49 protein-coding genes (2 of these 49 only partly in view) are annotated in these 57,671 nt (G+C 70.8%); 36 read left to right on the top strand and 13 right to left on the bottom strand.

Annotation, left to right across the window (positions count from 1 at the left end):
* From AC07GB_RS30890 to AC07GB_RS30875, 4 genes are all read right to left on the bottom strand, one after another.
* On the bottom strand, nt 1–1,250 hold the 5' portion of the coding sequence (locus tag AC07GB_RS30890; RefSeq protein ID WP_478851176.1) for a glycerol-3-phosphate dehydrogenase/oxidase. 370 nt of this gene lie to the left of the window's left edge; 1,250 of the gene's 1,620 nt are visible here — the first part of the coding sequence; the start codon lies at nt 1,248–1,250; its stop codon lies beyond the left edge, outside the window.
* A gap of 30 nt (nt 1,251–1,280) precedes the next feature.
* Nucleotides 1,281–2,819 carry a glycerol kinase GlpK gene (gene glpK, locus AC07GB_RS30885; protein ID WP_478851174.1) on the bottom strand — a complete coding sequence of 513 codons (1,539 nt, stop codon included), beginning with the start codon at nt 2,817–2,819 and terminating at the stop codon, nt 1,281–1,283.
* A gap of 45 nt (nt 2,820–2,864) precedes the next feature.
* Complete coding sequence (locus AC07GB_RS30880; protein WP_478851172.1) at nt 2,865–3,650, bottom strand: MIP/aquaporin family protein; 786 nt, start codon at nt 3,648–3,650, stop codon at nt 2,865–2,867.
* Nucleotides 3,651–4,024: 374 nt separating this feature from the next.
* Entirely contained in the window at nt 4,025–4,789 is a 765-nt protein-coding gene (locus AC07GB_RS30875; protein ID WP_478851170.1) for an IclR family transcriptional regulator, read from the bottom strand.
* Nucleotides 4,790–5,087: 298 nt separating this feature from the next.
* Between AC07GB_RS30875 and metH the strand changes: the two genes are divergently transcribed.
* From metH to AC07GB_RS30855, 4 genes are all read left to right on the top strand, one after another.
* Nucleotides 5,088–8,618: a methionine synthase gene (gene metH, locus AC07GB_RS30870; RefSeq protein ID WP_478851168.1), complete on the top strand. Its 3,531-nt coding sequence runs from the start codon at nt 5,088–5,090 to the stop codon at nt 8,616–8,618.
* Nucleotides 8,619–8,780: 162 nt separating this feature from the next.
* Nucleotides 8,781–9,500 carry an HAD family hydrolase gene (locus tag AC07GB_RS30865; RefSeq protein ID WP_478851166.1) on the top strand — a complete coding sequence of 240 codons (720 nt, stop codon included), beginning with the start codon at nt 8,781–8,783 and terminating at the stop codon, nt 9,498–9,500.
* 424 nt (nt 9,501–9,924) lie between these two features.
* Nucleotides 9,925–11,532 carry an ABC transporter substrate-binding protein gene (locus tag AC07GB_RS30860; RefSeq protein WP_478851164.1) on the top strand — a complete coding sequence of 536 codons (1,608 nt, stop codon included), beginning with the start codon at nt 9,925–9,927 and terminating at the stop codon, nt 11,530–11,532.
* A gap of 43 nt (nt 11,533–11,575) precedes the next feature.
* Complete coding sequence (locus AC07GB_RS30855; protein WP_478851162.1) at nt 11,576–13,153, top strand: ABC transporter substrate-binding protein; 1,578 nt, start codon at nt 11,576–11,578, stop codon at nt 13,151–13,153.
* 116 nt (nt 13,154–13,269) lie between these two features.
* Here AC07GB_RS30855 and AC07GB_RS30850 read toward each other — a convergent pair whose 3' ends face one another.
* Together AC07GB_RS30850 and AC07GB_RS30845 are read right to left on the bottom strand one after the other, a co-directional pair.
* Nucleotides 13,270–13,941, bottom strand: a complete 672-nt coding sequence (locus AC07GB_RS30850) for a response regulator (protein WP_016639462.1) — start codon at nt 13,939–13,941, stop codon at nt 13,270–13,272.
* Between the two features lie 15 nt (nt 13,942–13,956).
* Entirely contained in the window at nt 13,957–14,847 is an 891-nt protein-coding gene (locus AC07GB_RS30845) for a RecB family exonuclease (RefSeq protein WP_478851160.1), read from the bottom strand.
* Nucleotides 14,848–15,419: 572 nt separating this feature from the next.
* On the opposite strand from AC07GB_RS30845, the gene AC07GB_RS30840 reads away from it, so the two are divergent.
* From AC07GB_RS30840 to AC07GB_RS30830, 3 genes are all read left to right on the top strand, one after another.
* Nucleotides 15,420–17,066: a site-2 protease family protein gene (locus tag AC07GB_RS30840; protein WP_478851158.1), complete on the top strand. Its 1,647-nt coding sequence runs from the start codon at nt 15,420–15,422 to the stop codon at nt 17,064–17,066.
* A gap of 51 nt (nt 17,067–17,117) precedes the next feature.
* Entirely contained in the window at nt 17,118–18,020 is a 903-nt protein-coding gene (locus AC07GB_RS30835; RefSeq protein ID WP_030684343.1) for a tRNA (adenine-N1)-methyltransferase, read from the top strand.
* Nucleotides 18,021–18,251: 231 nt separating this feature from the next.
* Nucleotides 18,252–18,842 carry a hypothetical protein gene (locus tag AC07GB_RS30830; protein WP_478851157.1) on the top strand — a complete coding sequence of 197 codons (591 nt, stop codon included), beginning with the start codon at nt 18,252–18,254 and terminating at the stop codon, nt 18,840–18,842.
* A 129-nt stretch (nt 18,843–18,971) separates the two neighbouring features.
* Here the strand turns inward: AC07GB_RS30830 and AC07GB_RS30825 are convergent, their stop codons facing one another.
* Nucleotides 18,972–19,286, bottom strand: coding sequence for a ferredoxin (locus AC07GB_RS30825; protein ID WP_478851155.1), 315 nt, complete (start codon nt 19,284–19,286; stop codon nt 18,972–18,974).
* Nucleotides 19,287–19,540: 254 nt separating this feature from the next.
* Between AC07GB_RS30825 and arc the strand changes: the two genes are divergently transcribed.
* From arc to prcA, 6 genes are all read left to right on the top strand, one after another.
* Nucleotides 19,541–21,304 carry a proteasome ATPase gene (gene arc, locus AC07GB_RS30820; protein ID WP_478851153.1) on the top strand — a complete coding sequence of 588 codons (1,764 nt, stop codon included), beginning with the start codon at nt 19,541–19,543 and terminating at the stop codon, nt 21,302–21,304.
* A 259-nt stretch (nt 21,305–21,563) separates the two neighbouring features.
* Entirely contained in the window at nt 21,564–23,075 is a 1,512-nt protein-coding gene (dop, locus tag AC07GB_RS30815; RefSeq protein WP_478851151.1) for a depupylase/deamidase Dop, read from the top strand.
* A 131-nt stretch (nt 23,076–23,206) separates the two neighbouring features.
* The gene (locus tag AC07GB_RS30810) at nt 23,207–23,425 is read left to right on the top strand and encodes a ubiquitin-like protein Pup (protein ID WP_006350198.1); all 219 of its coding nucleotides are present in this window, start codon (nt 23,207–23,209) and stop codon (nt 23,423–23,425) included.
* A gap of 103 nt (nt 23,426–23,528) precedes the next feature.
* Complete coding sequence (locus tag AC07GB_RS30805) at nt 23,529–24,041, top strand: endonuclease VII domain-containing protein (RefSeq protein ID WP_478851149.1); 513 nt, start codon at nt 23,529–23,531, stop codon at nt 24,039–24,041.
* Nucleotides 23,993–24,838 (top strand): proteasome subunit beta, encoded by an 846-nt coding sequence (prcB, locus tag AC07GB_RS30800; RefSeq protein ID WP_478851147.1) that lies wholly within the window; start codon nt 23,993–23,995, stop codon nt 24,836–24,838. Before AC07GB_RS30805 ends, prcB begins: the two co-directional genes overlap by 49 nt.
* 48 nt (nt 24,839–24,886) lie before the next feature.
* Nucleotides 24,887–25,663, top strand: a complete 777-nt coding sequence (prcA, locus tag AC07GB_RS30795; protein ID WP_478851145.1) for a proteasome subunit alpha — start codon at nt 24,887–24,889, stop codon at nt 25,661–25,663.
* A gap of 40 nt (nt 25,664–25,703) precedes the next feature.
* On the opposite strand, the gene AC07GB_RS30790 is transcribed toward prcA, so the two are convergent.
* Nucleotides 25,704–26,765, bottom strand: a complete 1,062-nt coding sequence (locus AC07GB_RS30790) for a LacI family DNA-binding transcriptional regulator (protein ID WP_478851143.1) — start codon at nt 26,763–26,765, stop codon at nt 25,704–25,706.
* Between the two features lie 150 nt (nt 26,766–26,915).
* Between AC07GB_RS30790 and AC07GB_RS30785 the strand changes: the two genes are divergently transcribed.
* From AC07GB_RS30785 to AC07GB_RS30705, 17 genes are all read left to right on the top strand, one after another.
* Nucleotides 26,916–28,190 (top strand): MFS transporter, encoded by a 1,275-nt coding sequence (locus tag AC07GB_RS30785; protein WP_478851141.1) that lies wholly within the window; start codon nt 26,916–26,918, stop codon nt 28,188–28,190.
* 9 nt (nt 28,191–28,199) lie between these two features.
* The gene (gene pafA / locus AC07GB_RS30780; RefSeq protein WP_478851139.1) at nt 28,200–29,561 is read left to right on the top strand and encodes a Pup--protein ligase; all 1,362 of its coding nucleotides are present in this window, start codon (nt 28,200–28,202) and stop codon (nt 29,559–29,561) included.
* A gap of 174 nt (nt 29,562–29,735) precedes the next feature.
* Nucleotides 29,736–30,731 (top strand): FKBP-type peptidyl-prolyl cis-trans isomerase, encoded by a 996-nt coding sequence (locus AC07GB_RS30775; RefSeq protein ID WP_478851137.1) that lies wholly within the window; start codon nt 29,736–29,738, stop codon nt 30,729–30,731.
* A 59-nt stretch (nt 30,732–30,790) separates the two neighbouring features.
* On the top strand, nt 30,791–31,165 hold the full coding sequence (locus AC07GB_RS30770) for an FKBP-type peptidyl-prolyl cis-trans isomerase (RefSeq protein ID WP_399622817.1): 375 nt from the start codon (nt 30,791–30,793) through the stop codon (nt 31,163–31,165).
* A 257-nt stretch (nt 31,166–31,422) separates the two neighbouring features.
* Nucleotides 31,423–32,517, top strand: a complete 1,095-nt coding sequence (locus AC07GB_RS30765) for a helix-turn-helix transcriptional regulator (protein ID WP_478851135.1) — start codon at nt 31,423–31,425, stop codon at nt 32,515–32,517.
* A gap of 17 nt (nt 32,518–32,534) precedes the next feature.
* Entirely contained in the window at nt 32,535–33,605 is a 1,071-nt protein-coding gene (locus AC07GB_RS30760) for a helix-turn-helix transcriptional regulator (protein WP_478851133.1), read from the top strand.
* Between the two features lie 487 nt (nt 33,606–34,092).
* On the top strand, nt 34,093–34,353 hold the full coding sequence (locus AC07GB_RS30755; protein WP_478851132.1) for a hypothetical protein: 261 nt from the start codon (nt 34,093–34,095) through the stop codon (nt 34,351–34,353).
* 9 nt (nt 34,354–34,362) lie between these two features.
* The gene (locus AC07GB_RS30750) at nt 34,363–34,560 is read left to right on the top strand and encodes a hypothetical protein (protein WP_478851130.1); all 198 of its coding nucleotides are present in this window, start codon (nt 34,363–34,365) and stop codon (nt 34,558–34,560) included.
* A 338-nt stretch (nt 34,561–34,898) separates the two neighbouring features.
* On the top strand, nt 34,899–35,186 hold the full coding sequence (gene tatA, locus AC07GB_RS30745) for a Sec-independent protein translocase subunit TatA (protein WP_478851128.1): 288 nt from the start codon (nt 34,899–34,901) through the stop codon (nt 35,184–35,186).
* A gap of 95 nt (nt 35,187–35,281) precedes the next feature.
* Nucleotides 35,282–36,178: a twin-arginine translocase subunit TatC gene (gene tatC / locus AC07GB_RS30740; protein WP_478851126.1), complete on the top strand. Its 897-nt coding sequence runs from the start codon at nt 35,282–35,284 to the stop codon at nt 36,176–36,178.
* A gap of 102 nt (nt 36,179–36,280) precedes the next feature.
* Entirely contained in the window at nt 36,281–37,171 is an 891-nt protein-coding gene (locus tag AC07GB_RS30735; protein WP_478851124.1) for a diacylglycerol kinase, read from the top strand.
* A gap of 38 nt (nt 37,172–37,209) precedes the next feature.
* The gene (locus AC07GB_RS30730) at nt 37,210–40,053 is read left to right on the top strand and encodes a DEAD/DEAH box helicase (RefSeq protein WP_478851122.1); all 2,844 of its coding nucleotides are present in this window, start codon (nt 37,210–37,212) and stop codon (nt 40,051–40,053) included.
* Nucleotides 40,054–40,713: 660 nt separating this feature from the next.
* Nucleotides 40,714–42,351 carry an ATP-binding protein gene (locus AC07GB_RS30725; protein ID WP_478851120.1) on the top strand — a complete coding sequence of 546 codons (1,638 nt, stop codon included), beginning with the start codon at nt 40,714–40,716 and terminating at the stop codon, nt 42,349–42,351.
* Complete coding sequence (locus tag AC07GB_RS30720; RefSeq protein WP_385724178.1) at nt 42,348–42,755, top strand: roadblock/LC7 domain-containing protein; 408 nt, start codon at nt 42,348–42,350, stop codon at nt 42,753–42,755. The genes AC07GB_RS30725 and AC07GB_RS30720 overlap by 4 nt, the downstream gene beginning before the upstream one ends.
* Entirely contained in the window at nt 42,752–43,171 is a 420-nt protein-coding gene (locus tag AC07GB_RS30715; RefSeq protein WP_478851118.1) for a DUF742 domain-containing protein, read from the top strand. The genes AC07GB_RS30720 and AC07GB_RS30715 overlap by 4 nt, the downstream gene beginning before the upstream one ends.
* Nucleotides 43,152–43,781, top strand: coding sequence for a GTP-binding protein (locus tag AC07GB_RS30710; protein WP_478851116.1), 630 nt, complete (start codon nt 43,152–43,154; stop codon nt 43,779–43,781). The genes AC07GB_RS30715 and AC07GB_RS30710 overlap by 20 nt, the downstream gene beginning before the upstream one ends.
* A gap of 39 nt (nt 43,782–43,820) precedes the next feature.
* Nucleotides 43,821–45,293, top strand: a complete 1,473-nt coding sequence (locus tag AC07GB_RS30705) for a cytochrome P450 (protein WP_478851114.1) — start codon at nt 43,821–43,823, stop codon at nt 45,291–45,293.
* Between the two features lie 9 nt (nt 45,294–45,302).
* Here the strand turns inward: AC07GB_RS30705 and AC07GB_RS30700 are convergent, their stop codons facing one another.
* Nucleotides 45,303–46,250, bottom strand: coding sequence for a pseudouridine synthase (locus AC07GB_RS30700; RefSeq protein ID WP_478851113.1), 948 nt, complete (start codon nt 46,248–46,250; stop codon nt 45,303–45,305).
* Nucleotides 46,251–46,356: 106 nt separating this feature from the next.
* Between AC07GB_RS30700 and AC07GB_RS30695 the strand changes: the two genes are divergently transcribed.
* The gene (locus AC07GB_RS30695) at nt 46,357–46,935 is read left to right on the top strand and encodes a GNAT family N-acetyltransferase (RefSeq protein ID WP_478851111.1); all 579 of its coding nucleotides are present in this window, start codon (nt 46,357–46,359) and stop codon (nt 46,933–46,935) included.
* A 13-nt stretch (nt 46,936–46,948) separates the two neighbouring features.
* Here AC07GB_RS30695 and AC07GB_RS30690 read toward each other — a convergent pair whose 3' ends face one another.
* Entirely contained in the window at nt 46,949–47,782 is an 834-nt protein-coding gene (locus tag AC07GB_RS30690) for a siderophore-interacting protein (RefSeq protein ID WP_478851109.1), read from the bottom strand.
* 60 nt (nt 47,783–47,842) lie between these two features.
* Nucleotides 47,843–48,757, bottom strand: a complete 915-nt coding sequence (locus AC07GB_RS30685) for a 5'-3' exonuclease (RefSeq protein WP_478851200.1) — start codon at nt 48,755–48,757, stop codon at nt 47,843–47,845.
* Between the two features lie 420 nt (nt 48,758–49,177).
* On the opposite strand from AC07GB_RS30685, the gene AC07GB_RS30680 reads away from it, so the two are divergent.
* The 4 genes from AC07GB_RS30680 to AC07GB_RS30665 all read left to right on the top strand — a co-directional run bounded on the left by AC07GB_RS30680 (nt 49,178) and on the right by AC07GB_RS30665 (nt 54,731).
* The gene (locus AC07GB_RS30680) at nt 49,178–50,362 is read left to right on the top strand and encodes a quaternary amine ABC transporter ATP-binding protein (protein WP_478851107.1); all 1,185 of its coding nucleotides are present in this window, start codon (nt 49,178–49,180) and stop codon (nt 50,360–50,362) included.
* On the top strand, nt 50,355–52,973 hold the full coding sequence (locus AC07GB_RS30675; RefSeq protein WP_478851105.1) for an ABC transporter permease/substrate binding protein: 2,619 nt from the start codon (nt 50,355–50,357) through the stop codon (nt 52,971–52,973). Before AC07GB_RS30680 ends, AC07GB_RS30675 begins: the two co-directional genes overlap by 8 nt.
* A 441-nt stretch (nt 52,974–53,414) precedes the next feature.
* Nucleotides 53,415–53,990, top strand: a complete 576-nt coding sequence (locus AC07GB_RS30670) for a helix-turn-helix domain-containing protein (protein WP_478851103.1) — start codon at nt 53,415–53,417, stop codon at nt 53,988–53,990.
* A gap of 3 nt (nt 53,991–53,993) precedes the next feature.
* Nucleotides 53,994–54,731: a helical backbone metal receptor gene (locus tag AC07GB_RS30665; RefSeq protein WP_478851101.1), complete on the top strand. Its 738-nt coding sequence runs from the start codon at nt 53,994–53,996 to the stop codon at nt 54,729–54,731.
* Here the strand turns inward: AC07GB_RS30665 and AC07GB_RS30660 are convergent.
* Nucleotides 54,700–55,812, bottom strand: a complete 1,113-nt coding sequence (locus AC07GB_RS30660; protein WP_478851099.1) for a TDT family transporter — start codon at nt 55,810–55,812, stop codon at nt 54,700–54,702. The genes AC07GB_RS30665 and AC07GB_RS30660 overlap by 32 nt on opposite strands.
* A gap of 70 nt (nt 55,813–55,882) precedes the next feature.
* Here AC07GB_RS30660 and AC07GB_RS30655 point away from each other — a divergent pair, with 70 nt between their 5' ends.
* A complete protein-coding gene (locus AC07GB_RS30655) occupies nt 55,883–56,821 on the top strand; it encodes a LysR family transcriptional regulator (protein ID WP_478851097.1) in 939 nt (312 codons plus the stop codon).
* 101 nt (nt 56,822–56,922) lie between these two features.
* Here the strand turns inward: AC07GB_RS30655 and AC07GB_RS30650 are convergent, their stop codons facing one another.
* Nucleotides 56,923–57,671, bottom strand: partial view of a gamma-glutamyl-gamma-aminobutyrate hydrolase family protein gene (locus AC07GB_RS30650; protein WP_478851095.1) — the 3' portion only. 52 nt of this gene lie beyond the right edge of the window; only the last 749 of its 801 coding nucleotides appear in the window; the start codon falls outside the window, past its right edge; it ends in the stop codon at nt 56,923–56,925.

Here is a 57,671-nt window from a genome sequence, read left to right as displayed (position 1 = left end):
GGCTCGTAATCGTCGCCCAGCGGGTGGCCCGGCAGCGACTCCAGCTTCTTCATGATGGTGCGGCCGATGTGGCGGAACGTCGTCCACTTGCCGCCCGCGACCGACAGCATGCCGCCGCGGCCCTCGGTGACGACCGTCTCGCGCTTGGCCTTGGAGGTGTCGCCCGGGCCGCCGGGCAGCACCCGCAGACCCGCGAACGAGTACGTGATCAGGTCCCGGGACAGCTGCTGGTCCCGGATCGAGAACGCGGCCTCGTCCAGGATCTGGGCGGTGTCCTGCTCGGTGACCGAGACGTCGCGCGGGTCGCCCTCGTACTCCTCGTCGGTCGTGCCGAGCAGCAGCATGTCCTCCCACGGCAGGGCGAACGTGATGCGGTACTTGTCGATCGGCGTGGCCAGGGCGGCCTTCCAGGGGGCGGTGCGCTTGAGGACCAGGTGCGCGCCCTTGGACAGGCGGATGGAGGGAGCCGCGTTGGCGTCCTCCATCGAGCGCAGGTGGTCGACCCAGGGGCCGGTGGCGTTCAGGACGAGCCGGGCGTTGACGCCGAACTCGTCGCCGGACCTGCGGTCCTTGAGGTCAGCGCCCGTCACCCGGCCGTTGGTGAAGCGCAGGCCCGTGACCTCGGCGTGGTTGAGGACGACGGCGCCCGCCTCGACGGCCGCGCGGACCGTCATCAGGGCCATGCGGGAGTCGTTCATCTGGTCGTCGCCGTACACCGCGACGGCCTTCAGGTTGTCGGTGCGCAGCTCCGGCACGTCCTGCGCCGCCTTGGCGGGGGAGAGCAGGTGGCCGACGCCGTCGCCGAACGCGGAGAGCGCCGAGTAGGCGAACACGCCCGCGCCGAGCTTGGCGGCGCCGTGCGGGCCGCCCTTGTACACCGGCAGGTAGAAGGTGAGCGGGTTGGCGAGGTGCGGTGCCACCTGACGTGACACCGCACGCCGCTCGAAGTGGTTCTCCGCCACCAGCTTCACCGCGCCGGTCTGCAGGTAGCGCAGACCGCCGTGGAGAAGCTTGGAGGAGGCGGAGGAGGTGGCGCCGGCGAAGTCACCGGCGTCCACCAGGGCCACCCTGAGACCCGACTGCGCGGCGTGCCAGGCGGTGGAGATGCCCAGGATGCCGCCGCCGATCACCAGGAGGTCGTACGCCGCCTTGGAAAGGCGTTCCCGGGTCTCGGCACGGCTCGGGTTGCCGCCGGCCGACGGCGGCGTCCCGAGTGCCGAGATGACGGGGCCGCTCTCTAGGGTGGTCATGGTTATTGCTCCTCGTCAGCTGAGCTGTGGTCAGCTCTCGTCTTCGAGCCAGCCCATGGTCCGCTCCACGGCCTTGAGCCAGTTCTTGTACTCACGGGCGCGGGTGTCCGCGTCCATGCGGGGGGTCCATTCGGCGGCCCGGCGCCAGTTGGCGCGCAGGTCGTCGGTGGAAGACCAGAAGCCGACGGCCAGGCCGGCGGCGTAGGCGGCGCCGAGGCAGGTCGTCTCGGCCACCATCGGACGCACCACGGGCGCGTCCAGGAAGTCCGAGAGGGTCTGCATCAGCAGGTTGTTGGAGGTCATGCCGCCGTCGACCTTGAGGGCCGCGAGCTCGACGCCGGAGTCCTTCGTCATGGCGTCGGTGATCTCGCGGGTCTGCCAGGCGGTGGCCTCCAGGACGGCGCGCGCGATGTGCGCCTTGGTGACGTACCGGGTCAGACCGGCGATCACACCGCGGGCGTCGGAGCGCCAGTACGGGGCGAAGAGACCGGAGAAGGCCGGGACGAAGTAGGCACCGCCGTTGTCCTCGACGCTGGAGGCCAGCGTCTCGATCTCGGCGGCGGACTTGATGAGGCCCATCTGGTCGCGCATCCACTGCACCAGGGAGCCGGTGACGGCGATGGAGCCCTCGAGGGCGTAGACCGGCTTGGCGTCGCCGATCTGGTAGCCGACGGTGGTCAGCAGGCCCGAGTACGAGTTGATGGCCTTCTCACCGGTGTTCATCAGCATGAACGTGCCGGTGCCGTACGTGGACTTGGCCTCGCCCTCCTCGAAACAGGTCTGGCCGAACAGGGCCGCCTGCTGGTCGCCGAGGGCGGAGGCGACCGGGATGCCGCCGAGGAGGTCGCCGAGCTTGCCGCCGGTGACCTCGCCGTAGACCTCGGCGGAGGAGCGGATCTCGGGGAGGATCTGCATCGGCACGCCGATGGAGTCACAGATCCGCTCGTCCCACTGCATGCTGTGCAGGTCCATCAGCATGGTGCGGGAGGCGTTGGTGACGTCGGTGACGTGCTTGCCGCCGTCGACCCCGCCCGTCAGGTTCCAGATGACCCAGGAGTCCATGGTGCCGAAGAGGATGTCGCCCGCCTCGGCGCGCTCGCGCAGGCCCTCGACGTTGTCGAGCAGCCAGCGGGCCTTGGGCCCGGCGAAGTAGGAGGCCAGCGGCAGGCCGGTCTCGCGCCGGAAGCGGTCCTGGCCGACGTTGCGCCCCAGCTCCTTGCAGAGCGCGTCGGTGCGGGTGTCCTGCCAGACGACGGCGTTGTACACCGGCTCGCCGGTGTTCTTGTCCCACAGCAGCGTGGTCTCACGCTGGTTGGTGATGCCGATGGCCTTGATGTCGTCGCGGGTGATGCCGGCCTTCTCGACGGCTCCGGCGACGACCTCCTGGACGTTGGTCCAGATCTCCGTGGCGTTGTGCTCGACCCAGCCCGGCTTGGGGAAGATCTGCTCGTGCTCCTTCTGGTCGACGGAGACGATGCGGCCGTCCCGGTCGAAGACGATGCAGCGGCTGGACGTGGTGCCCTGGTCGATCGCGGCGATGAAGGGGCCTGCGGTGTGCGCGTCGGTCACGGTGTGCTCCTGAAGTACGTCGTGGTCGGTAGTCGGCTGGTTCGCTCAGAACAGCTTGAAGATGTACGCGGCGAGAGCGCCGCCGATCAGCGGACCGACCACGGGAATCCACGCGTACGACCAGTCGGATCCACCCTTGTTGGGGAGCGGGAGCAGGGCGTGGACGATGCGGGGGCCGAGGTCGCGGACCGGGTTGATGGCGTAGCCGGTGGGGCCGCCGAGCGAGAGGCCGATGCCCACCACGACGAGCGCGGTGATCAGGGCGCCCAGGGTGCCGAGGCCGTTGCCGCCGTCGTTGAGGCCCTGGGTGAGGATCGCCAGGACGAGCACGGTCGTGGCGATGATCTCGGTGATGAGGTTCTGTACGACGTTCCGGATCTCGGGGCCGGTGGAGAAGATGCCGAGCACGGGACCGGCCGCGGGGGCCGCCTTCTGGTCGACGAGGCCTTCCTCGGCGGGCTGCGCCTTGAGGATCTCGGGGTCCGTGAGGTGGGCCTGGAACTGCCCGTAGTACGTCGCCCACACGAGCACGGCGCCGATCATGGCGCCCAGGAGCTGCGCGCCCAGGTAGAGCGGCACGTCGTTCCACTTGGTGCCGCCCTCGACCGCGAGGCCGATGGTGACCGCCGGGTTCAGGTGAGCGCCCGAGACGCCGCCGGCCAGGTAGGCGGCCGTGAGGACCGCGAAGCCCCACCCGAAGGTGATGGCGAGCCAGCCGGCGTCCTTGGCCTTCGAGCGCTTGAGCGTGACGGCGGCGCACACGCCACCGCCCAGCAGAATGAGAACGGCGGTACCGATGGTCTCGCCGAGGAAGATGTCGTGGCTGGACACCCGCGACTCCTTTGTCCTTCGTCCAGGGGAAAGCCGAACCCCGGGTCCCTCCGGTGGTCCGCGCCCTCAGGTGAGAGCGTTGCCGGCCCTTGGCTCGCCCCACTCTAACGCGTAATGCCGTTAGCTGTTCGACAATGCCGACCGGTGGACGCGAGTCTGACTCTGGGGTTACCAGCGCGTCAAGACTTCTGTAATTGAAAACACGATCGTTATTGATCGTTTCGCCCTATCGGTGGGAGGGCCCCCTGTCGCCCTTCGGCGGGAGGGCCCCTGTCCCCCTACCGGTGGGCGGCCCCCTGTCGCCCTCTCGGGGGCGGACCCCTGGCTCCGGGAAGGGGCGGGCACGGGGGCGCCCCGCGAGGGCCCCGCCGCGGTCAGAACCGGCTCGCGCCCAGGTCCCGCGAGACCGCCCGAGCGCAGTCCCGCACCGCCGCGATCAGCTCGGGCCGCAGCTCCCCGTCCGGGCACACCCGCTCGACGGCGCCGGTGACCCCGACCGCCCCCACCGGCATGCGCCGCCGGTCGTGGATGGGCGCGGCCACGGAGGCGATCCCCTCCCAGGTCTCCTCCTCGTCGGTCGCGTACCCGCGCGCCCGCGTGAGGTCGAGGACCCCCTCGAACTCCTCGGGACCGCAGGCCGTGCGGTCCGTGAACGCCTGCCGCTCCGCCTCCAGGGCCTCGCTGTGCGCCACCGGGTCGTACGCCGCGAGCACCTTGCCGAGCGCCGTGGAGTGCAGCGGCTGCATGGCCCCCACCTCCAGGACCTGGCGGCTGTCGTCGGGCCGGAAGACGTGGTGCACGATCAGGACGCCCTGCTGGTGCAGCACGCCCAGGTACACGCTCTCGCCGCTGGAGCGGGCCAGGTCGTCGGTCCACACCAGGGCGCGGGCCCGCAGCTCGTGCACGTCCAGGTAGCTGTTGCCGAGCCGCAGCAGCTCCGCGCCCAGCTGGTAGCGCCCCGACGCGGGGTCCTGCTCCACGAACCCCTCCTGCTGGAGGGTGCGCAGGATGCCGTGGGCCGTGCCCTTGGCGAGGCCGAGGGCGGAGGCGATGTCCGAGAGGCCGAGCCGCCGCTCGCCACCCGCGAGCAGGCGCAGCATCGCCGCGGCCCGTTCGAGCGACTGGATGTTGCGTGCCATCGCAGCCCTTTCCTCCATCCCGTGTCCCGCACCCTGGGTGCCGGGCACTCGTTCCGCGGTCACCTCGCGAACGGGGTCGCCGTTCGGCAATGCTGAACACTATCGGTCGTTGCCGACCTCTGGCTAAGGGTGAGCACCTCCTCGTCGGGCGGTCAGCCCTCCGACGGCGATTTCCAGCCACGCGTCCGTCCCGTGGAATGCCCTCACACCAGAACGCCCGTCCCGGCTACGCTGACCGGGTGCGCCTTCCACGGGAAGCCGCAAAGCCGACAGCCGTCGCACTCCAGGGAGCTCATTCATGGCCTCGTCGCCGACCCCCTCATCCGTTTCCGCCGCGGAGACCTCCGCCGGGAACCGAGCCGACGCCCTCCGCGAGGCGCTCGCCACCCGCGTGGTGGTCGCCGACGGCGCGATGGGCACGATGCTGCAGGCACAGGACCCCAGCCTCGAGGACTTCCAGAACCTGGAAGGCTGTAACGAGGTCCTGAACGTGACCCGTCCCGACATCGTCCGCTCCGTGCACCAGGAGTACTTCGCCGCGGGCGTCGACTGCGTCGAGACGAACACCTTCGGCGCGAACCACGCCGCTCTTGGCGAGTACGACATCCCCGAGCGTGTCTTCGAGCTGTCCGAGGCCGGCGCCCGCATCGCCCGCGAGGTCGCCGACGAGTTCACCGCGAGCACCGGCCGGCAGCGCTGGGTGCTCGGCTCCATGGGCCCCGGCACCAAGCTGCCCACCCTCGGCCACGCCCCGTACACCCTGCTGCGCGACGCCTACCAGCAGAACGCCGAAGGCATGATCGCCGGTGGCGCCGACGCGCTCCTGGTGGAGACCACCCAGGACCTGCTCCAGACCAAGTCGGCCCTGCTCGGCGCCCGCCGCGCCCTGGAGGCCACCGGCGCGAACCTGCCGCTGATCTGCTCCGTCACCGTGGAGACGACCGGCACGATGCTCCTCGGCTCGGAGATCGGCGCCGCGCTCACCGCGCTCGAGCCCCTCGGCATCGACATGATCGGCCTCAACTGCGCCACCGGCCCGGCCGAGATGAGCGAGCACCTGCGCTACCTGGCCCGCCACTCGCGCGTCCCGCTCGCCTGCATGCCCAACGCGGGCCTGCCCGTCCTCGGCAAGGACGGCGCCCACTACCCGCTGTCGGCCGCCGAGCTGGCCGACGCCCAGGAGACGTTCGTCACCGAGTACGGCCTGTCCCTCGTCGGCGGCTGCTGCGGTACGACGCCCGAGCACCTGCGCCAGGTCGTCGAGCGGGTGCGCGGGCTCACGCCGAGCACGCGGGACCCGCGCCCCGAGCCGGGCGCCGCCTCGCTCTACCAGACTGTCCCGTTCCGCCAGGACACGTCGTACCTCGCGATCGGCGAGCGCACCAACGCCAACGGCTCGAAGAAGTTCCGCGAGGCCATGCTCGCCGCCCGCTGGGACGACTGCGTGGAAATGGCCCGCGACCAGATCCGCGAGGGCGCCCACATGCTCGACCTGTGCGTCGACTACGTGGGCCGCGACGGCGTGGCGGACATGAAGGAGCTGGCCGGACGCTTCGCCACCGCCTCCACGCTGCCCATCGTCCTGGACTCCACCGAGGTCGACGTCATCCAGGCGGGCCTGGAGAAGCTGGGCGGCCGCGCCGTCATCAACTCCGTCAACTATGAGGACGGCGACGGCCCCGAGTCCCGCTTCGCCAAGGTCACCGAGCTGGCCCAGGAGCACGGCGCCGCCCTCATCGCCCTCACCATCGACGAGGAGGGCCAGGCCCGCACCCCCGAGAAGAAGGTCGAGATCGCCGAACGGCTCATCGACGACCTCACCGGGAACTGGGGCATCCTGGAGTCCGACATCCTCATCGACACCCTGACCTTCACCATCTGCACTGGTCAGGAGGAGTCCCGCAAGGACGGCATCGCCACCATCGAGGCGATCCGCGAGCTGAAGCGGCGCCACCCGGACGTCCAGACCACGCTCGGGCTGTCCAACATCTCCTTCGGCCTCAACCCGGCCGCCCGCATCCTGCTGAACTCCGTCTTCCTCGACGAGTGCGTCAAGGCCGGCCTCGACTCCGCGATCGTGCACGCCTCGAAGATCCTGCCGATCGCCCGCTTCAGCGACGAGGAGGTCACCACCGCCCTCGACCTGATCTACGACCGTCGCGCCGAGGGCTACGACCCGCTGCAGAAGCTGATGGCGCTCTTCGAGGGCGCCACCGCCAAGTCCCTCAAGGCGGGCAAGGCCGAGGAGCTGGCGGCCCTGCCCCTGGAGGAGCGCCTCCAGCGGCGCATCATCGACGGCGAGAAGAACGGCCTGGAGGCCGACCTCGACGAGGCCCTGGAGACCCGCAAGGCCCTCGACATCGTCAACGACACCCTCCTGGAGGGCATGAAGGTCGTCGGCGAGCTGTTCGGATCCGGCCAGATGCAGCTGCCGTTCGTGCTCCAGTCCGCCGAAGTCATGAAGACCGCGGTCGCCCACCTCGAACCGCACATGGAGAAGTCCGACGCCGAGGGCAAGGGCACCATCGTCCTCGCCACCGTCCGCGGCGACGTCCACGACATCGGCAAGAACCTCGTCGACATCATCCTGTCCAACAACGGCTACAACGTGGTCAACCTCGGCATCAAGCAGCCCGTGGCCGCGATCCTCGACGCGGCGCAGGAACACAAGGCCGACGTCATCGGCATGTCCGGCCTCCTGGTGAAGTCCACCGTGATCATGAAGGAGAACCTGGAGGAGCTGAACCAGCGCCAGATGGCCGCCGACTACCCGGTCATCCTCGGCGGCGCCGCCCTCACCCGCGCCTATGTCGAGCAGGACCTGCACGAGATCTACGAGGGCGAGGTCCGCTACGCCCGCGACGCCTTCGAGGGCCTGCGTCTGATGGACGCCCTCATCGCGGTCAAGCGCGGCGTGCCCGGCGCGACCCTGCCCGAGCTGAAGCAGCGCCGCGTACCCAAGCGGGCCACGGCCGCCGTCGAGGTCAAGGAGCCCGAGGGCCCGGCCCGCTCCGACGTCGCCATCGACAACCCCGTGCCCACGCCCCCGTTCTGGGGCACCCGCGTCGTCAAGGGCATCCAGCTCAAGGAGTACGCCTCCTGGCTGGACGAGGGCGCCCTGTTCAAGGGCCAGTGGGGCCTGAAGCAGGCACGTACCGGCGACGGACCGACGTACGAAGAACTGGTCGAGACCGAGGGCAGGCCCCGGCTCCGCGGCCTGCTCGACGAACTCCAGACCAAGGGCCTGCTCGAAGCCGCCGTCGTCTACGGCTACTTCCCGTGCGTCTCCAAGGGCGACGACCTGATCCTCCTGGACGAGCAGGGCAACGAACGCACCCGCTTCTCCTTCCCGCGCCAGCGCCGCGGCCGCCACCTGTGCCTCGCGGACTTCTTCCGCCCCGAGGAGTCCGGCGAGACGGACGTGGTGGGCCTCCAGGTCGTCACCGTCGGCTCGAAGATCGGCGAGGCCACCGCCGAGCTGTTCGCCGCCGACTCCTACCGCGACTACCTGGAACTGCACGGCCTGTCCGTGCAGCTGGCCGAGGCCCTCGCCGAGTACTGGCACGCCCGCGTGCGCGCCGAGCTGGGCTTCGGCGGCGAGGACCCCGCCGACGTCGAGGACATGTTCGCGCTCAAGTACCGCGGCGCGCGCTTCTCGCTCGGCTACGGCGCCTGCCCGGAACTCGAGGACCGCGCGAAGATCGCCGAACTCCTGCGGCCCGAGCGCATCGGCGTCCAGCTCTCCGAGGAGTTCCAGCTCCACCCCGAGCAGTCCACGGACGCCATCGTGATCCACCACCCGGAGGCGAAGTACTTCAACGCGCGCTGAGCCCGCCGCGGCACGCGCCGAAGCCCTGCCGCGGCACGCGCCGAAGCCGCACCGCCGGTTACTCAAGAGCGCTTACGCCGCACGAGTCGTACACTGGTCGGTCCAGTACAGGCCGGTCCCCCTCAGGGGACCGGCCTTCTCGTCCCTCATGGAGGTGTACGGATGACCAGTACGGTCCCCGCACTCGGTACCCGAACGGCCGAAGGCTCCGCGCTCCAGGCCGTTCTCCTCGACATGGACGGAACACTCGTCGACACCGAGGGCTTCTGGTGGGACGCCGAGGTCGAGGTGTTCGCCGCACTCGGCCACACCCTCGACGAAGCCTGGCGCGACGTCGTCGTCGGCGGCCCCATGTCCCGCAGCGCCGGCTTCCTCATCAACGCCACCGGCGCAGACATCACCCTCGACGAACTGACGGTCCTGCTCAACGACGGCTTCGAGGACCGCATCAGCCGCGCCCTGCCGCTGATGCCGGGCGCCGCCCGGCTGCTCGCCGAGCTGGCCGCCCACCAGGTGCCCACGGCCCTGGTCTCCGCCTCGCACCGGCGCATCATCGACCGCGTCCTCGACTCCATCGGCGCCCACCACTTCGCCCTGACCGTCGCGGGCGACGAGGTGACCCGCACCAAGCCGCACCCCGACCCGTATCTGCTCGCCGCGTCCGGCCTCGGCGTCGACCCGGCCCGCTGCGCGGTCATCGAGGACACCGCGACCGGCGTGGCCGCCGCCGAGGCCGCGGGCTGCCGCGTGGTGGCCGTGCCGTCCGTCGCACCCATCGGCCCGGCCGCGGACCGGACCGTCGTACCGTCCCTGGAACACGTCGACCTGTCGTTCCTGCACGGCCTGATGAACACGCCCGCCACGCCCGCCCCGCGCGACTGAGCGCCCGGAACCACCCGGGGGCCGCCCCGGAAACGACCACCTGGGTCCGGGGGGAACCGGCCAACCACCCGCTCATGGCCGAAAAGCCCAGAGAGCGCGCCCAGTTGAAAGTGTGACCTTTCCCACTGGGAAGAGGGTCGACAGCTGCGCGGCCGTGTGCAGGTGGGGTTGTCCACCCCGGTTGAGGCATGCCCTTGTGTCCTGATTGGGCCAGCCGTGCACGAAACCTTCCAGTGTCGGGTTATCGGTGCGTCCACGCCCAGTATCCCTGCGTGATGGCAGCCCAATTCCGGTCTCCTCCAACGCCCCTGGTGGTGCGGACTAATCTCGTCGCGAGAACATCGCCGCCACCCCCCGTGCCCCTATCAACCCCACCCCGCCGTTGCCGGAAACACGGGATCAAGAGCTCTGGAGAACGTCCAGCATGAACCGCAAGACATTGGTGCTGCCGGCCCTGATAGGTCTGCTCGCCCCCGCGCTTGCCGCGTGTGGCGGTTCGGGCAGCGGGGACGGCGACGACCCCATCGCAGCGGGCACCACCGACCGGTTCACGGCCTCCAAAGAGGTACCGGCTCCCTTCGACCCGGCGTACGCCTACGACGCCGGATCCTGGAACGTACTGCGCCAGACCCTCCAGACGCTCATGGCGCTGCCGCGCGGGGGCGGCGAGCCGGAGCCCGAGGCGGCGCAGAAGTGCGGCTTCACCGACACGGGCAACGAGCGCTACGCCTGCACCCTGCGCAAGGACCTCAAGTTCGCCGACGGCAAGCCGCTCACCGCGGCCGATGTGAAGTTCTCCATCGAGCGGGCCCGCGACATGAAGATCGCCAACCCCAGCGGTTCCGCCCAGCTCGTGTCCAACGTCGAGACCATCGAGGTCCAGGGCGAGCGCGGTGTCGTCTTCCACCTGAAGACCCCGGACGCGACCTTCCCGTACAAGCTCGCCACGCCGACCGCGGGCATCGTCAGCCCCGACCACTACAGCAAGGGCAAGCTGCGCGACGGCTTCGCCCTCGACGGCTCGGGGCCGTACACCGTCAAGCAGGAAGTGGAGAACGACGAGCTGGTCAAGGCCGTCTTCACCAAGAACCCGAACTACAAGGGCTCCTTCACCCCGCAGAACGACAAGGTCGAGCTGCGCACCTTCGCCACCACCACCGCCATGGGCAAGGCTCTGGAGGACGGCGACATCGACCTGATGACCCGCACCATGTCGCCCGAGCAGATCAAGCAGCTCGACGTGAACCCGGGCAAGAACGTCGACCTCGTCGACATGCCCGGCCTCGAGATCCGCTACCTCGCCTTCAACACCTCCGCGGCGACCGTGAAGGACAAGGCCATCCGCCAGGCCATGGCGCAGATCATCGACCGCGGCGCCCTGGTGGGCAACGTCTACGGCTCCACCGCCGACCCGCTGTACTCCCTGGTGCCGACGACCATCACCGGCCACTCCAACTCCTTCTTCAACCGCTACAACGACCCCAGCCCCAAGAAGGCCAAGGATCTGCTCGCCGCCGCGGGCGTCGACACACCGGTGAAGCTGACCCTGCACTACACCACCGATCACTACGGCCCGGCCACGAAGAAGGAATTCCAGGTCCTGCGCCAGCAGCTCAACGCCAGCGGCCTCTTCGACGTCGACATCAAGGGCGACGTCTGGAACACCTTCCGCGCCGCCGCCCAGAAGGGCAAGTACGACGTCTACGGCATGGGCTGGTTCCCCGACTTCCCGGACCCGGACAACTTCCTGGCGCCGTTCCTCGCCGAGGACAACTTCCTCAGCTCGCCCTACCGCAACAAGACGATCAGCAACGAGCTGATCCCCACCTCACGCCGCGAGGCCGACCGCCTCAGCGCCACCAAGAGCATCGAGCGGATCCAGGACATCGTGGCCGAGGACGTCCCGGTGCTCCCGCTGTGGCAGGGCAAGCAGTACATCGCCGCCCGTGACGACATCACAGGCGTCGAATGGGCTCTCAACTCCTCCTCCAACCTGCAGTTGTGGGAGCTCGCCCGCGGTGTGGGCGACTGATCGACGCCACACCCGCCGACAGAAACAACGACAAGGCACGCAAGTGAAAATCCGTAACCCGTGGCTGGCCCTGCCCCTCTCCTCCGGCCTGGCCGCCGCCCTGCTGACCGGCTGCGGCTCCGAGTCCTCCGGATCGGCCGACGACAGCGACTCCGTGGTCGTCGGCATGTCCGACGACGTCCTCGCCACCGACCCGGCTTCCGGTTACGACCCGGGCTCCTGGCTCCTGTTCAACAACGTCTTCCAGTCGCTCATGAGCTTCCCGAAGGGCGCCACCGAACCCGAGCCCGAGGCCGCCAAGAAGTGCGGCTTCACCGACCAGCAGACCAAGGTCTACACCTGCAAGCTGCGCGACGGCCTGAAGTTCAGCAACGGCAACGAACTCACCTCGAAGGACGTCAAGTTCTCCTTCGACCGCATGATGACCATCAACGACGGCAAGGGCCCGGCGCTGATGTTCCCCATGCTCGACAGCGTCCGCACACCCGACGCCAAGACCGTCGTCTTCAAGCTGAAGGTCCCCGACGCGACCTTCCCCAGCAAGATCGCCTCCGGCGCGGGCTCCATCGTCGACCACCGCGAATACCCGGCCAACAAGCTCCGCGCCGACGGCGAGGCCGTCGGCTCCGGCCCCTACAAGCTGGACTCCTTCAGCAAGGACGAGGCCGTCTTCGCCGTCAACGACAACTACCACGGCTCCGCCAAGCAGAAGAACGAGGGCGTCACCCTCCGCTTCTTCCACGGCGACCGCAAGGCCCTCAAGCAGGCGATCACCGACGAGAAGATCGACGTCGCCTACCGAGGCCTCGCCGCCGCGGACATCTCCGACATCCAGCGCGACAACAACCGCAAGCTGGAGGTCGTGGAAGGCACCAGCGCCGAAGTCCAGCACCTCGTCTTCAACGTCAAGGACCCGGTCGTCGGCAAGCCCGGCGTGCGCAAGGCCATCGCCTACCTGCTCGACCGCGAGGCACTCGTCGACCAGGTGTACCAGGGCACGGCGACACCGCTGTACTCGATCGTCCCGGCCGGCATCGGCAGCCACAACACCGCGTTCTTCGACACCTACGGCGCCCGCCCGCAGCGCGCCAAGGCCTCCGCCGCCCTGCGCCAGGCCGGCTACGACGGCAAGGTCCGCCTCACCCTCTGGTCCACCCCGTCCCGCTACGGCCCGGCCACCGACCAGGAGCTGCGCGCCATAGCCAAGCAGCTCAACGCCAGCGGGTTGTTCGAGGCGGACGTCAAGTCCGTCGAGTTCGAGCAGTACGAGAAGGACATCAAGGCCGGCAAGTATGGCGTGTACGTCAAGGGCTGGGTGCCCGACTACCCGGATCCGGACAACTTCACGCAGCCGTTCTTCGGCAAGGGCAACGTCCTGTCGAACCGCTACGAGAACGACACGATCACCGGGAAGATCATCCCGGACACGGCCGCGCAGAGCGACCGCACCTCCACCGACAAGGACTACGGCCGCCTCCAGGACATCGTCGCCGCCGAAGTTCCGCTGCTCCCGGTCTGGCAGGCCAAGCAGTACGCCGTCGTCCGCGAGAACGTCTACGGCGTGGAGTCCTGCCTCGACGCGTCCACGGTGTTCCGCTTCTGGGAACTGAGCAAGGACTAGCCCCGACGGGCCCCGCCAGGCCCAACGGCAACGACGAGGGCCCCGCTTCCTCCAGGAAGCGGGGCCCTCGCCGGTCTCCTCGCACGCCGGTCTCCTCGCAGCGAGCGACCGAAGCCCTACTGGGCCCCCGGCCGCACCAGACCGCTCTCGTACGCGTACACCGCGGCCTGCACCCGGTCCCGGAGCCCCAGCTTCGTCAGCACATGCCCCACGTGCGTCTTCACCGTCGTCTCACTCACGAACAGGTCCGCGGCGATCTCCGCGTTGGAAAGCCCCCGAGCCACCAGCTTGAGGACCTCCACCTCCCGCTCGGTCAGCGTGTGCAGGGTGTCCGGCACCGGCTCGTCGCCCGAGGGCAGATGCCCCGCGTACTTGTCGAGCAGCCGCCGCGTGATGCTGGGCGCCAGCATGGCCTCACCGGCCGCGACCACCCTGATGGCCTGCACCAGCTCGTTCGCCGGAGCGTCCTTCAGGAGGAAGCCGCTCGCACCCGCGCGCAGCGCCTCCACCACGTACTCGTCGAGGTCGAAGGTGGTCAGGACGAGCACCTTCGCCGGGCCGTCCCGGCCGGGCCCGGTGATCTGCCGGGTCGCCTCCACCCCGTCCATCCGCGGCATGCGGATGTCCATGAGCACCACATCGGGCTGCAAGGCCCGCACCTGATCCAGAGCCTGCAGGCCGTCTCCGGCCTCGCCGACGACCGCGATGTCCTGCTCGGCCTCCAGGATCATCCGGAAACCCGTGCGCAACAGCGGCTGGTCGTCGACCAGTAGGACGCGGATGGCCACGTAACTCTCCTTCGCCTAGCCCGGGCCCATTCTGCCCTGCTCGTCACCGCCCGACTCGGGCGGCCTCACCGCGAGCGGATACGGCGGGGGAGTGCCACCGAATTCCGGACAGACCGCCCTGTGGTCGCACCAGCCGCACAGCTTCGTCGGCCGCGGCCGCCAGTCACCCGTCTCCGTCGCGGCGACGATGGCCTCCCACAGCGCCAGGAGCTTGCGCTCGACCCGCTCCAGATCCGCCGGCACCGGGTCGTACGTGATCACGTCACCGCTGCCCAGATACACCAGCTGGAGACGGCGCGGCAGCACGCCCTTCAGACGCCACACCACCAAGGCGTAGAACTTCATCTGGAACAGCGCGCCCTCCGCGTACTCCGGGCGGGGCGCCTTGCCCGTCTTGTAGTCCACGATGCGGACCTCGCCCGTGGGCGCGACGTCCACCCGGTCGATGATCCCGCGCAGCTTCAGACCGGACTCCAGCTCGGCCTGCACGAACAGCTCCCGCTCGGCGGGCTCGAGACGCGTGGGGTCCTCCAGCGTGAACCACCGCTCGACCAGGCGCTCCGCGTCCGCCAGCCAGCGCGTGAGCCGCTCGCCCTCGGCGTCGTCCGCGAACAACTCGGCCAGCTCCGGCTTCGCCTCCCGCAGCCGGTCCCACTGCCCCGGCAGCAGCGCCTTGGCGCGCGGCGCGGTCCGCTCCGCCGCGGGCGCGTCGAAGAGCCGCTCCAGGACCGCGTGCACCAGGGTGCCGCGCGTGGCCGCCTCGCTCGGCTTCTCGGGCAGCTTGTCGATCACCCGGAAGCGATACAGCAACGGACACTGCATGAAGTCGCTCGCGCGCGAGGGCGACAGCGAATTCGGGCGCGCGGCCGCCACGGACGCCACGGCGGCGTCGGTCCTGGTCTCCATGACCCCAGACCCTACGACCCGCCACTGACAACGGCCGCATACCATCGACGGCAGACCCTCTCGCCCTGCATGATCGTGCGTGTACCCGCGCCCACGGCAGGAGCGGGGGACGCTTCGAACGAGGGGACACCGTGGACGAAAGCGGCGGGAGCGGCAGGCCGCAGTCCGACAGCACGCCCGAGCACGACCCGGCGGGCGCGCGTCCGGCACGCCCGGAAACGGACGGTCCCGGCCCCGAGCCGACACCGGACCCCACGACCGGAGCCGCGCGACGCAGGGCGGCTGACGCTCCGGAGCGCACCAGAGGGGTGCCCCTGCCGGGGGCCCCGACGGAGGACGCGCTTCCTGAGGCCGTGGAGCCCCCGACGCAGGGCACGCCTCATGAGACTGCGGGGCCCTCGGGGAAGCGCACGCCTTCTGAGCCTGCGGACCCCTCAGGGGAGGACGCGCTTCCTGGGCCTTCGGATCCCTCAACGGACGACGCGCTCCCTGGCCCCGTAGAGCCCTCGACAAGCGGCACACCCCCGGAGCCGACGGTTCCCCAGCTCTCGAAGCCTGGGACCCCTGAGCCGGTGGACGCGTCGGCTTCCTCGGCCTCCGAGGCCGGGGCCGCCCCGGATCTGGTGGAGCCCAAGGCCTCCGAGTCCGAGCCCGCGGCGGTGTCCACCGGGGATCCCGTGAAGCCCAAGGCCTCCGAGCCCGAGCCCGGGACGGCGACCACCGAGGAGCCCGCGAAGCCGAACGCCCTTGCGTCGGGGATCGCGGCCATCGGGCAGCCCGCCGAGCCCAAGGCCCCGGACTCCGGGACCGCGCCCACCGGGCAGCCCGCCGAACCCAACGCCCCCGACTCCGGGACCGCGGCCACCGGGCAGCCCGCCGAACCCAAGGCCCCCGACTCCGGGACCGCGGCCACCGGGCAGCCCGCCACACCCCAGACCCCCGGCCCCGCCAACGCGGCGCCCCCCGAGCCCCTGGCGCAGACCAGGCCCCGGGTGGACACCTCCAAGCCGCGCCCCACGCCGAGCGCCGGGCGACCCGGCGGCGACTCCGCCAAGGAACAGCCCAAGAACCCCGGCGGCGGCCTCCTCATGGGCCGCCCCTTCGGCGTACCCGTGTACGTGGCACCCAGCTGGTTCCTCGTCGCCGCCCTCATCACCTGGGTCTTCGGCGACCAGCTCGACCGCGTCCTGCCCGAGCTGGGCGGCGCCCGCTACCTGGTCTCACTGTTCTTCGCCGTCGCCTTCTACGCCTCCGTGCTCGTGCACGAACTCGCCCACACCGTCGCCGCCCTCCGCTTCAAGCTGCCGGTGCGCCGCATCCAGCTCCAGTTCTTCGGCGGCGTCAGCGAGATCGAGAAGGAGTCCGAGACCCCCGGCCGCGAGTTCGTCCTCGCCTTCGTCGGCCCCCTGCTCTCCCTCGTCCTCGCCGGCGTCTTCTACGTCGCCATGCGCGCCGTGGAACCCGACACCGTGCCCGGCGTCCTGCTCGCCGGCCTGATGATCTCCAACCTCATCGTGGCGATCTTCAACCTGCTGCCCGGCCTCCCCCTGGACGGCGGCCGCATGCTCCGGGCCGTCGTCTGGAAGATCACCGGCAGGCCGATGAGCGGAACCATCGCCGCCGCCTGGGTCGGCCGCGTCCTCGCCATCTCCGTCCTCGTCGGACTGCCCGTCCTCAACCAGTCCGGCGCGCTCGGCGGCGACTCCCAGGACCTCGGCGGCATGGACACCGTCACCGACGCCCTGCTCGCCGCGATCCTCGCCGCCATCATCTGGACCGGCGCGGGCAACAGCCTGCGCATGGCCCGCCTCCGCGAGCACCTGCCCGAGCTGCGCGCCCGCGCCCTGACCCGCAGGGCCGTCCCCGTCGAGACCGACACCCCCCTGTCCGAGGCCCTGCGCCGGGCCAACGCGGCAGGCGCCCGCGCCCTCGTCGTCGTCGACACCGACGGCGACCCCCTGGCCGTCGTCCGCGAGGCCGCCATCGTCGGCGTCCCCGAACACCGCCGCCCCTGGGTCACCGTCAGCGGCCTCGCCCAGGACATCACCGAAGGCATGCGCGTCCCCGCCGACCTCGCCGGCGAAGAACTGCTCGACCGGCTCCGCGCCACCCCCGCCACCGAATACCTCGTCGTCGAGACCTCGGGCGAGATCTACGGCGTCCTGTCCGCCGCCGACGTCGAGCGCGCCTTCGTCAAGGCCATGGCCCGCCCCACCTGAACCGCCCCGCCGGTGGTCGGCGGCACCCGCCACGGCCGGTAGGCTGGTCACATGTCCGAACCGACCGGTGCCGCCCGCCGTCGCGGGCCCTTCAAGGTCGGGGACCAGGTCCAGCTCACCGACCCCAAGGGACGCCACTACACGTTCACGCTCGAAGCCGGGAAGAACTTCCACACCCACAAGGGGTCCTTCCCGCACGACGAGCTGATCGGTGCGCCCGAGGGCAGTGTTGTCCGCACCACGGGGAACGTCGCGTACCTCGCGCTGCGCCCCCTGCTCCCCGACTACGTCCTGTCCATGCCCCGCGGCGCCGCCGTGGTCTACCCCAAGGACGCGGGGCAGATCCTGGCCTTCGCCGACATCTTCCCCGGCGCCCGCGTCGTGGAGGCCGGCGTGGGCTCCGGCTCGCTCAGCGCCTTCCTGCTGCGCGCCATCGGCGACCAGGGCATGCTGCACTCCTACGAGCGCCGCGAGGACTTCGCCGAGATCGCCCAGCAGAACGTGGAGCGCTACTTCGGCGGCCCCCACCCCGCCTGGCAGCTCACCGTCGGCGACCTCCAGGACAACCTGTCCGACACCGAGGTCGACCGCGTCATCCTCGACATGCTCGCCCCCTGGGAGTGCCTGGAGGCCGTCTCCAAGGCACTCGTCCCCGGCGGCATCCTCTGCGCGTACGTCGCCACGACCACGCAGCTGGCCCGCACCGTCGAGTCCATCCGCGAGCTGGGCGGCTTCAACGAGCCGACCGCCTGGGAATCGATGATCCGCAACTGGCACATCGAGGGCCTGGCCGTCCGCCCCGACCACCGCATGATCGGGCACACCGGCTTCCTGCTCACCGCCCGCCGCCTCGCGGACGGCGTCGAGCCGCCCATGCGCCGCCGTCGCCCCGCCAAGGGCGCCTACGGCGACGACTACACCGGCCCGAACGCCGACGGCGGCAACCCCCGCTGACACACCGGCCCCCACGGGCTGCACGACAGCACCACGGCGGCCCACCCGCCGTTCACAACGCACCGGCGCCGCCGCCGAGTTCCCGAAGTAGGATCCGGAACTCGGCGGCGGCGCCATCCTGTTGAGCCCCCGTCACCAGGCCGTACCCCGGTGTTCCGCGGTCCTGTGAGGTATGGCACGATGCTGGCCACCCCACCTCCACCGGCACAGCCCTCACAGGAGACACTCCTCGTGCAGCACCCCGCCGTCCCGGAACTGGCTCACACGGTGAACCAGCCGTGGGCCACGCGCCCCATCCACTGGGTCGCCACCGCGGCCGCCCTCGCCGCCGTCGTCGCGGCCTCCGCCTTCCTCCAGCCCGACGCGGCCACCGCGGCCCAGACGCACACCCGAACGGAAGCGGAATCGAAGGCTGCCGCCCCCGCACCGGACCCGGCAGCCGTCGCCTACCCGCTGAACTGCGGCACCGCGAAACCCGTCGTGGCCCAGCAGGCCACAGGCGACCTCGACGGCGACGGCCGCCCCGAAGCGGTCGCCGCCGTCCACTGCCAGGCAGGCTCCGGCACCCCGCCCGACGGCGTCTACGTCCTCACCCGCTCCCGCCAGGGCACCCCACGCATCGTGGCCACCCTCGTCGACCCCAAAGACCGCGTCACCGCCCAGGACCTCCGCGTGCGCGGCACCACCGTCTCCGCGACGCTCCTCGGCTACTCCTCGCCCGACGTGCCCCGCTGCTGCCCCGACCGGCGCGACGAGACCAAGTGGCGGTGGAAGAACGGCGCGTTCACCCGCTCGACAAGCGGCGAGGCACGCAGCGTGTAACGACCCGGGCCCGGCACCGAACGGCCCGCCCGGACGACACCGGCGACACCGAAGAGGGCCCGCACCCGCCCCACACGACGGATACGGGCCCAGGTGACACGTAGTAGCTAACGCAGCGAAACTATTCGGTCACTCTGCGTCGGGCCCATAGACCTCGACCTTGTCCGAAACTCGACGTACGTGAATACAGTCGCCCGGACACTCCTTCGCCGAGTCCACCACGTCCCGCAACAGCGGAAGCGGAACCGGCGTCGTCGCCCCAGGAGCCTGCAACAGCTCGTCGCCCGCATCCTTCACATACGCCAGACCGTCAATGTCCAGCTCGAAGACCTCAGGCGCGTACTGGGCGCAGATCCCGTCCCCCGTACACAGATCCTGATCGATCCAGACCTCAAGAGGGGCCTGCCCCTCACCCACGGTCCGAGCGTCGTGCCCCACGGTCATCTCTCCTGCCGAAACTGCGCCAGACCCGGCCGACTTTGCAGCAAGTCCGGCCACCCCTGACGGGTGTTGAACACTTCGACCCTACAACCGGCAGCTTTCCGATGTTGTTCGGTGGGTATTCCCCTGGCGTGAGGGAGAGCGCAAGGGTGAAGATCGGACACACCCCCACCGTCTTTGTGATCTAGGGGTTTCAATCAGCACCCACCCAGGTAGGGTCAGGAAGCGTCCAGCTCCCCTTGGAGGAGGTGAGGACCGTGGCAGCCCACGACGACATCAACCGCGGCATCCGGCCGGGGCGAGGGTCTGATGACCCAGCCGGTCAGGTTGCCTATCTCGAGCAGGAAATCGCCGTCCTGCGACGCAAGCTCGCCGACTCTCCGCGGCACACGAGGATTCTCGAAGAGCGGATCGTCGAGCTGCAGACCAACCTGGCCGGCGTATCCGCACAGAACGAACGGCTCGCGAACACGCTCCGCGAGGCCCGCGACCAGATCGTGGCCCTCAAGGAAGAAGTCGACCGGCTCGCACAGCCCCCGGCAGGCTTCGGAGTCTTCCTCACAGCGAATGAGGACGGCACCGCCGACATCTTCACCGGCGGCCGCAAACTCCGCGTGAACGTCAGCCCGAGCGTCGAGCTCGAAGAGCTCAGGCGCGGCCAGGAAGTCATGCTCAACGAAGCGCTCAACGTGGTCGAGGCCATGGAATTCGAGCGCGTCGGAGACATCGTCACCCTCAAAGAGATCCTCGAGGACGGCGAGCGAGCCCTCGTGCTCGGACACACCGACGAAGAAAGAGTGGTCAGGCTCGCCGAGCCACTCCTCGACGTCACCATCCGCCCAGGAGACGCCCTCCTGCTCGAACCCCGCTCCGGCTACGTCTACGAGGTCGTACCCAAGAGCGAAGTAGAGGAACTGGTCCTCGAAGAAGTCCCGGACATCAGCTACGACAAGATCGGCGGCCTCGGCGGCCAGATCGAGATGATCCGCGACGCCGTCGAGCTGCCCTACCTCTACCCCGACCTCTTCAAGGAGCACGAACTCCGGCCCCCCAAGGGCGTCCTGCTCTACGGCCCCCCCGGCTGCGGCAAGACACTCATCGCCAAAGCCGTCGCCAACTCCCTCGCCAAGAAGGTCGCCGAAGTCACCGGCCAGCCCGCCGGCAAGAGCTACTTCCTGAACATCAAGGGACCCGAGCTTCTCAACAAGTACGTCGGCGAGACCGAGCGCCACATCCGCCTGGTCTTCCAGCGAGCCCGCGAGAAGGCGAGCGAAGGCACCCCCGTCATCGTCTTCTTCGACGAGATGGAATCCCTCTTCCGCACCCGCGGCAGCGGCGTCAGCTCGGACGTGGAGAACACCATCGTCCCCCAGCTGCTCGCCGAGATCGACGGCGTGGAAGGCCTGGAGAACGTCATCGTCATCGGCGCCTCCAACCGCGAAGACATGATCGACCCGGCCATCCTGCGCCCCGGACGCCTCGACGTGAAGATCAAGATCGAACGCCCGGACGCCGAGGCGGCCAAGGACATCTTCGCCAAGTACCTCACCGAGCGCCTCCCGCTCCACGGCGACGACCTCGCCGAGCACGGCAGCGACAAGAGCGTCACGGTCCACGCCATGATCCAGTCCGTCGTCGAGCAGATGTACGCCGAATCCGAGGAGAACCGCTTCCTCGAAGTCACGTACGCCAACGGCGACAAGGAAGTCCTCTACTTCAAGGACTTCAACTCCGGCGCCATGATCGAAAACATCGTCGGCCGCGCCAAGAAGATGGCCATCAAGGCCTTCCTCGAACAGAACCAAAAGGGCCTCAGGGTCGCTCACCTCCTCCAAGCTTGCATCGACGAGTTCAAGGAGAACGAGGACCTGCCCAACACCACCAACCCGGACGACTGGGCCCGCATCTCCGGAAAGAAGGGCGAACGGATCGTATACATCCGCACGCTCGTCACCGGAAAGCAGGGCGCCGACACCGGACGCTCCATCGACACGGTGGCGAACACCGGTCAGTACCTGTAGGAAATAGGGCGGCTGCGGGTGCCCTCCACGGGTACCCGCAGCCGACTGTTTTCCGCCGCTCGCGGACACCTCGCGGCCGCGTCCGCAACCCAGCGAGAGCAAAGCAGAAAATGATCTCCCCACCAGCGCAGAGGCGTTCTAGGCTCTTTCCTACCGCCGAGTCGCGCAGTGCGGGGACGGGCACCGCACACGCACCGGAGCACCAGCGGTACTTGAGCTGCGCCCCCGACCGAGGGCGCCGCCGGGCAAGGAGGGCCGCATGACCGTACGGCGAGTAATGGGCATCGAGACGGAGTACGGAATCTCCGTCCCCGGCCACCCCAACGCCAATGCCATGCTCACCTCGTCCCAGATCGTCAACGCCTACGCCGCGGCGATGCACCGGGCGCGACGCGCCCGCTGGGACTTCGAGGAGGAGAACCCGCTGCGGGACGCACGGGGCTTCGACCTCGCCCGCGAAGCCGCCGACGCCAGCCAGCTCACCGACGAGGACATCGGCCTCGCCAACGTCATCCTCACCAACGGGGCACGCCTCTACGTCGACCACGCACACCCCGAGTACAGCGCGCCCGAGGTCACCAACCCCCGCGACGCCGTCCTCTGGGACAAGGCCGGCGAACGCATCATGGCCGAGGCCGCCGAGCGCGCCGCCCAGCTCCCCGGCGCCCAGCCCATCCACCTCTACAAGAACAACACCGACAACAAGGGCGCCTCCTACGGCACGCACGAGAACTACCTGATGAAGCGGGAAACCCCCTTCTCGGACATCGTGCGCCACCTCACGCCCTTCTTCGTCTCCCGCCAGGTCGTCACCGGGGCGGGCCGCGTCGGCATCGGCCAGGACGGCCATGAACACGGCTTCCAGATCAGCCAGCGCGCCGACTACTTCGAGGTCGAGGTCGGCCTGGAGACCACCCTCAAGCGCCCCATCATCAACACCCGCGACGAGCCCCACGCCGACGCCGAGAAGTACCGCCGCCTGCACGTGATCATCGGCGACGCCAACCTCTCCGAGATCTCCACCTACCTGAAGCTGGGCACCACCTCCCTCGTCCTCGCCATGATCGAGGACAGCTTCATCGCCGTGGACCTCGCCGTCGACCAGCCCGTCCGCACCCTCCACCAGGTCTCCCACGACCCGTCACTCCAGCACCTGATCACTCTCCGTAGCGGCCGCACCCTGACAGCCGTACAACTCCAGATGGAGTACTTCGAGCTGGCCCGTAAGTACGTCGAAGAGCGTTATGGAGCCGACGCCGACGACCAGACCAAGGACGTCCTGGCCCGCTGGGAAGACGTCCTCAACCGCCTGGAGCACGACCCCATGAGCCTCTCCGGGGAACTCGACTGGGTCGCCAAGCGGGAACTCATGGAGGGCTACCGCCGCCGCGACGGCCTCGACTGGGACGCCGCCCGGCTGCACCTCGTCGACCTCCAGTACGCCGACGTGCGCCCCGAGAAGGGCCTCTACAACCGCCTCGCGGCCCGCGGCAAGATGAAGCGGCTCCTGGACGAGTCCGACGTCGAGCGGGCCCGCACCAAGCCCCCCGAGGACACCCGCGCCTACTTCCGCGGCCGCTGTCTGGAGCAGTACGCCGACGACGTCGCGGCTGCCTCCTGGGACTCGGTGATCTTCGACCTTCCCGGCCGGGACTCCCTCCAGCGGGTCCCGACCCTGGAGCCCCTTCGCGGAACGCGTAATCACGTGAAGGAGCTGCTCGACCGGTGCCGCACGGCGGAAGATCTGGTCCGCGTGCTCTCCGGAGGCTGAACCGCGGCTGAAAGCGCGACGGCCGGGGAATCACACAGGTGGGCCCCGCACGTTCCATGAAGTGCGGGGCCGATGTCGGACCCGGATTGTAGGGTCTGATCAAGAACGTCTAACCGAGCGGGGTGAGGTAGATGGCGACCAAGGACACCGGCGGCGGACAGCAGAAGGCGACGCGTTCCACCGAGGAGGTCGAGGAGCAGACCCAGGACGCGCAGGCTTCCGAGGACCTCAAGGAACGCCAGGAGAAGCTGAGCGACGACGTCGACTCGGTACTGGACGAAATTGACGATGTCCTGGAGGAGAACGCAGAGGACTTCGTTCGAAGCTTCGTTCAGAAGGGCGGGGAGTGAATCCACCTTCGTTTCGAAGGCGGGGCGTGAGGTGAGCGAATCTAAGCGGTGCCCTCGATGTGACAAGTGGAAGCCGCATGAGGCGTTTGCCAGCAACAGATCCATGCGGGACGGACTTCAGGTCTATTGCCGCGAGTGCGCTGCGGCCTATCACCAGGCGCGCCAACTCGCTCGCGGCAGGAACGTGAGGCCCAGGGTCGAGACCCCCGCAGGGCACAAGTTTTGCCGCACTTGTGGCGAAACCAAACCGCACAGCGAGTGGGGCCGAAACAGCAGTGCTTCAGACGGCCTGGCCACGCTCTGCAAGTCGTGCAAGGCGATTAAGGGACGCGCAGGCCACCTCAAGCGCCAATACGGCCTCACCGAAGCGCAGCGCGACGAGATGATCGCCGAGCAGAAGTGGCTCTGCGTGATCTGTCTCAAGGCTCCGCCCGCGCATGTGGATCACTGTCACGAGACGGGTAAGGTCCGTGGCGTACTGTGCTTCAACTGCAATTCGGCCATCGGCAAGTTGGGAGACGATCCCGACGCCCTCCGTCGGGCCATCAGCTACTTGGAAGGAAACCCGTGGAAGCCAACACTCGTAGCACCGGGCGTCTACCGGCTGCCTTCCTGACGCCTGGGTCCTCGTCCTTCATGGACTTCCTCGGCACGCACCAGCCGGAACTGCTGCCGGGCAGGCGGACGTTGCCGCCGACGCAAGGCGTGATCGAGGCGCCGCACGGCACGACCATCGTGGCGACGACGTTCCCGGGCGGTGTCGTGCTCGCCGGTGACCGGCGAGCGACGATGGGCAATGTGATCGCTCAGCGTGACATCGAGAAGGTCTTCCCGGCGGACGAGTACTCGGCGGTGGGCATCGCCGGTACGGCCGGTCTGGCCGTGGAGATGGTCAAGCTGTTCCAGTTGGAGCTGGAGCACTTCGAGAAGGTGGAGGGTGCCCAGCTCTCCCTGGAGGGCAAGGCGAACCGTCTGTCGACCATGATCCGGAGCAATCTGGGCATGGCGATGCAGGGCCTGGCCGTGGTCCCGTTGTTCGCGGGGTATGACGTGGACCGCGAGCGGGGCCGGATCTTCTCGTACGACGTGACGGGTGGCCGCAGCGAGGAGCACGGCTTCGCGGCCACGGGTTCCGGTTCGGTGTTCGCGCGCGGCGCCATGAAGAAGCTGTACCGCGACGACCTGACGGAGGAGCAGGCGACGACGCTGGTCGTGCAGGCGCTGTACGACGCGGCGGACGACGATTCCGCGACCGGTGGCCCGGATGTGGCGCGCCGGATCTATCCCATCGTGACGGTGATCTCCGAGGAGGGCTTCCGGAGGCTGTCGGAGGAGGAGTCCTCCGCGATCGCGCGCTCGATTCTGGAGCGGCGTCTTGAGCAGCCGGACGGGCCGCGCGCAGCACTGCTCTGAGTACTCCGTTGTTGTTGTGAAGTTTTGACAGAAAGGGACGGGTAGCCGGTGTCGACGCCGTTCTATGTCTCACCCCAGCAGGCCATGGCCGATCGGGCGGAGTATGCCCGTAAGGGCATCGCTCGCGGTCGTAGTCTGGTTGTGCTGCAGTATGCCGACGGCATTGTGTTCGTCGGTGAGAACCCGTCCCGTGCGCTGCATAAGTTCAGCGAGATCTATGACCGGATCGGTTTCGCGGCGGCTGGTAAGTACAACGAGTACGAGAACCTCCGTATCGGTGGTGTGCGGTACGCGGATCTGCGGGGGTATACGTACGACCGTGATGATGTGACGGCCCGTGGTCTGGCGAACGTGTACGCGCAGACGTTGGGCACGATTTTCTCGTCCAACGCGGAGAAGCCGTACGAGGTGGAGCTGGTCGTCGCGGAGGTGGGCACGACTCCGGACGGGGACCAGATCTATCGGCTGCCGCATGACGGCTCGATCGTGGACGAGCACGGCTCGGTCGCGGTGGGTGGTAATGCGGAGCAGATCAGTACGTATCTGGATCAGCGGCATCGGGACGGGATGACCCTCGCGGAGGCGCTGAAGCTGGCGGTGCAGTCGCTGTCGCGGGATACGAACGGCAGTGAGCGGGAGATTCCGGCGGAGCGTCTTGAGGTGGCGGTGCTGGATCGTACGCGTCCGCAGCAGCGTAAGTTCAAGCGGATCGTGGGTCGTCAGCTGGAGCGTTTGCTCGGTGGTGAGGCGGCGGAGGCGTCTTCGGACGCGGATGCCGAGGCCGGGCCGGGTGAGGGTTCCGGGGGCGGTTCGTCGCAGGAGTAGCCCGCGGGTCGGGTGAGGCAGAGCCCCGTGTTCCGGTGCGTCAGCGCCGGGGTGCGGGGCTTTGTGCTGTGGAGCCGCGGACGACGAGCTGGACGGGCAGGGGTGCGGGGTCGGGGGTGTGTCCTGCGAGGACGTCGAGGAGGGTGGTCATGGCTTGTTCGCCGAAGTCCTCGGCGGGCAGGCGGACGGTGGTGAGTTCGGGTTCGACGGCGGTGGCGAGGGTGAGGTCGTCGAAGCCGGTGACGCTGAGGTCGTCCGGGACGTGCAGGCCGAGGCGGCGCGCGGCTTTGCAGGCGCCTGCGGCGAGGACGTCATCGTCGCAGATGAGGGCGGTGGGCCGGGGGCCGGGTGCGGTGAGGGCGGCCTCGGTGGCGGTGCGGGCGTCGTCGACGGTGAGGGCGGCTTTGACGGTGGTGTGGCGTGCGCCGGTGCCGTGGAGGGTGGCGGCGAGGGTGTGGCGGCGTACGTCGAAGGTCCAGGAGTCGATGTCGGCGGTGAGGTGGAGCAGGTCGCGGTGGCCGAGGGCGAGGAGGTGCTCGGTGGCTTGGCGGGTGCCGTCGGCGATGTCGAGGTTGACGGTGGCGGCGCCGAGGCTGTGGGTGGGGTCGCTGTCGAGCATGACGAGGGGGAGGGCGTCGCCGCGGAGGGTGGCGAGGGCTTCGGAGGCCATGGAGGAGGCGAGGACGCCGTCGAGGGCGGCGCGGGCGGAGCCGAAGGGGTCGTTGACGCGGGAGGCCTGGGTGGTGGAGCCGCTGGGGCCGACGCTGTCGGGGGAGGGGTAGAGGACGACGCTGAAGCCGTGGCGGGCGGCGACGCGGGCGGCGCCGGTGTGGAGGCGGGCGAAGAACTCGTTGGTGAGGGCGGGGACGACGAGGAGGGCGGTGCGGGTGTGGCCCAGGCGGAGGTTGCGGGCGGCGAGGTTGGGGCGATAGCCGAGTTCGCGGGCGGCGGTGCGGACGCGTTCCGCGGTGCGTTCGGCGACGCGGCCGTGCCATTTGTCGCCGAGGACGAGGGAGACGGTGGCTTGGGAGACGCCGGCGGCGCGGGCCACGTCGCGGCTGGTGGGGCGGGGGGCCGTGGTGTCGTGCTGGGGCCTTGCCACGGACGTCTCCTGGTGGGTGCGGGGCGGTGGCCGCCGGGGGGCGGTGTGCTCGGTGGACTGTGGACAGCGCTCATGGTACGTATGACCCCGCGACGTTATACGTAACACTTGGGGCGCTGCGGCGCACGGGCGGGCGAGGAGAGCTAACTGATGGCTTCCGGTTACGGCGAGATCCTGCGCGCGCGGTACGCGACGCGGCTGCTCGCGGGCACGCTCGTGGGGCGCTTGCCCAACGCGACGGCGGCGATCGCCATCGTCCTCTTCGTGCGCGCGGAGGGTGGGACGTACAGCCTGGCGGGTGCGCTCGCGGCGGTGTACGGGGTGGCGACGGCCGTGGGGCAGCCCCTCCTCGGGCGGCTGGTGGACCTGTACGGGCAGCCGCGGGTGATGCTGCCGTCGGCGGTGGCGTCGGCGCTGGGCATGGCCTTGTTCGCGGCCACCGGGCCGGACGTGCCGGTGGCCGCGTATCTCGCCATGGTGATCGCCGGGGTGTTCACGCCGCCTCTGGAGGGCGGTCTGCGGGCGCTGTGGTCGGACGTGCTCGGCAAGGAGGAGCAGGTGCACACGGCGTACGCGATGGACGCGGTGGCGCAGGAAGTGATGTTCACGGTCGGGCCGTTGCTGGTGACGGGCATCGTGTCGCTGTGGTCGGCGCAGGCGGCGCTGCTCGTGGTGAACGCCGTCGGGGTGCTCGGTGCGCTGTCGGTGGTGGTGTCGCGGCCTTCGCGTGCGTGGCGTTCGGCGCCCCGGGAGGCGCATTGGCTCGGGGCCCTGCGCTCGCCGGGGCTGCTCGCGCTCCTCGGGGCGTTCCTGTGCGTGGGGACGGCGCTCGGGGCGATCACGGTGGCGGGGGTCAGCTACGCGGACGGGCATGGTGGCGACGCGGTGTACGGCTGGATGATGGCGGGCCTGGGTCTCGGGGCGCTGCTCGGTGGTGTGGTCTACGGGGCGCGGCAGTGGAGCGGTGTGCCGGAGCGGCGGCTTGTGGTCCTGGTGGCGTTGCTCGCGGTCTTCTATCTGCCGCTGGTGCTGACGCCGGGTGCGGTGGGGATGGTGGTGCTGACCTCGCTGGCGGGGGTGTTCCTGGCGCCGGCGTTGGCGTGTGCGTTCATCGTGGTGGACCGGCACGCTCCGCGGGGCACGGTCACGGAGGCGTTCTCGTGGTTGGTGACGACGTTCACGGTGGGTACGGCGGTGGGTACGGCGGCCGGTGGGCCGGTGGTGGAGCGGGGTGGCGCGGAGTGGGGTTTCGCGGTGCCGGGCATCGCCGGGGTGGCCGCCGTGGTGGTGCTGTTGAGCACCAGGAGGGTGCTCGCGGTGCGTGGTGCGGGTGTGGTCGTCGCGGCCGAGGCAGGTGTGAGCGCTTCGGAAACTGATCGAAACGGTACTGTCGAACCCGGTTTCAGTGCGGGGCATCGGGCGTAATGTTCTGGCATGGACCGCCGCATTTTCGGGCTGGAGAACGAGTACGGTGTCACGTGCACGTTCAGGGGACAGCGCCGTCTGTCGCCTGACGAAGTGGCGCGCTACCTCTTCCGCCGTGTTGTGTCATGGGGCCGCAGCAGCAACGTCTTTCTGCGGAACGGCGCCCGTCTGTATCTCGACGTGGGCTCACACCCGGAATACGCGACACCCGAGTGTGACAACGTGACCGAGCTGGTCACCCACGACAAGGCCGGCGAGCGCATTCTGGAGGGCCTGCTCGTCGACGCCGAGCGCCGCTTGCACGAGGAGGGAATCGCGGGCGACGTCTATCTGTTCAAGAACAACACCGACTCGGCGGGAAACTCGTATGGTTGCCATGAGAACTATCTCGTGGCGCGGCACGGTGAGTTCTCGCGTCTCGCGGACATCCTGATTCCGTTCCTCGTCACGCGGCAGTTGCTGTGCGGCGCGGGCAAGGTGCTCCAGACGCCGCGAGGTGCCGTCTACTGCGTGAGTCAGCGGGCGGAGCACATCTGGGAGGGTGTGTCCTCGGCGACGACGCGCTCCCGGCCCATCATCAACACGCGTGACGAGCCGCACGCGGACGCCGAGCGCTATCGCCGCCTGCACGTGATCGTCGGCGATTCGAACATGTCCGAGACGACGATGCTCCTGAAGGTCGGCGCGACCGATCTGGTGCTGCGCATGATCGAGGCGGGCACGGTGATGCGGGACCTGACCCTGGAGAACCCGATCCGGGCGATCCGCGAGGTCAGCCACGACACGACGGGCCGGCGCAAGGTCCGTCTCGCCAGCGGCAGGGAGGCCTCGGCCCTCGAGGTCCAGCGGGAGTACTACGAGAAAGCGGTGGACTTCGTCGAGCGCCGCGGGATCCGCACGGGCACGGTCGAGCGTGTCCTGGAGCTGTGGGGCCGCACCCTGGAGTCGATCGAGTCCGAGGACCTGGACCGCATCGCCACGGAGATCGACTGGGTGATGAAGTACAAGCTCATCGAGCGGTACCGGGCGAAGAACAACATGACGATGTCGCACCCGAGGGTCGCGCAGATAGACCTCGCGTACCACGACATCCACCGCCGCCGGGGCCTGTACTACCTCCTGGAGCGCAAGGGGCAAGCCGCCCGGATCTGCAACGACTTGAAGATCTTCGAGGGCAAGTCGGTGCCGCCGCAGACGACCCGGGCGCGGCTGCGCGGTGACTTCATCCGCAGGGCCCAGGAGCAGCGCCGGGACTTCACGGTCGACTGGGTGCACCTGAAGCTGAACGACCAGGCGCAGCGCACGGTGTTGTGCAAGGACCCGTTCCGTTCGGTGGACGACCGGGTGGAGAAGCTCATCGCCGGGATGTGAGGGTGCGGCGGGCCCGGCCCGCCGCTGTTCGGCCGCCCCTCGGGGCGGATGAGACGTCAGTGCGTGGCGGGAACGCAACGCGGGGCGCCGCACGTTCCTCGTGCGGCGCCCTTCTCACTGCGTAGAGTTGCGCGCACGCCAACTGACAAGATCGAACGATACGAGGCCCCCACCGTGCGCCGACGCTCACTCCTCCTGGCCGTTCCGGCCGGCCTGCTGACCCTGGCCGGATGTGGTGACGACAAGAAGTCCGACAAGGCCAAGTCCAAGGACAGCAGCTCCCCGACGAACTCCACGCCGCCCAAGGGCAAGATCGTCGACGGCCCTGTGCCCGAGATCACGAAGGGCACGAAGTTCGGCCAGAAGCCGACGGTGGCCAAGGGTTCCGGCAAGCCGTCCTCCGATCTCGCGGTGAAGACGATCATCGCGGGCAAGGGCGTCGAGGTCGCCAAGGGCGACTATCTCCAGGCCCACTACCTGGGCCAGATCTGGGACACCGCGAAGGTGTTCGACAACTCCTACGACCGCAAGGCGCCCACGATCTTCCCGATCGGCGTCGGTCAGGTCATTCCGGGCTGGGACCAGGGCCTGGTCGGCAAGAAGGTCGACAGCCGCGTCGAGCTGGCCATCCCCCCGGTCCTCGGTTACGGCAAGGAGGGCAACAAGCAGGCGGGCATCAAGGGCACGGACACCCTGGTCTTCGTCGTCGACATCGTGAACACGTACGGCCCGAAGAGTTCCGCCAAGGGCGACGACGTGGCCCAGGACGACAAGGACCTGCCGAAGGTCGGGACGAACACCGACGGCAAGGCCCCCAAGGTCGACGTGCCGAAGGCGGCCGCCCCCAAGAAGGTCGTCGCGAGCTACGTCATCGAGGGTGAGGGCGACGAGGTCAAGGAGAGCGACACGCTCCTGTGCCAGTACAAGGGCGTGCTGTGGGCCGACGGCAAGGAGTTCGACTCCTCGTACAAGAGCGGTCGGCTCGCGCAGTTCCAGCTCGCCCAGGTCATTCCGGGCTGGCGCCAGGGCCTGGTCGGCAAGAAGGTCGGCAGCCGCGTCCTGGTCGTCGTCCCGCCGAAGGACGGGTACGCGGACAAGCCGCCGCAGGGCAGCCCCATCAAGAAGGACTCCACGCTCGTCTTTTCGGTGGACATCCTCGCGAAGATGTGAGGCCCGGGGATGGCAGACTGTCCCGGTTGTCCTTATCGCTATGAGCAGGAGCTAGTCACGTGAACATCGACAAGCCCGAGATCGACTTCCCCGAGGGCGAGGCCCCCACCGAGCTGGAGATCGTCGACCTGTGGGAGGGCGACGGCGCGGTGGCCAAGGCGGGCGACTTCGTCAAGGTCCACTACGTGGGCGTGTCCTTCTCCTCCGGTGAGGAGTTCGACGCCTCCTGGAACCGCGGCAACCCGCTGGAGTTCCAGCTCGGTGCCGGTCAGGTCATCGCGGGCTGGGACCAGGGCGTGCAGGGCATGAAGGTCGGCGGGCGCCGCAGGCTGACGATCCCGGCGCACCTGGCGTACGGCGACCGTGGCGCCGGTGGCGGCCGCATCGCCCCGGGCGAGACGCTGATCTTCGTCTGTGACCTCGTGTCCGTCTGAGACGGCCGACAGGGGCCGCGGCGGCTTGTGCCGCGCGGCCGGAGTGTCGCGTGGAGGGCCTGTGCCGGTGTCGGCGCGGGCCCTCCCGTCTTCTTCCGTCACCGCTGACGGGCGCCCGCCGGGGTGTGCGCCGTGCCCTCGGCTTTTGCCACGACACGCCGTGGCGGTACGGTCATCATTCGGAAGCACTGGTGAGCGGGGCACCTGGGGGCGGCGGGCGGTCGTCCACCGGGGAGCACGGCCGAGAAAGGGCGTCGATGGCCATTGCCAAGGCCGAGCGGCTGATGAGTCTGGCGCTGTGCCTGCTCGGGACGAGGCGTCCGCTCAGCAAGCGCGAGCTTCGCGAGTCGATCGAGGCTTACGTCGAGGCCTTCGGGCCGGGTAGGGGTGCGGCCTTCGGGCCGGGTAGGGGTGCGGCCTTCGGGCCGGGTAGGGGTGCGGCCTTCGGGCCCGGGCGGGGTGCCGCCGGGGCCGGCAGGGGCGCGGCCACCGGGCCGGGGGCCGCTGCCGCGGCGGCCGAGGAGTCCTTCAACCGCATGTTCGAGCGCGACAAGGACGATCTGCGGGAGCTGGGCCTCGTCATCGAGACGGTGGAGAACCTGGACGGCGAGACGGGTTATCTCGCCCGTCGGGACAGCAACCGGCTGCCGCCGATCACGCTCGACGCCGAGGAGGCCGCCGCGCTCGGCCTGGCCGCGAAGGTGTGGCAGCAGGCGAGGCTCGCCGGTGCCGCGAGCGGTGCGCTGCACAAGCTGCGGGCGGCGGGGCTGCCCGAGGGCGTCGACCCGTACGAGGCGCATGGCGCTCTTGAGCCGCGCATTCCGGTGCACGAGGCCGCGTTCGAGCCTCTGATGCTGGCCTGCCGTGACCGCAGGCCTGTGGTCTTCGACTACCGCAAGGCGACGGCGGCCCGGCCCGAGCAGCGTCACGTCGAGCCGTGGGCGCTGGAGTGCTGGCGCGGCCACTGGTATCTGGCGGGCTGGGACCGTGACCGCGAGGACGAGCGGGTCTTCCGGCTCTCGCGCATCACGGGCAAGGTCCGCTCCCGGGCCGGCAAGTTCCGGGCCGAGGTGCCCGACGTGGTGACGGTGCGGGAGACCGTGGCGAGCTGGGCGGGCGAGAAGGCGGACCGCACCGCGCTGATCCGGCTGCGCAAGGGCGCGGGCTATCCGCTGCGGGCCCGGGCGGTGGGCGCGCGGGAGCTGGACGGCGGCTGGGACGAGCTGGAGATTCCCTACGGGCACGGGCTGGATGCCTGGCTGGTGGAGTTCGGGCCCGACGTGGTGGTGCTTGAGCCCGCCGAGCTGCGGGCCGACGTGGTGGACCGGCTGCGCGCCGTGGCCAAGGGCTGAGGGGACGAGAGCGAGCAATGGCCGCGAACGCCATCGACCAGACCCGGCGGATGCTGTCCCTGGTGACGTATCTGCGCGAGCGCCCCGGTGCGCGCGTCGCGGACGTCGCGCGGGCCTTCGGCATCAGCCAGGACGAGCTGATCTCCGACCTGGACGTGCTGCCGCTGTGCGGCACCAGCTTCCGGGGCGGTGACCTGCTCGACATCGACACGGACGGCGACCGCATCTGGTGGCACAACCCGGACGCGCTCGGCGCGGACGCGGCGGAGCCGCTGCGGCTCGCCGCCGACGAGGCGACGGCGCTGCTGGTGGCGGCCCGCGCGGTGGCGACCCTGCCGGGCCTCCGCGAGAGCGACCGGCTCGCGCTCCTGCGGGCCACCGCGAAGCTGGAGGCGGCGGCAGGTGAGGCGGCGGGGGCCAGCTCGCGGCTCTCGGTGACCTTCGAGTCCGAGGGCGGTGTCTTCGCCGACGTGGACCGGGCGATCTCGGAGCGGCGCAGGCTGTGGATCCGCTACTACTCGCCCGCGCGCGACGAGCTGACCGAGCGCGAGATCGACCCGATCCGCCTGGTGAGCGTCGGCCACACCTATGTGGAGGCGTGGTGCCGCCGCTCCGAGGCGCGGCGCACCTTCCGGCTCGACCGGGTCGCCGAGATCAAGGTCCTGGACGAGCCGTCCGCGCCGCCGGAGATCGAGCTGCGGGACCTGTCGGAGGCGCTGGTGCAGCCCGCCGCCGAGGATCCCGAGGTGGTCGTGGAGGTGGGGCCCGGCGGTCGCTGGGTCGCGGAGTACTACCCCCACGACAGCGCGGAGGAGCTGCCCGACGGCGGTCTGCGCATCACGCTGCGCACCCCCGACCCGGCATCCTTGCGCCGGCTCGCGCTGCGCCTGGGCGGCGACGGGCGCATCGTCTCGCCGCAGGGGCTAGCGGACAGCGCACGGCAGGCCGCCCGGGAGGCGCTGGCCGCGTACGACGAGAACCCCGACGATCGCGACTACGCCTACGACTACGACGGCGGACGGGGCGAGCGGGCCGGGCGTGAGCCCGATGCGCCGGGTTCCGGCGCGCCGGGTGAGCGTGGGGCGTGAGGGCGCGAGGCCCGGCCAGGGAGCGCGCGGCAGCGCCGCACCCGGGAGCCGGGGCCGCCTCCACCGGGGCACGGAGGCCGGCGGGCGGTGGCCGTGGCCGGGTCCGGGGGAGCGGTGCCGTCCGCGGCGGTCGCGGGGGCGGCAGCTGGATTCCCCTTCCGCTTTCGTCAGGGCGTGACCGTGTGTGGCCGGGCGGGTTCGCGCCCGGGCCTGACCGTGGGTCATCGGACCAGTTCCGGCCGGGGCGCGACCCCGGGCCCCGACGCGACCCCTCTGCCACGTGCGACCGCGTGTCCGGGTGGGGCCGTGCGCCGGGGCACGACCGTGCGCCGAAGCGGTGGCGCGGGTCGAGGTGCGACCGTGTGCCGAGGCGTGGCGGCGGGGCGGTGGCGCGGCGGACCGGGGCGGGGCCGTGGCGCCCGCGCGGTGGTGCGTCGCAGGCCGCGCGGTGGAGTGTGGAGAGCGCGGAGACCAGAGCCGAGGAGACATGCGCAGTATGTCACTGATGCCCCTTACGCCCCGTCCGGTGGCGGTCCTCTTCAAGGCCGCCTGCCCCGACTGCCGCGCGCGCTTCGAACTGGCGGCGGGCGCGCTCCGGTTGGCGATCGGTGCCAGCCGCCGCACGACGTTCTACTCCTTCACCTGCCCCGAGTGCGGCACCGCCGTGCGCAAGCCCGCGGGGGAGCGCATCGTCGAACTCCTCACCGGCGGCGGGGTAAGGACGCTGCGCCTGCACTCGACCGTCTAGGCTCGACGCATGTTCTGGGCGATGCTGGCGGTGGCCGTGGGATTCTGCGGTCTCGCCGTTCTGGGTGTGTTCGCGATCAAGGTCTTCGTGGAGGCCCAGCGGCTCGGGCGCCAAGTGACCGAGACCACACGGCGGATCAACCGCGCGGCGGAGGACCTGGAGCGGGCGGCGGCCGGAGTGGCCCGCGCGGGCCGGGACGTCGGCTGAGCGTCGGGGCGGGCGGCGACCGGGACATCGACTGAGCGCGGGGGCGGGTGCCGACCGGGGCGCGGGCAGAGCGCGCGGGCGGGCACCGGCCGGGTCCGCGCGGCGACTTGCCGAGGTGGCCGTCGCCGACCCCCATGCGGCCTGCCGCCCGCCCCGACCCTCCGGGTACGCTGCTTGAGTGGTCCGAAATGTGAGGCGCGGGCCGCAACTGGGAGTATGCACGGGGATTGCCCCGCGTTTACTCCAGGGGGTTACGATCGCTGCCAAGCCCGGTGGTCGGACGACTGTCCGACAGCCGGTCCCGAAATCTGACGCCTCGGTGAAGAAGGTAGACAGCTATGGGTAGGCTCGGCCCCACCGAGATCATCCTGATCCTCGTCATCCTGGTCCTGCTCTTCGGTGCGAAGAAGCTCCCGGACATGGCCCGGTCCCTCGGCAAGTCGGCGCGCATCCTCAAGAGCGAGGCCAAGGCGATGAAGTCGGACGGCAAGCAGGACGAGGCCGCCCCGGCCGACCCGCCCGCCGACGCCACCGCCCCGCAGCAGCGCACCATCCAGGCCGCTCCCGGCGATGTGAGCAGCTCCCGTCCGGTCGCCGAGCCGACCGACCACACGACGAAGCGCTGATCCAAGGCCGGCCCCGACGGTCGGCCTGCCGCACGAGATGAGGACGTGGGTTGCTCAAGTCTGCCCGCAAGAAGGAGAGGGATCCCGAGGGGCGGATGCCTCTCGCGGATCATTTGCGTGAGCTCCGCAACCGGCTCGCGAAGGGAATGCTGGCGATCGTCGTCGTGTCGATCGTCGCCGCGTTCTACAGCGAGGAACTCATGGAGTTCCTCTCCGACCCGGTGCCGCGCTGCGTGGAGGGCAAGCCCACCACCGGCGGTGTCTGCGCCAAGGTCGCGTACATGGACCTGCTGTCGCCCTTCACCACCACGGTGAAGGTGTCCCTCATGGTCGGCGTCGTGGTGGCCAGCCCCGTCTGGCTGTACCAGCTCTGGGCCTTCGTCGCGCCCGGGCTGCACAAGCACGAGCGCAAGTACACCTACGCCTTCGTCGCCGCGGCCGTGCCGCTGTTCTTCGGTGGCGCCTGGCTGGCGTACGAGATCATGCCCATCAGCATGCGGGTGCTGCTGAGCATCACTCCGGACGGCTCGGAGAACATCCTGCCCATGGACAAGATCCTGGACTTCAGCGTCCGGATGGTCCTGGTCTTCGGTGTCTCCTTCGAACTGCCCCTGCTGCTCGTCATGTTGAACATGACGGGGATCGTCACGGGACGCCGCATGCTCACCTGGTGGCGCGGTGTCGTGATGGGCGTCTTCGTCTTCGGTGCCGTGGCGACCCCGACGACCGACCCGTTCGGCATGATCGCCCTCGCGGGCCCCATCGTGGTCCTGTACTTCCTGGCCGTCGGCTTCTCCATCCTCAACGACAAGCGTCGCCGCCGCTCCGACCCGGACGCGGAGCTGGACGACGACGAGGCCTCCGACCTCGACCTCACGCCGCAGTCGGTGGACGACATCGAGCCCGTCCCCGCGGCCAAGGCCCTGCCCGAGCAGGTGAACGGCGACGGCGGCCGCTCCCCGAAGTACAACGGCTACGACGACGTCACCTGACCCGCGGCGCCACCGAGAGCGCGCAAGCAGCACAGGGGCCGGACGCCCACCGCGTCCGGCCCCTTCTGGTTGGCGGGCGGCGCGCTGTGTAGGGTCCGCCCCGTGACCAGCGAGATCACCCTCTTCGTGAATCCCACCGCGGGCCGGGGCCGGGGCGCGCGCGCCGCCCAGCCCGCCGCCGCGGCGCTGCGCGCGGCCGGGTTCTCCGTGCGCACCGTCATCGGCGAGGACGCCGGGGACGCGCTGCGCCGGGCCCGTGCCGCCGTCGACGGCGGCACCGGGGCGCTGATAGCCGTCGGCGGTGACGGCATGGTGAGCCTCGCCCTCCAGGCCGTCGCCGGGACCCGTACCCCGCTCGGCGTGATCGCCGTGGGCACCGGCAACGACTTCGCGCGCGCCCTCGGCCTGCCCGTGCGCGCGCCCGCCGCGGCCGGGGCCCTGGTCGCCGAGGCGCTCAAGGGCGCCCGGGTGCGGCACGTCGACCTCGGCCGGGTGGGGCGGACCTGGTTCGGCACCGTTCTCGCCGCCGGCTTCGACTCGCGGGTCAACGACCGCGGCAACCGCATGCGCCGGCCCACCGGACGCCTCAAGTACGACCTGGCGACGGTCGCCGAACTGGCCGCCTTCAAGCCCATCCCGTACCGCCTCACGCTCGACGGCGGCGAGGTGTGCGAGATCGAGGCCACGCTGGTCGCCGTCGGCAACGGGTCCTCGTACGGCGGTGGCATGCGGATCTGCGCCGGGGCCGACCTGAGTGACGGCCTCTTCGACATCACGGTCGTCGGCGCCTGCGGTCGCGGCACGCTCCTGAGGGTGTTCCCGCGCGTCTACAAGGGCACGCACCTGGACCACCCCAAGGTCACCGTGCACCGCGCCGCGAAGATCGAACTCATGGCTCCGGACGTCACCGCGTACGCCGACGGGGAGCGGCTCGGACCGCTCCCCCTGACGGCCGAGTGCGTTCCCGCGGCCGTACGGGTCCTGGGGTCCTGACCTGGGATGTTTCCCCTGGCGCCGATAATGATCGTCCGATGTCGGTGGTGGCCGGTAGGCTCGAAAGCACGATGACAGAGGACCTCTCACCGGCCGAGCGATATGCGGCAGCGCGGCAGCGCGCTGCCGAGCAGGCCACCGCGCTCGCGTCCTTCCGCGGGATGTACGAATTCGGCCTCGACCCCTTCCAGATCGAGGCCTGTCAGGCGCTCGAGGCGGGCAAGGGCGTGCTGGTCGCCGCGCCCACCGGCTCCGGCAAGACGATCGTCGGCGAGTTCGCCGTGCACCTCGCCCTCCAGCAGGGCAAGAAGTGTTTCTACACCACGCCGATCAAGGCGCTCTCCAACCAGAAGTACGCCGACCTCGCCAAGCGCTACGGCGCGGACCAGGTCGGTCTCCTCACCGGTGACAACAGCGTCAACTCCGAGGCACCGGTGGTCGTGATGACCACCGAGGTGCTGAGGAACATGCTGTATGCGGGCTCCCAGTCGTTGCTCGGCCTCGGCTATGTGGTCATGGACGAGGTGCACTACCTCTCGGACCGCTTCCGCGGTGCCGTCTGGGAGGAAGTGATCATCCACCTGCCGGAGTCGGTCACCCTGGTCTCCCTCTCGGCCACGGTGTCGAACGCCGAGGAGTTCGGCGACTGGCTCGACACGGTCCGGGGCGACACCGAAGTGATCGTCTCCGAGCACCGGCCGGTGCCGCTGTTCCAGCACGTCCTCGCCGGACGGCGGATGTACGATCTCTTCGAGGAGGGCGAGGGCCGCCGCAAGACGGTCAACCCCGACCTGACCCGCATGGCCCGCCTCGAGGCCAGCCGGGGGTACAACCCGCGCGAGCGCCGCAAGGGCAAGATGGTCCGCGAGGCCGACCGCGAGCGCGAGCGCCGCCAGCGGTCCCGGGTCTGGGTCCCCTCGCGCCCCGAAGTCATCGAGCGGCTGGACGCCGAGGGCCTGCTGCCCGCCATCACGTTCATCTTCAGCCGCGCCGGCTGCGAGGCCGCCGTCCAGCAGTGCCTGCACGCGGGCCTGCGGCTGAACGACGACGCGGCGCGCCTTGCGGTCCGCGAGCTGGTGGAGGAGCGCACGGCCTCCATTCCGAACGAGGACCTGCACGTCCTCGGGTACTACGAGTGGCTCGAGGGCCTGGAGCGCGGCATCGCCGCCCACCACGCGGGCATGCTGCCCACCTTCAAGGAGGTCGTGGAGGAGCTGTTCGTCCGCGGTCTGGTCAAGGCCGTCTTCGCCACGGAGACCCTCGCCCTCGGGATCAACATGCCCGCGCGCAGCGTCGTCCTGGAAAAGCTCGTGAAGTGGAACGGCGAGCAGCACGCCGACATCACCCCCGGCGAGTACACCCAGCTCACCGGCCGCGCCGGGCGCCGGGGCATCGACGTCGAGGGCCACGCGGTGGTGCTCTGGCAGCGCGCCACGAGCCCCGAGCACCTGGCGGGACTCGCGGGCACGCGCACCTATCCGCTGCGCTCGAGCTTCAAGCCGTCGTACAACATGGCGGTGAATCTGGTCGCTCAGTTCGGCCGGCACCGCTCGCGCGAACTCCTTGAGACGTCCTTCGCGCAGTTCCAGGCGGACCGCTCGGTCGTCGGCATCTCCCGCCAGGTGCAGCGCAACGAGGAGGGCCTTGAGGGCTACAAGGCCTCCATGACCTGCCACCTCGGCGACTTCGAGGAGTACGCGCGGCTGCGCAGGGAGCTGAAGGACCGCGAGACCGAGCTGGCCAAGCAGGGTGCCGTGCAGCGCAGGGTCGCCGCCGCTGCCGCCCTGGAGAAGCTCAAGCCGGGCGATGTGATCCACGTGCCGACCGGCAAGTACGCGGGCCTCGCCCTGGTCCTCGACCCGGGCCTGCCCGCCGGGCGGGCCAACGGCCACCGGGGCTTCGACCACCAGGACGGCCCCCGCCCCCTGGTCCTCACCGCCGAGCGGCAGGTCAAGCGGCTCGCCGCGATGGACTTCCCGGTGCCGGTGGAGCCCGTGGAGCGGATGCGCATCCCCAAGTCGTTCAACGCCCGCTCCCCGCAGTCGCGGCGCGACCTGGCCTCCGCGCTGCGCACCAAGGCCGGGCACATCGCGCCCGAGCGGCACCGCAAGGGCCGCGCGGCCGCCGCCGACGACCGGGAGATCGCCCGGCTGCGCGCCGAGCTGCGCGCCCACCCCTGCCACGGCTGTGACGAGCGCGAGGACCACGCCCGCTGGGCCGAGCGCTACTACCGCCTCAAGCGCGACACGCACCAGCTGGAGCGCCGCATCGAGGGCCGGACGAACACCGTCGCGCGTACCTTCGACCGCATCGTCGCCCTCCTCACCGAGCTGGACTATCTGCGCGGCGACGAGGTCACCGAGCACGGCAAGCGCCTCGCCCGGCTGTACGGCGAGCTGGACCTGCTGGCCAGCGAATGCCTGCGCGCCCGGGTGTGGGAGGGCCTCGACCCCGCCGAACTGGCCGCGTGTGTCTCGGCGTTGGTGTACGAGGCCCGGGTCGGCGACGACGCGCTCGCGCCCAAACTGCCCTCCGGTAAGGCCAAGGCCGCGCTCGGCGAGACGGTCCGCATCTGGGGCCGCCTCGACGCGATCGAGGAGGAGTTCCGGATCAGCCAGACCGAGGGCGTCGGCCAGCGCGAGCCCGACCTGGGCTTCGCCTGGGCGGCGTACATGTGGGCGAGCGGCAAGGGCCTCGACGAGGTGCTGCGCGAGGCGGAGATGCCTGCTGGTGACTTCGTGCGCTGGTGCAAGCAGGTCATCGACGTGCTCGGGCAGATCGCCGCGGCGGCGTCCGGCGAGGGCAGCACGGTCGCGAGGAACGCCCGCAAGGCGGTCGATCAGCTGCTGCGCGGCGTCGTGGCGTACAGCTCCGTCGGCTGAGCCGGGCGCCGCGGGCGCGGACGGTTCCTGAGGTGTGGCCCCCGCCGGGTGACTCGGCGGGGGCCACTCGCGTACCGGCCGGGGCCGCCGGGGCCCCCGGGGGTTGACGTCCGCCTCGTACACACGGGGGAGGCCCGGGGTCGTACAGGGGGCCGGGGCGCGGCCGTCGGCGGGGCGGCGGCGCTCGCACGGCGCCGTTCGAAGCCCTCACTCCATGCGTTCGAATGATCGCGATACGTGTAAATAGGGCTGAGTGTAGGGGTGTTGGCGGGCGCTCGCAGAGGGTTGCCGAATATGACTCCAGCGTGATGCGGGCGGACTAAGCTCGCCCGGAGCGCGACGAGTTGAACGAGTTGCGACAGATTCGCGCACTTGTTCGTGCTTTGTGCCTGATATTCGATACTTCGTTTTCCCGTACGCGTCGAAACCCCCATGTACCACCCCCACCTACAGAACTCCCCACGCACTCCCGCCACATGGCGAACTCCCCGCGCACCACGTCGTTTTCCCAGGTACTACCTGAACCCCCGCGCACCACCAGATCTCCCCGCCACACCCGAACCCCGCGTACCACCTCATGCATCACCTCACGCATCACCCCACGCACATCCCCCCTTCCCCCAACTTCCTCCCCCCAAGACGAGCGTTCAGAGGGCATACATGGTGAGTGTTCAATCGCCTCCCGGTGGCCGAGAAGTCCCTTACGCACGCGTGCTGTTGCTGCCCGCCATGGTGATGGCGGCGGCGTCCGGAGCCGCCGTCGCCGTCGTCGCGGCACCGGCCAGGACCGCCGTGGCCTGGTGCGGCGCCGTCGCCACGCTCATGGTGATCGCCGTCGGCGCCGAGGCCGCGCGCCGCGGCCGCGCCATCCGGGAACTGCGCAAGAGTCACACCGAGCGGGTCGCCCACCTGGAGCGGCGCATCGCGGCCCTCGACGAGGACACCGAGCGGCTGGGCCAGGAGCTGCTGCCCGAGACCCTCTACCGGGTCCGGCAGGGCGAGGCCCCCTCTGAGGTCATCCGCCACGTCATCGACGGCGACGAGACCAACCGCCGGCTGCCGCACTCGCAGCGCGTGCTGCTCCGCTGCATCCTGGACATCCTGGACCGCGAGGAGGCGATGCGCGAGAACTCCCAGCGCGCCTTCGTCAACATCGCCCGCCGCGTGCAGTCCATCGTCCACCAACAGGCCGCCGAACTCCGCGAGATGGAGGAGTTCCACGGCCGCAACCCCGAGGTCTTCGACGACCTGCTGCGCATCGACCACGGCACGGCCCTGATCGGCCGCCTCGCCGACTCGATCACGGTCCTCGGCGGCGCCCGGCCCGGCCGCCAGTGGCCCAAGCCCGTCCCGCTGTTCAGCGTGCTGCGCGGCGCCATGTCCCGCATCCTGGAGTACCAGCGCGTCGATCTGCACTCCATCGCCAAGGTCGCCATCCACGGCACCAAGGTCGAGCCGCTCATCCACGCCTGCGCCGAACTCCTCGACAACGCCACCCGCTACTCCCCGCCGCAGACCCGCGTGCACGTCACCGCGGTCGAGGTGCAGACGGGCATCGCCATCGAGATCGAGGACGGCGGCGTCAGCCTCAGCGAGGAGGCCCGCGGCCGCGCCGAGCGCATGCTCGAACAGGCCCAGCAGGGCATGGACCTCAACGACCTCGGCGAGACCCCCCGGCTCGGCATGGCCGTGGTGGGGCGCCTCTCACAGATGTACAACATGCAGGTCTCCCTGCGGCAGTCCGCCTACGGCGGCGTACGCGCCGTTCTGATCGTGCCGCGCGACATGCTCACCGCCGCTCCCGCGCACGGCCTCGCGCACGGCATCGGCGCCTCCGCGGTACCGCGCGTCAACGCGGACGGCACGATCATCGAGGAGGCCCGCGACATCCGGCGCAAGAAGCCGCGCAAGGTCACCACCATGCCGCGCCCCTCCATGCCGTTCACCGCGTCCATGGAGGACGAGATCCCCGAAGTCACCGAGTGGACGGCCAACGGCCTTCCCCAGCGCAGGAGTCGAGTCAAGATGCCCCTCAGCCAGCGCTACGCGCAGGAGGCGGAGGCACAGCGGCGCGCCGAGGCGGCCATGTCCGCCGCGCCCCCGCAAGCCGTCAGCCAGCCCGTCCAGAAGAAGGAGGAACCCGAACCCGGTCTGTGGATCGAGGCCTTCATGAAGGGCGTCAACGGCGAGGACCCGGGCCCCGGCGAGAAACCGGCGGACCCGGCGGCCCCACAGCGGGACCGCACCGAGAACGACCACGGCAGCACCGACCACGCCGACGAGGGGGGCTGGAAGTGATCCAGCAGCGGGCCAACTTCGACTGGATGCTCAAGGAACTCGCGGACGGCGTGCACGGCACCCGGCAGATCGTGGTGCTCTCCGCCGACGGCCTGCGCATCGCGCGCCACGGCGGCGACCCCGACGGCGCCGACCGCCTCGCCGCCGCCTGCGCGGGACTCCAGAGCCTCGCCGCGGCCGTCGCCACCGAGATCCCGGAGAGCGACGGCAAGATGCGCATGGTCATCATCGAGGTCAACGGCGGCTACTTCTACATGATGGCCGCGGGCGCGGGAGCCTATCTGGCCGTGCTCGCCGAGGAGACCGTGGACGCGGGCCTGATCGGCAACCGCATGCGCGACCTCGTCGTCCGCATCGGCGCCCACCTGACGAGCCCGCCGCGGCGAGACGGGCAGGCCGTATGACTCATCCGCAAGACCCCCCGTACGACGATCCCCACGACCCCCGCTTCCAGGCCGAGGTGACCGCCCAGCGGGAGCGCCGCAGCCCGGAGAACGCCGCGAACCCGGCGAGGCTCTACATCCTCACCGGCGAGGACTCCGAGCGGGCGCCGCTCGACCTGGTCACGCTGATCGTCGCCAAAGGAGAGCCGTCGCCGACGGCACAGCCCGAGCAGTCGGCGCTGCTGCGCCTGTGCAGGACCCCGCTGTCCGTGGCGGAGCTGTCGGCCTATCTGGTGCTGCCGTTCAGCGTGGTGACCGTGCTCCTCACGGAGCTGCTCGCGGCGGACTTAGTGCAGGCGCGCGCTCCGCTCGTGCGCTCCGCGCTCCCCGACCGTTCCCTCCTCGAAGCGGTGATGCATGGACTTCAAAAGCTCTGACACGCTCACCTCCGGCGTGTACGCCGGGCCACGGGCGCAGGACGTCCTGCCCGCCTCGGCCACCGCCGCCGTGAAGATCGTCATCGTGGGCGGCTTCGGGGTGGGCAAGACCACGATGGTGGGCTCCGTCAGCGAGATCCGCCCGCTGACCACCGAAGAGACCATGACGCAGGCCGGGATCGGCGTCGACGACAACTACGGCTCCGAGACCAAGACCGCCACAACCGTCGCCATGGACTTCGGGCGCATCAGCATCTCCGACGAACTGGTCCTCTACCTGTTCGGCACCCCCGGCCAGGAGCGGTTCTGGTTCCTGTGGAACGGCCTCTTCGAAGGCGCGCTCGGCGCGGTCGTGCTCATCGACACGCGCCGCCTCGAAGTCAGCTTCGACGTGATAGGCCGTCTGGAGGAGCGCGGCGTCCCCTTCATCATCGCCGTCAACGACTTCCCGGACGCGCCCCGGCACCCCGTCGAGGCCCTGCGCACCGCCCTGGACCTGGAGAAGGAGGTGCCGATCGTGCACTGCGACGCGCGGCGGCGCTCCTCCAGCCGGGACGCGCTCCTCACCCTCATGCGCTATCTGCACTCCCTCGCCATGGCCCGGGCCTAGACCCGGCCGCACCACCTTCGCGACCCCGGAGCGACCACCGTGACGACTCCCTCCTCATCCCCTTCTCCCGCCGCGCCGCCCGGCTGCCCCGCGCATCAGGGCGCCGCCCTCGGCGCGGGCGGACTGCGCCGCCTGTACGGACCCGAGGCCGACGAGGACCTCGCGGGCGTGTACGAGAAGCTGCGCGCCGAGCACGGCCCCGTGGCGCCCGCGCTGATCCACAACGACGTACGCGTCTGGGCGGTGCTCGGCCACAGCGAGAACCTGCACATGGTGCGCACGCCCTCGCAGTACACCCGCGACTCGCGCGTGTGGAGCGCCGTCAAGGACGGCAGCGCGGGCCCCGACCACCCGCTCGCGCCCGTGTTCAGCTGGCAGCCGATGTGCAGCTTCGCCGAGGGCGCCGAGCACCAGCGGCTGCGCGGCGCGGTCACCGGCGCCATGGCGGGCCTCGACCACCGCGGCATCCGCCGCCACATCAACCGCTACAGCAACAAGCTGCTCAACGGCATCTGCGAGAAGGGCGAGGCCGACCTGGTCAGCCAGTTCGCCGAGCACCTGCCGATGATGGTGATGCTGCACGTGCTCGGCATGCCCGAGGACTACAGCGACCGCATGGTGCAGGCCGCCCGCGACATGATCAAGGGCACCGAGACGGCCATCGCCAGCAACGCCTTCGTGATGGAGGCCCTCACCCGGCACGTGGTGCGCCGCCGCGCGCAGCCCGAGGAGGACTTCACCAGCGCCCTCATCGCCCAGCCGCAGCGGCTCACCGACGACGAGATGGCCGAGCACCTGCGCCTGGTGCTCATCGCCGCGTACGAGGCCACCGCGAACCTGATCGCGAACGTGCTGCGGATGGTGCTCACCGACCCGCGCTTCCGCGCCCAGCTCAGCGGCGGCCAGATGACCGTGCCCGAGGCGGTGGAGCAGTCGCTGTGGGACGAGCCGCCGTTCAGCGCGATGGTCGGCTACTTCGCCAAGCAGGACACGCAGCTCGGCGGCCAGCAGATCAAGGCGGGCGACGGCCTGCTGCTCGGCATCCAGCCCGGCAACGTCGACCCGGTCGTGCGCCCCGACCTGTCCGCCAACATGCAGGGCAACCGCTCCCACCTCGCCTTCAGCGGCGGGCCGCACGAGTGCCCCGGCCAGGACATCGGCCGCGCCATCGCCGACACCGGCGTGGACGCGCTCCTGATGCGGCTCCCGGACGTCGAACTGGCCGTGGACGAGGCCGAGCTGACCTGGCGCTCGTCGATCCTGTCCCGGCACCTGGTGTCGCTGCCGGTGACGTTCGGCAAGCGGCCGCCGCAGGACGTCGGCGCCCGGCCCATGGCGCAGGTGCCGGCGCCGCGCAAGGCCTGGGAGGTGTCCTCGCCCCTGCCGGAAGCGCAGCTGCCGCCCGTCGCCCCGCCGCCGGCGCCGCCCGCGGCGAGCGCTCCCGCGGCTGTGGCGCCGGTCCGCCGCAAAGGCGCGTGGCGGCGCTTCCTGGAGTGGTGGCGGGGCTACTGAGCGCGCGCCTCAGCCGTCGGCCCACGCTCCGTACGACGTCCAGGCGTCCAGGGCCCGCTCGCTGACGAAGCGGTGTGCCGCGCCCGTGAGCGGGTCCGTGAACTCCAGCGCGCGGGCGAGCAGTTGGAGCGGGCGCCGGAAGTCGTCCGGCGCCACGGGCGGGCGCACCGCGGGGTAGAGCGGGTCCCCGAGCAGGGGCAGGCCGAGCGCGTTCATGTGGACGCGCAGCTGATGGGTGCGGCCGGTGTGCGGCAGGAGCCGGTAGCGCCCGACGTGGCCGTCGTGCGCGAGCAGTTCGACCCGGCTCTTGCTGTTGGGCTCGGCGTCCGGCACCTCGTACGCGGCGAGCACCCCGCGCTCCTTGACGATGTGGCTGCGGACGGTGCGGGGCAGCGCGACGGCCGGGTCGTACGCGGCCACGGCCTCGTACTCCTTGCGCACCCGCCGGTCGGCGAAGAGGGTCTGGTACGCGCCGCGCTCCTCGGGCCGTACGGTGAAGAGGAGCAGCCCGGCGGTGAGCCGGTCCAGGCGGTGCGCGGCGCCGAGCGCGGGGATGCCGAGGTCGGCGCGGAGCCGGGCGAGCGCGGTCTGCGTCACGTGGCTGCCGCGCGGCATCGTCGCGAGGAAGTGCGGCTTGTCGGCGACGACGATGTGCTCGTCGCGGTACACGACGGTGAGGGCGCCCGGCACCCGGGGCTCGTCGGGCAGGTCCCGGTGGAACCACACGTACAGGCCCGCCGCGTACGGGGTGTCGGCGGTGAGGGGCGTGCCGTCCGCGCCGACAATCAGGCCCTCGCGCAGCATCCGGTCGACGACACCGGGCCCGGCCGCGAGCCGCGCCACGAGGTGGTCGCGTACGGTCGCCCACGCGCCGTCCGGGGGCAGGCGCACCCGCACCGGGTCGACGCCGTCGCGCTGGGGGAGCGGGGCCGGGGGCACGCGGGGCTTTCGTCTCACGTCGGACCAGCGTACGGGGCGGCCGAGGGCCGCGACCCGCGGGGCCGCCCGGGGGAGGCGGCGAAAATCGCTGGGCCGCGACGGCCTCCGGCAGCACCATGAGGGCATGCCTTTCAAGATCTCGAGCGTGGTCGAGCCCGGTGCCCTCGCCGGCCGGGCCCAGCCGACGCTGCCCGCCCCCGGCGGCCTGCTCCTGCGCCCGTGGGCGGCCACGGACGCGCCCGCTGTGTACGAAGCCTTCCAGGACCCCGTCATCCAGCGCTGGCACGCGCGCGTGGCCGACTCCGAGGACGAGGTCCGCGCGTGGATGGAATCCTGGCGCAAGGAGTACGAGGAGGAGAGCAGCGTGCAGTGGGCGGCCGTCGACGCGGACACCGACGCCGTCCTCGGCCGGGCCGCCCTGCGCATGATCAACCTCCCCGACGGCCAGGCGGAGATGGCCTACTGGACCATGCCGCGCGCCCGCGGGCGGGGCGTCGCCACGCACGCGGTGACGGCACTGACCTCCTGGGCCTTCGACGGCCTCGGCCTGCACCGCCTGGAGCTGCGCCACTCCACCCGTAACGAGGCGTCCTGCCGCGTCGCCCTGAAGACGGGCTATGCCCCTGAGGGCACCCAGCGCAGCGCGGTCCTGCACGAGGACGGCTGGCACGACATGCACCTGCACGCGCGGATCCGCGCATAGCCCCGCGCGGCGGCTAAGCGGCCTCCTGCTCGGCCTCCACCTGGGCGTTCCACTCGCGCTTTGAGGCCTGCCAGCCGTCCTCGTTGTGGCCGAGGCGCCAGTAGCCGGAGATGGACAGGCGCTCGCGGGGGATCTGGTGCTCGACGCGCAGGACGCGGCGCAGCTCCTTCACGAAGCCCGCCTCGCCGTGCACGAAGACGTGCGGGGTGCCCTCGGGGAAGTCCAGGGAGCGGACGGCCTCGACGAGGGCCTGCCCGACCGGGCGGCCCGCGCGGTGCAGCCAGACGACCTCCGCGCCGGTGGCGATCGGCTGCTCCTCCTCGGGGCCTTCGATCTCCACGAAGGCGCGCACCTGGGCGCCCTCCGGCAGGGCTTCGAGGGCGGCGGCGATCGCGGGCAGCGCGCTCTCGTCACCGGCGATCAGATGCCAGTCGGCGGCCGGGTCCGGGGCGTACGCGCCGCCGGGGCCGAGCAGGCGCACCGTGTCGCCCGGCGCGGCCCGCAGCGACCAGGGCCCGGCCAGGCCCTGGTCGCCGTGGACGACGAAGTCCAGGGCAAGCTCGCGCGTCTTGGGGTCCCACCAGCGCACGGTGTACGTACGGGTGACGGGCCACTGCTCGCGCGGCAGCTCCTCGCGGATGCGCTGGAGGTCGAAGGGCTCGGGGTAGGTCACGCCCGGGGGAGCGAACAGGAGCTTCACGTAGTGGTCGGTGCAGTCACCGGCCGAGAACTCCGCCAGACCGTCGCCGCCGAGGACCACCCGCTGCATGTGAGGGGTGAGCCGTTCGGTGCGGACGACCTGCGCGACATGAGGCGTGGGACTCTTGCGTGCGGGCCGCTCTGCCATGGTGTGCCTCCCCTGATCCACAACTTGTTAGGTTCACCTAACCTAACATCCGGTCCTCGCTCACGCCTGGAGCGTGGTGAGGAGCCGGCCGAGCGAACCCCCGAGTCCCCAGCGGGCGGCGAGCGCGTCCAGGGCCTCCGGATCGCGCGGCGCGTGCGGAAGCGCGACGTCCGCATCCGGCAGCGGTACGTCGTCGGCGACCCGCACCACCTTCGGCGCGACGGCCACGTACGGGCGGGCCTCGTCGAGCCGCTTGCGCTGCGACGGCGTCAGCTTGGACTTCGGGTCGTCCACCGCCGCCATGATCCCGGCCAGGTCGCCGAAGGCGTCGAGCAGCTTCGCCGCGGTCTTCTCGCCGATGCCGGGCACGCCGGGCAGGCCGTCGCTGGGGTCGCCGCGCAGCAGGGCCAGGTCCACGTAGCCGGGGCCGTTGACGCCGTACTTCTCGCGCAGCAGGGCCTCGTCCGTCATCTGGAGGGTGCCGACGCCCTTGAGCGGGTACAGGACGCGGATCCCGCGCGCGTCGTCGACCAGCTGGAACAGGTCGCGGTCGCCGGTGACGATGTCGACCGGGCCACGGGCGCGGGCCGTATAGGTGCCGATCACGTCGTCCGCCTCGTACGCCGGGACGCCGACGCGGGCGATGCCGAGGGCGTCCAGGACGGCCTCGATCACCGGCACCTGGGGCGAGAGGGTGTCCGGGGTCTCCTCCACGTCCGGGGCCGTGGAGCCCTCGGGGGACTCCTGTGCCACGCGGTGCGCCTTGTACGAGGGGATCAGCTCGACGCGCCAGTGCGGGCGCCAGTCCGCGTCCATGCAGGCGACCAGGTCGTCGGGGCGGTGGTCCTGGACGAGGCGGGTGATGAATTCGAGCAGGCCGCGGACCGCGTTGACCGGGGTGCCGTCCGGGGCCTTCACGGATTCGGGGACGCCGAAGTAGGCCCGGAAGTACAGGGACGCCGTGTCGAGCAGCATGAGCCGTCGGGTTTGGTGGGTCACGAATGCATCTTGCCGCACGGGTGTGACAGGAGGTGCCCTCGCGGGGCGCCCCGGACCCGCCCCTTCCCGCTCCGGGGGCTGCCGCCCCCGTGCCCCCTGCGGACCCGTGTCGAGTCGCGGGCGGGATCCGGTCCGCACCGGCAACCATCCAGCCCGTCCGGCGTTTGAGGGCGAGCGCGCAGCGCGATCCGGCCCGGCGGCAACAGGGGAGGCCCCTGTGACCTGGGACACGTCTGGTTTGCTCCGTGTCAACGGGGGCAGGCGCGCACGCGGAGCGGACCCGGTCGCGTTTTCAACTTCTTGACGTCAACCGGCCGGGCAGCGGGCGATCCCGTGTCGCTCCACGGCCCGCCGACGGGGGAGGCGGGCCGTCTTCGTGCGACCCGAGAGGTGTATGTGTCCAGGCTGCAAGCCGAACACCTGTACAAAGTGTTCGGCAGACGACCCGACGACGCGGTGGCCAGGCTCCGCGCCGGAGCCGACCGTGAGGAACTGCGCGCCGAGGGGACCACCGCCGCGGTGGTCGACGCGTCCTTCACCGTCGAGCCGGGCCAGATCTTCGTCGTCATGGGTCTCTCCGGATCCGGCAAGTCCACGTTGCTGCGCATGCTCAACGGGCTCTCGGAACCGACGGCCGGGCAGGTGCTCTTCGACGGCCAGGACCTGACGAAGCTCAGCCCGCGCGAGCTGCGCGAGGTCCGCTCCCGCAAGATCAGCATGGTGTTCCAGCACTTCGCGCTGTTCCCGCACCGCAGCGTCCTGGAGAACGCCGCGTACGGCCTGGAGGTCCAGGGCCTGCCGCGCGCCGAGCGCGAGCGCCGGGCCACCGAAGCCCTTGAGCTGGCCGGGCTCAAGGGCTGGGAGAAGTCCTGGCCCGACGAGCTGTCCGGCGGCATGCAGCAGCGCGTGGGCCTGGCCCGCGCCCTGGCCACGGACGCCGACCTGCTGCTCATGGACGAGTCGTTCAGCGCCCTCGACCCGCTGATCCGGCGCGACATGCAGGACCAGCTTCTCGAACTCCAGAAGACGCTGAAGAAGACCATCGTCTTCATCACCCACGACCTGAACGAGGCCATGCGCCTCGGCGACCAGATAGCCGTCATGCGCGACGGCCGCATCGTCCAGACCGGCACCGCCGAGGACATCCTCGTCACCCCGGCCAACGACTACGTCGCCGCGTTCACGCAGGACGTCGACCGCGCCCGGGTGCTGACCGCGGGCGCCATCATGGCCGACCCGGAGACCGTGTACGGGACCACGACCCCCGAGGGCACCGCCCTGCGCACCGCCGCCGACGTGCTGGCGGCCGCGCCCGCGACGGTGGCCGAGGACACGCCGATCATCGAGCTCTTCACGCCGTGCTCCACGAGCGGCGTCGCCGTCGCCGTGACCGGCGCGGACGGCGCGCTCGTCGGCGTCGTACCGCGGGCCCGGCTCCTCGCCGTGCTCGGCGAGCCGACCACGCAACAGGAGGCGGCCCCGAGCGCCGTCATCCCGGCACCGGTCAAGGACGCGGTCCCCGGCATGAGCGCCGACGACGACGGCGGCAAGAGCGTGGGCAAGGTGAGCAGCGGTGCCTAGGATTCATCTCGGCGACTGGGTCAACGACGCGGTCGACTGGCTCACGACACACCTCGACTGGCTGTTCAGCTTCATCGAGTCCGTGCTCAGCGGTATGAACGACCGGATCATCGAGGTCCTCCAGGCTCCCGAGCCGCTGCTGCTCGCGGGCATCTTCGCCGTCGTCGCGTTCTGGCTGCGCGGGCTGACCGCGGGCGCGCTGACCTTCGTCGGCTTCGCGTTCATCGACTCCCTCGAACTGTGGGACAACGCGATGATCACGCTGTCCCTGGTGCTGGTGGCGACGATCATCGCCCTGCTCGTGGCCGTGCCGCTGGGCATCTGGGCCGCGCGCTCGAACCGGGTCAGCGCGCTGATCCGGCCGGTGCTCGACCTGATGCAGACGCTGCCCGCGATGATCTACCTCATTCCGGCCATCCTGTTCTTCGGCATGGGCGGTCCGGCAGGCATCGTGGCGACGCTGATCTTCGCCCTCGCGCCCGGCGTGCGCATGACCGAGCTGGGCATCCGCCAGGTCGACAAGGAGCTGGTCGAGGCGGCCGAGGCGTTCGGTACGACGCCGCGCAACGTCCTGTTCCGCGTCCAGCTGCCCCTCGCGCTCCCGACGATCATGGCTGGTGTCAACCAGGTCATCATGCTGGGCCTGTCCATGGCCGCCATCGCGGGCATGGTCGGCACCGGCGGCCTCGGCGCCGACGTGAACGAGTCCATCGGCCAGCTCGACGTCGGCCTCGGCGCCGAGTCGGGCGTCTCCATCGTGATCCTCGCGATCTACCTGGACCGCATGACCGCGTCCCTGGGCACCCAGGTGTCGCCCCTCGGCCGTCGCGCCGCCGCCAAGGCGCGCGCCGCGCAGGGCCTGAAGCTGTGGAGCTACCGGCCGCGCCCGGCCTTCGCCGTGATCGGTGTCGTCGTCCTCGCGCTCGTCGCCGGCGGCATGGGCGTCTTCGGCGGCTCGGACGACGAGACCGCCACCGCCGCGGACGGCAAGAACGTCGGCCACGGTAAGGAGCTGAACGTCGGCTACATCCCCTGGGACGAGGGCGTCGCCTCCACCTTCCTCTGGAAGGAGATCCTGGAGCAGCGCGGCTTCAAGGTGAACGCCAAGCAGCTCGACGCGGGCCCGCTCTACACCTCGCTCGCCCAGGGCAGCATCGACTTCCAGACGGACTCCTGGCTGCCGACGACGCACGCCTCGTACTGGGAGAAGTACGGCGACAAGCTGGACGACCTCGGCCGCTGGTACGGCCCGACGTCCCTGGAGCTGACCGTCCCCTCGTACATGAAGGACGTCGACTCCCTGGAGGACCTCAAGAGCAAGAAGGGCACCTTCAAGGGCAAGGTCATCGGCATCGAGTCCAGCGCGGGCATGATGAAGCTGCTCAAGGACAAGGTGCTCAAGGAGTACGGCCTGGAGAAGGACTTCGACGTCGTCGACGGCTCCACGCCCGCGATGCTCGCCGAGCTGAAGCGCGCGTACGCCAAGAAGCAGCCGATCGTCGTGACCCTGTGGTCGCCGCACTGGGCGTACAGCGAGTTCGACCTGAAGAAGCTGAAGGACCCCAAGGGCGCCTGGGGCAAGGGCGACGGCGTGCACACGCTGTCCCGCAAGGGCTTCGGCGGTGACCACCCCGAGGTCGCCAAGTGGCTCAAGGACTTCAAGATGAGCGAGAAGCAGCTCACGGGCCTTGAGGCGGAGATCAACAAGGCGGGCAAGGGCAAGCAGCAGGACGCCGTGCGTGCCTGGCTGAAGCAGAACCCCGGCCTGGTCGACAAGTGGGCCCCGGTGGCCGCGGGCAAGGGCGCCACCCCGGCGGAGGCCAAGCGGACCCTGAACGTCGCGTGGTTCCCCTGGGACGAGGACGTGGCCGTCACGTACCTGTGGAAGAACGTCCTGGAGCGGCGCGGCTACAAGATGAAGCTGTCGCAGTCCGACGTGGGCCCGGTCTACACCGGCCTCGCGCAGGGCGACATCGACGTGAACTTCGACGCCTGGCTGCCCAGTACGCAGAAGAACTACTGGGACAAGCACAAGGACGACCTCGTCGACATGGGCACCTGGTACAGCCCGACGTCGCTCGAAGTCGCCGTACCGTCCTATGTGAAGGGCGTGAAGTCCCTGGCCGACCTCAAGGGCAAGGGCGACACCTTCAACGGCAAGATCGTCGGCATCGAGCCGGGCACCGGCGTGATGCAGAAGCTCAAGGACGAGGTCCTGCCCGGGTACGGGCTCAAGGACGAGTACAAGATCGCCAGCGGCTCGACGCCCGCGATGCTCGCCGAGCTGAAGCGCGCGTACGCCAAGAAGGAGCCGGTCGCCGTGCTGCTGTGGTCGCCGCACTGGGCGTACAGCGAGTACGGCCTGACCAAGCTGAAGGACCCCAAGGGTGCCTTCGGTGAGGGCGACACGATCCGCACGATCACCAGCAAGAAGTTCCCCGAGCAGTACCCGCAGCTCACGAAGTGGTTCAAGAAGTTCAAGATGAGCGAGTCGGAGCTGGCGGGCCTGGAGAACGAGATCAAGAAGCGTGGCAAGGGCCATGAGGAGCAGGCTGTCGCCGCGTGGCTGAAGGAGCACCCGGAGGTTCCGGACCGGATGACTCCGCAGTAGCCGTGGGACCGGCCGCTCCGCCTCCGGTTCCATCGGAGGCTTGAAGCCGCCCGTGCCGTCGTGGTGCTCCGCCGATGCGCGGCGGATTCCGCCCGCCCGCTCGTCCCGCTCCGGGACGGGTGGGCGGGCGTACGTGTGCTCCGGGGCGGGTCGCCGGGCGCCGAGAACGTGCGCCGGACGGGCCGGGAAGGTGCCGGAGTTGCGGTGCGCGGCCCCCTCCGGCGACGATTCTGGGTCCGTCGGGCGTTGGGTGATGAGCGCGCGGGGCGACGGCCCCGCGACGGCGCGCGCCCCGGCGCTCGGCCGGAACCTGCGCACGGTCCGCCCAACTGGGTAAAACCGTTTGGCGAACATGCGTAGGGTGCAGAAAACCCATCAGGGTGAAGGCACCGGCTCGGACGAGTGGGCCGAAGCGCGCAAGAGAAGAAGGGAGCCGAGGCGATGGACGAGCACAAGGAAAACCTCCGGGTGGGCTCGGCCGTACGGCGGCGCCGCCGTCAGCTGGAGCTCACCCTGGCGGTCGTCTCCCGGCGCAGCGGCCTGTCGGTGCCGTTCCTGAGCCAGGTCGAGAACGAGCGGGCCCGGCCCAGCATGCGGTCCCTGGAGCGGGTCGCGGACGCGCTCGGCACCACCGCCGTGGAGCTGCTCGCCGCCGCGGACCCGACCGGCACGGTCGACCTGGTGCGCGCCGACGACGAGGTGTGCCTGGCCGGCGGCACCCCCGAGACGCACGTACGGGACCTGGTGCGCGGCCACCACCAGCTGCACGCCTTCGAGTACGTGGGCGACCACGACGAGGGCCGCGAGTTCCAGCACCGCAACGACGAGCTGATGTACGTCATCGCGGGCGCCGTCGAGGTCGAGGCCGAAGGCCGTGCCTACCGCCTCGGGCGGGGGGACTCCCTGTATCTGACGGGCGGCGTACGGCACCGCTGGCGGGCCACGGCCGCGGACGCGCGGGTGCTCGTCGTCGCCGTGGGCGACCACATCGAGGCCCTGGACGCGGGGCGGCGCTGAGCGATGCCCTCCGCCCGGGTGGTCTCCCTGGTGCCGTCCCTGACCGAAGCGGTCGCCGTGACCGTGCCGGGCGCCCTGGTGGGGGCCACCGACTGGTGCAGCCACCCGGCGGATCTCGACGACCTCGGCGTCGCCCGGATCGGCGGCACGAAGAACCCGGACGTCGCCGCGGTCCGCGCGCTCACCCCGGACCTGGTGCTCGCCAACGAGGAGGAGAACCGCCCCGCCGACCTGGCCGCCCTGCGCGCCGCGGGCCTCGAGGTCCTGGTCACGGAGGTGCGGGGCCTGGAGCAGGCCTTCCGCGAGCTGACCCGGGTGCTCGCCGCCTGCGGCGGGCCCGCGCGGCCGCGGTGGCTGGCCGAGGCCGAGGACGTCTGGGCCGGCCTGCCGCGCCCGGGCACCCGGCTGCGGGCGGCCGTGCCGATCTGGCGGCGGCCCTGGATGGTGCTCGGCCGGGACACGTTCGCGGGGGACCTGCTCGCGCGCCTGGGCGTGGACAACGCCTACGGGACGCACGCCGAGCGCTACCCGCGCGTCCCGCTCGACGAACTGCGCGCCGCCGGCCCTGACCTGGTGGTGCTCCCGGACGAGCCCTACCGCTTCACGGCCGACGACGGCCCCGAGGCGTTCCCCGGCCTGCCCGCCGCGCTGGTCAGCGGACGCCACCTCACCTGGTACGGACCGTCGCTGCGGGAGGCACCGGGGGTGCTCAGCGGGGCGCTGCGAGCAGCCGTCCGTTGAGCAGGCCCCGGGTCGTCCGGATGACGGCCACCGACCACGCGGTCACCAGGACGGCGAAGAGGGCCGCGGCCAGCCAGTCGTAGGCGGCGAGTCCGGTGTGGCGGCCGAGGCCCGCGGCGCCGGTGACGCAGGTGCCGACGGGGAAGGTGAAGGCCCACCAGGTCATCGCGAAGCCCATGCCCGCGCGCCGGGCGCGGACCACCATCGCGGTCGCGAGGGCCAGCCACATCAGGGCGAAGCCGAGCACCGGGACGCCGTACAGCACGGCGAAGACCGCGAAGCCCTGGTCGTAGGGGGCGGGCAGCACGCCCTGCGCCACGTCGGCGAACTTGTTGGCGGCGGTCGTGGACTGGCCGAGCGGGCCGAGGACCAGGAAGACGGTGGGGGTCAGCGCGAGGGGCAGCGGGGGCCCGGTGACCAGGCGGGCGAAGATCAGCGGCAGCATCACCAGGGTGGCGAGCAGGCTGATGCCGAACATCGCGAAGCAGGCGTAGAGCAGGGTCCGCTGGGCCTGCCCGGCCGGCAGGTGGGGCACGAGCAGCGGGCCGAGGGCCGCGGCGACCATGGGGGCCACGACGGGCAGGAGCCACACCGGGGACGCCTGATCGGCCGCGATCTTGTGCCGGACCACCATCAGGTACGGGATGGCGACGGCCGCCGCGAGGCCGATCGCCGTGCCCGCGGTGAACAGGACGGTGTCGAGGGCGACCGCCGCGCCGGTGCCTATCCAGTCCCGGCCGACGAGCACGGTCGCCCCGCCGACCGCGAGCAGGGCCATGGACAGACAGCCGTAGAACGGGGCCATGGCCGGGTCGAGGAGGTGCGCGCGGGCCTGGTCGCGGTGGTGCGCCCAGTGCGCGGCGCGCGCGAGCAGGAGCGCGGTCAGCATCAGCAGGGACAGCGCCCACACGGCGGCGCAGGCCGTGCGCAGGCCCGGCAGGTCGTACGGCAGCGTCACACCCGCGTTGGCGATGATCGCCGTGCCCATGACGGCGGCGTACCAGTTGGGGCCGAGGTGCCGGACGGCGGCGAGGGGAGTGCGGGGGTGCGCCCGGGGGCTGCTGTGCGCTGCGGTGACCATGACTCCACGGTGCGCCCCCGCCGCCCGGCCCACCAGGGATCTTGTGGCTATCAGGGCATAACCTGGGCTTATGACCTCAGCTTCGTCGCGTTCCGCGGACACCCCGCCGGGGGCGCCGCTCGCGCACCGGGTGCCGGACCTGGCGGCCCTGGAGCTGCTGCTCGCCGTGGCACGGCTCGGCAGCCTAGGCCGGGCGGCGCGGGAACTCGGCATCAGCCAGCCCGCGGCGAGCGGGCGCGTCCGGTCCATGGAGCGGCAGCTCGGCGTGGCCCTGGTGGAGCGCTCCCCGCGCGGCTCGCGGCTGACGGAGGCGGGGGCCCTCGTCACCGACTGGGCGCGGCGGATCGTGGAGGCGGCCGAGGCCTTCGACGCCGGCGCGCAGGCGCTGCGGGGCCGCCGTGACTCGCGCCTGCGGGTGGCGGCGAGCATGACCATCGCCGAGTACCTGCTGCCCGGCTGGCTGATCGCGCTGCGCGCCCGGCGCCCGGACACGGCCGTCTCTCTGCTCGCGGGGAACTCCGCGGAGGTCGCGGAGCGGCTTCTCGGCGGCGACGCCGACCTCGGCTTCGTGGAGGGGCTGAGGGTGCCGGCCGGCCTGGACGCGGCGGTGGTCGGGCACGACCGGCTGATCGTGGTGGTCGCGCCGGGCCACCCCTGGGCGCGGCGGCGCGCGCCCCTCGCGGCGGCGGAGCTTGCCGGGACGTCGCTGATCCTGCGCGAGCAGGGGTCCGGCACCCGGCAGGTCCTGGACACGGCCATCGGTGGGCTCGCGCCGCCGCTCATGGAGCTGTCCTCCACCACCGCGGTGAAGTCCGCCGCGGTGAGCGGGGCCGGGCCCGCTGTGGTCAGTGAGTTGGCCCTTGGCGACGAGTTGGCTGCCCGTCGCCTGGTGCGGGTGGCGGTGGAGGGGGTGCGGCTGCGCCGCGAGCTGCGGGCCGTGTGGCCCATGGGGCAGGTGCCCGTCGGGCCCGCGCGGGAGCTGCTGGGGCTTACGCGCGACGGGGCTTGAGCGTCCCTGGGGTTGCCGCCCTTTGCCGTGAGACGTCTGCGGCTGGGTCGTGGCTGGTCGCGCAGTTCCCCGCGCCCCTTTGGGGGGCACCAGGCTTGGGTCTAGGCGGGGTGTGGGCTGGGTGGTCCGGGGGTTGCCGGTGTCTGTCGTTGGGTGTCTGCGGCTTTGTTGTGGCTGGTCGCGCAGTTCCCCGCGCTCCTTTGGGGGGCTGCCGCGGCCCTCACCAGTGCCTCCATCACCCGGGTGTCCGTGCCCGCCTCCGGGTGCCACTGCACGCCCAGGACCCAGGTGGGGCCCGGCAGTTCGACGGCCTCGACGGTGCCGTCGTCCGCGTGGGCGGAGGGGACGAGGCCCTGGCCGAGGCGGTCCACCGCCTGGTGGTGGTACGTGGGGACGTCCGTGGAGGCGTCCGGCACGGCCGTGGCGTACCGGGTGCCGGGGACCGGCCTGACCGTGTGCGTACTGAAGACGCCGGGGGCCTTGGCGTGGCCGTCCAGGTGCTGGATCAGCGTGCCGCCCAGGGCGACGTTGAGGAGTTGCATGCCCCGGCAGATGCCGAGCAGGGGCGTGCCGGCGGCCAGGGCGGCGCGGATCAGGGCGAGTTCCCAGGCGTCGCGCTCCTTCGCGGGCGGGCCCGTGCGCTCCTCGCGCTCGGCGCCGTAGCGGGCCGGCTCCACGTCGGGGCCGCCAGCGACGACCAGGCCGTCGAGGCAGGCCACGACGTCCGCCGCGTACGCCGGGTCGTCGGGCGGCAGCATCGACGCGAGGCCGCCCGCCGCCTGCACCAGGCGCGGATACCCGGCGGGCAGCAGCGCGGCGGGCAGCGTCCACACGCCCCAGCGCGCCTCGG

This window comes from Streptomyces sp. NPDC045778, from assembly GCF_056431945.1.
Note: the sequence above shows the minus strand (reverse complement) of the source record. Positions and strands in the feature narration are given on the sequence as shown.

Coding starts and splice junctions, on each gene's coding strand:
- AC07GB_RS30875 (WP_478851170.1), bottom strand. CDS start 4,789: ATGGCACGCAACATCCAGTCGCTCGAACGGGCCGCGGCGATGCTGCGC.
- metH (WP_478851168.1), top strand. CDS start 5,088: ATGGCCTCGTCGCCGACCCCCTCATCCGTTTCCGCCGCGGAGACCTCC.
- AC07GB_RS30865 (WP_478851166.1), top strand. CDS start 8,781: ATGACCAGTACGGTCCCCGCACTCGGTACCCGAACGGCCGAAGGCTCC.
- AC07GB_RS30860 (WP_478851164.1), top strand. CDS start 9,925: ATGAACCGCAAGACATTGGTGCTGCCGGCCCTGATAGGTCTGCTCGCC.
- AC07GB_RS30845 (WP_478851160.1), bottom strand. CDS start 14,847: ATGGAGACCAGGACCGACGCCGCCGTGGCGTCCGTGGCGGCCGCGCGC.
- AC07GB_RS30835 (WP_030684343.1), top strand. CDS start 17,118: ATGTCCGAACCGACCGGTGCCGCCCGCCGTCGCGGGCCCTTCAAGGTC.
- AC07GB_RS30825 (WP_478851155.1), bottom strand. CDS start 19,286: ATGACCGTGGGGCACGACGCTCGGACCGTGGGTGAGGGGCAGGCCCCT.
- dop (WP_478851151.1), top strand. CDS start 21,564: ATGACCGTACGGCGAGTAATGGGCATCGAGACGGAGTACGGAATCTCC.
- AC07GB_RS30810 (WP_006350198.1), top strand. CDS start 23,207: ATGGCGACCAAGGACACCGGCGGCGGACAGCAGAAGGCGACGCGTTCC.
- AC07GB_RS30805 (WP_478851149.1), top strand. CDS start 23,529: ATGCGGGACGGACTTCAGGTCTATTGCCGCGAGTGCGCTGCGGCCTAT.
- AC07GB_RS30785 (WP_478851141.1), top strand. CDS start 26,916: ATGGCTTCCGGTTACGGCGAGATCCTGCGCGCGCGGTACGCGACGCGG.
- pafA (WP_478851139.1), top strand. CDS start 28,200: ATGGACCGCCGCATTTTCGGGCTGGAGAACGAGTACGGTGTCACGTGC.
- AC07GB_RS30765 (WP_478851135.1), top strand. CDS start 31,423: ATGGCCATTGCCAAGGCCGAGCGGCTGATGAGTCTGGCGCTGTGCCTG.
- AC07GB_RS30760 (WP_478851133.1), top strand. CDS start 32,535: ATGGCCGCGAACGCCATCGACCAGACCCGGCGGATGCTGTCCCTGGTG.
- AC07GB_RS30755 (WP_478851132.1), top strand. CDS start 34,093: ATGCGCAGTATGTCACTGATGCCCCTTACGCCCCGTCCGGTGGCGGTC.
- AC07GB_RS30750 (WP_478851130.1), top strand. CDS start 34,363: ATGTTCTGGGCGATGCTGGCGGTGGCCGTGGGATTCTGCGGTCTCGCC.
- tatA (WP_478851128.1), top strand. CDS start 34,899: ATGGGTAGGCTCGGCCCCACCGAGATCATCCTGATCCTCGTCATCCTG.
- tatC (WP_478851126.1), top strand. CDS start 35,282: ATGCCTCTCGCGGATCATTTGCGTGAGCTCCGCAACCGGCTCGCGAAG.
- AC07GB_RS30730 (WP_478851122.1), top strand. CDS start 37,210: ATGTCGGTGGTGGCCGGTAGGCTCGAAAGCACGATGACAGAGGACCTC.
- AC07GB_RS30725 (WP_478851120.1), top strand. CDS start 40,714: ATGGTGAGTGTTCAATCGCCTCCCGGTGGCCGAGAAGTCCCTTACGCA.
- AC07GB_RS30715 (WP_478851118.1), top strand. CDS start 42,752: ATGACTCATCCGCAAGACCCCCCGTACGACGATCCCCACGACCCCCGC.
- AC07GB_RS30710 (WP_478851116.1), top strand. CDS start 43,152: ATGGACTTCAAAAGCTCTGACACGCTCACCTCCGGCGTGTACGCCGGG.
- AC07GB_RS30695 (WP_478851111.1), top strand. CDS start 46,357: ATGCCTTTCAAGATCTCGAGCGTGGTCGAGCCCGGTGCCCTCGCCGGC.
- AC07GB_RS30690 (WP_478851109.1), bottom strand. CDS start 47,782: ATGGCAGAGCGGCCCGCACGCAAGAGTCCCACGCCTCATGTCGCGCAG.
- AC07GB_RS30685 (WP_478851200.1), bottom strand. CDS start 48,757: ATGCTGCTCGACACGGCGTCCCTGTACTTCCGGGCCTACTTCGGCGTC.
- AC07GB_RS30670 (WP_478851103.1), top strand. CDS start 53,415: ATGGACGAGCACAAGGAAAACCTCCGGGTGGGCTCGGCCGTACGGCGG.
- AC07GB_RS30665 (WP_478851101.1), top strand. CDS start 53,994: ATGCCCTCCGCCCGGGTGGTCTCCCTGGTGCCGTCCCTGACCGAAGCG.
- AC07GB_RS30660 (WP_478851099.1), bottom strand. CDS start 55,812: ATGGTCACCGCAGCGCACAGCAGCCCCCGGGCGCACCCCCGCACTCCC.
- AC07GB_RS30655 (WP_478851097.1), top strand. CDS start 55,883: ATGACCTCAGCTTCGTCGCGTTCCGCGGACACCCCGCCGGGGGCGCCG.